Annotated in this window: 56 protein-coding genes (2 of these 56 cut by a window edge); 25 read left to right on the top strand and 31 right to left on the bottom strand. The window is 52.5% G+C overall.

What is annotated here, in order from left to right; all coding sequences use genetic code 11:
* Positions 1-174 carry the 3' portion of a molecular chaperone HtpG gene (gene htpG, locus ACIQW9_RS00835; protein WP_402331712.1) on the top strand. It extends 1,755 nt beyond the left edge of the window, so the window shows 174 of its 1,929 coding nt (coding positions 1,756-1,929); the start codon falls outside the window, past its left edge; the stop codon is at positions 172-174.
* Positions 175-378: 204 nt separating this feature from the next.
* Here the strand turns inward: htpG and ACIQW9_RS00830 are convergent, their stop codons facing one another.
* Both ACIQW9_RS00830 and ACIQW9_RS00825 read right to left on the bottom strand, forming a co-directional pair.
* Positions 379-1,038 carry a dihydrofolate reductase family protein gene (locus ACIQW9_RS00830; protein WP_402337801.1) on the bottom strand — a complete coding sequence of 220 codons (660 nt, stop codon included), beginning with the start codon at positions 1,036-1,038 and terminating at the stop codon, positions 379-381.
* Positions 1,039-1,410: 372 nt separating this feature from the next.
* Positions 1,411-2,625: an MFS transporter gene (locus tag ACIQW9_RS00825; RefSeq protein ID WP_402331709.1), complete on the bottom strand. Its 1,215-nt coding sequence runs from the start codon at positions 2,623-2,625 to the stop codon at positions 1,411-1,413.
* Positions 2,626-2,727: 102 nt separating this feature from the next.
* Here ACIQW9_RS00825 and ACIQW9_RS00820 point away from each other — a divergent pair, with 102 nt between their 5' ends.
* Entirely contained in the window at positions 2,728-3,528 is an 801-nt protein-coding gene (locus tag ACIQW9_RS00820; RefSeq protein WP_402331706.1) for an AraC family transcriptional regulator, read from the top strand.
* Positions 3,529-3,799: 271 nt separating this feature from the next.
* Positions 3,800-5,056 carry a M20/M25/M40 family metallo-hydrolase gene (locus tag ACIQW9_RS00815; RefSeq protein WP_402331703.1) on the top strand — a complete coding sequence of 419 codons (1,257 nt, stop codon included), beginning with the start codon at positions 3,800-3,802 and terminating at the stop codon, positions 5,054-5,056.
* 122 nt (positions 5,057-5,178) lie between these two features.
* Here the strand turns inward: ACIQW9_RS00815 and ACIQW9_RS00810 are convergent, their stop codons facing one another.
* From ACIQW9_RS00810 to ACIQW9_RS00790, 5 genes are all read right to left on the bottom strand, one after another.
* Entirely contained in the window at positions 5,179-6,228 is a 1,050-nt protein-coding gene (locus ACIQW9_RS00810; RefSeq protein ID WP_402331700.1) for a porin, read from the bottom strand.
* A 60-nt stretch (positions 6,229-6,288) separates the two neighbouring features.
* Entirely contained in the window at positions 6,289-7,512 is a 1,224-nt protein-coding gene (locus tag ACIQW9_RS00805; RefSeq protein WP_402331697.1) for a D-amino acid dehydrogenase, read from the bottom strand.
* An 83-nt stretch (positions 7,513-7,595) separates the two neighbouring features.
* Positions 7,596-7,979 (bottom strand): RidA family protein, encoded by a 384-nt coding sequence (locus ACIQW9_RS00800; RefSeq protein WP_402331694.1) that lies wholly within the window; start codon positions 7,977-7,979, stop codon positions 7,596-7,598.
* 101 nt (positions 7,980-8,080) lie between these two features.
* Positions 8,081-8,965, bottom strand: a complete 885-nt coding sequence (locus ACIQW9_RS00795; RefSeq protein WP_402331692.1) for a LysR family transcriptional regulator — start codon at positions 8,963-8,965, stop codon at positions 8,081-8,083.
* Between the two features lie 120 nt (positions 8,966-9,085).
* Positions 9,086-10,399 carry an MFS transporter gene (locus tag ACIQW9_RS00790; protein WP_402331689.1) on the bottom strand — a complete coding sequence of 438 codons (1,314 nt, stop codon included), beginning with the start codon at positions 10,397-10,399 and terminating at the stop codon, positions 9,086-9,088.
* 740 nt (positions 10,400-11,139) lie between these two features.
* On the opposite strand from ACIQW9_RS00790, the gene ACIQW9_RS00785 reads away from it, so the two are divergent.
* Positions 11,140-12,042, top strand: a complete 903-nt coding sequence (locus ACIQW9_RS00785; protein ID WP_402331686.1) for a GGDEF domain-containing protein — start codon at positions 11,140-11,142, stop codon at positions 12,040-12,042.
* Positions 12,043-12,166: 124 nt separating this feature from the next.
* Here the strand turns inward: ACIQW9_RS00785 and ACIQW9_RS00780 are convergent, their stop codons facing one another.
* The 4 genes from ACIQW9_RS00780 to ACIQW9_RS00765 all read right to left on the bottom strand — a co-directional run bounded on the left by ACIQW9_RS00780 (position 12,167) and on the right by ACIQW9_RS00765 (position 15,561).
* Positions 12,167-12,916: an outer membrane protein gene (locus ACIQW9_RS00780; protein ID WP_402331683.1), complete on the bottom strand. Its 750-nt coding sequence runs from the start codon at positions 12,914-12,916 to the stop codon at positions 12,167-12,169.
* Positions 12,917-13,307: 391 nt separating this feature from the next.
* A complete protein-coding gene (locus ACIQW9_RS00775; RefSeq protein ID WP_402331680.1) occupies positions 13,308-13,814 on the bottom strand; it encodes a GNAT family N-acetyltransferase in 507 nt (168 codons plus the stop codon).
* Positions 13,815-13,970: 156 nt separating this feature from the next.
* Positions 13,971-15,104 carry an MFS transporter gene (locus ACIQW9_RS00770; protein WP_402337798.1) on the bottom strand — a complete coding sequence of 378 codons (1,134 nt, stop codon included), beginning with the start codon at positions 15,102-15,104 and terminating at the stop codon, positions 13,971-13,973.
* Between the two features lie 103 nt (positions 15,105-15,207).
* A complete protein-coding gene (locus tag ACIQW9_RS00765) occupies positions 15,208-15,561 on the bottom strand; it encodes a cyclophilin-like fold protein (RefSeq protein ID WP_402331678.1) in 354 nt (117 codons plus the stop codon).
* Between the two features lie 230 nt (positions 15,562-15,791).
* Between ACIQW9_RS00765 and ACIQW9_RS00760 the strand changes: the two genes are divergently transcribed.
* Positions 15,792-16,682 (top strand): LysR family transcriptional regulator, encoded by an 891-nt coding sequence (locus ACIQW9_RS00760; RefSeq protein WP_402331675.1) that lies wholly within the window; start codon positions 15,792-15,794, stop codon positions 16,680-16,682.
* A 96-nt stretch (positions 16,683-16,778) separates the two neighbouring features.
* Here the strand turns inward: ACIQW9_RS00760 and ACIQW9_RS00755 are convergent, their stop codons facing one another.
* Entirely contained in the window at positions 16,779-17,120 is a 342-nt protein-coding gene (locus ACIQW9_RS00755) for a YciI family protein (RefSeq protein WP_402331672.1), read from the bottom strand.
* Between the two features lie 358 nt (positions 17,121-17,478).
* Here ACIQW9_RS00755 and ACIQW9_RS00750 point away from each other — a divergent pair, with 358 nt between their 5' ends.
* The gene (locus ACIQW9_RS00750) at positions 17,479-17,610 is read left to right on the top strand and encodes a hypothetical protein (protein WP_402331669.1); all 132 of its coding nucleotides are present in this window, start codon (positions 17,479-17,481) and stop codon (positions 17,608-17,610) included.
* Between the two features lie 518 nt (positions 17,611-18,128).
* Positions 18,129-18,362 (top strand): hypothetical protein, encoded by a 234-nt coding sequence (locus tag ACIQW9_RS00745; protein ID WP_402331667.1) that lies wholly within the window; start codon positions 18,129-18,131, stop codon positions 18,360-18,362.
* Between the two features lie 440 nt (positions 18,363-18,802).
* Here the strand turns inward: ACIQW9_RS00745 and ACIQW9_RS00740 are convergent, their stop codons facing one another.
* On the bottom strand, positions 18,803-19,456 hold the full coding sequence (locus tag ACIQW9_RS00740) for a rhodanese-like domain-containing protein (protein ID WP_402331665.1): 654 nt from the start codon (positions 19,454-19,456) through the stop codon (positions 18,803-18,805).
* Positions 19,457-19,675: 219 nt separating this feature from the next.
* On the opposite strand from ACIQW9_RS00740, the gene ACIQW9_RS00735 reads away from it, so the two are divergent.
* Both ACIQW9_RS00735 and ACIQW9_RS00730 read left to right on the top strand, forming a co-directional pair.
* Positions 19,676-19,909, top strand: coding sequence for a hypothetical protein (locus ACIQW9_RS00735; RefSeq protein ID WP_402331662.1), 234 nt, complete (start codon positions 19,676-19,678; stop codon positions 19,907-19,909).
* Positions 19,899-22,115, top strand: coding sequence for an OsmC domain/YcaO domain-containing protein (locus tag ACIQW9_RS00730; protein ID WP_402331660.1), 2,217 nt, complete (start codon positions 19,899-19,901; stop codon positions 22,113-22,115). Before ACIQW9_RS00735 ends, ACIQW9_RS00730 begins: the two co-directional genes overlap by 11 nt.
* Here the strand turns inward: ACIQW9_RS00730 and ACIQW9_RS00725 are convergent.
* From ACIQW9_RS00725 to ACIQW9_RS00705, 5 genes are all read right to left on the bottom strand, one after another.
* The gene (locus ACIQW9_RS00725) at positions 22,112-22,234 is read right to left on the bottom strand and encodes a hypothetical protein (RefSeq protein WP_402331658.1); all 123 of its coding nucleotides are present in this window, start codon (positions 22,232-22,234) and stop codon (positions 22,112-22,114) included. The genes ACIQW9_RS00730 and ACIQW9_RS00725 overlap by 4 nt on opposite strands.
* Before the next feature lie 157 nt (positions 22,235-22,391).
* Positions 22,392-23,030 (bottom strand): 3-isopropylmalate dehydratase small subunit, encoded by a 639-nt coding sequence (gene leuD / locus ACIQW9_RS00720; RefSeq protein WP_402331655.1) that lies wholly within the window; start codon positions 23,028-23,030, stop codon positions 22,392-22,394.
* The gene (gene leuC / locus ACIQW9_RS00715) at positions 23,027-24,439 is read right to left on the bottom strand and encodes a 3-isopropylmalate dehydratase large subunit (protein WP_402331652.1); all 1,413 of its coding nucleotides are present in this window, start codon (positions 24,437-24,439) and stop codon (positions 23,027-23,029) included. Before leuC ends, leuD begins: the two co-directional genes overlap by 4 nt.
* A 99-nt stretch (positions 24,440-24,538) precedes the next feature.
* The gene (locus tag ACIQW9_RS00710) at positions 24,539-25,465 is read right to left on the bottom strand and encodes an alpha/beta fold hydrolase (protein WP_402331649.1); all 927 of its coding nucleotides are present in this window, start codon (positions 25,463-25,465) and stop codon (positions 24,539-24,541) included.
* A gap of 127 nt (positions 25,466-25,592) precedes the next feature.
* Entirely contained in the window at positions 25,593-26,567 is a 975-nt protein-coding gene (locus ACIQW9_RS00705; RefSeq protein ID WP_402331646.1) for a tripartite tricarboxylate transporter substrate binding protein, read from the bottom strand.
* Between the two features lie 101 nt (positions 26,568-26,668).
* Between ACIQW9_RS00705 and ACIQW9_RS00700 the strand changes: the two genes are divergently transcribed.
* The 3 genes from ACIQW9_RS00700 to ACIQW9_RS00690 all read left to right on the top strand — a co-directional run bounded on the left by ACIQW9_RS00700 (position 26,669) and on the right by ACIQW9_RS00690 (position 29,998).
* Entirely contained in the window at positions 26,669-27,586 is a 918-nt protein-coding gene (locus tag ACIQW9_RS00700) for a LysR family transcriptional regulator (protein WP_402331643.1), read from the top strand.
* 379 nt (positions 27,587-27,965) lie between these two features.
* Entirely contained in the window at positions 27,966-29,393 is a 1,428-nt protein-coding gene (locus ACIQW9_RS00695) for an aspartate ammonia-lyase (RefSeq protein WP_402331640.1), read from the top strand.
* A gap of 209 nt (positions 29,394-29,602) precedes the next feature.
* The gene (locus ACIQW9_RS00690) at positions 29,603-29,998 is read left to right on the top strand and encodes a DUF1090 domain-containing protein (protein WP_402331637.1); all 396 of its coding nucleotides are present in this window, start codon (positions 29,603-29,605) and stop codon (positions 29,996-29,998) included.
* Positions 29,999-30,097: 99 nt separating this feature from the next.
* Here the strand turns inward: ACIQW9_RS00690 and ACIQW9_RS00685 are convergent, their stop codons facing one another.
* The 4 genes from ACIQW9_RS00685 to ACIQW9_RS00670 all read right to left on the bottom strand — a co-directional run bounded on the left by ACIQW9_RS00685 (position 30,098) and on the right by ACIQW9_RS00670 (position 32,072).
* Positions 30,098-30,364: a hypothetical protein gene (locus tag ACIQW9_RS00685; protein ID WP_402331634.1), complete on the bottom strand. Its 267-nt coding sequence runs from the start codon at positions 30,362-30,364 to the stop codon at positions 30,098-30,100.
* Positions 30,365-30,454: 90 nt separating this feature from the next.
* On the bottom strand, positions 30,455-30,676 hold the full coding sequence (locus ACIQW9_RS00680; RefSeq protein ID WP_402331631.1) for a hypothetical protein: 222 nt from the start codon (positions 30,674-30,676) through the stop codon (positions 30,455-30,457).
* 120 nt (positions 30,677-30,796) lie between these two features.
* A complete protein-coding gene (locus ACIQW9_RS00675; RefSeq protein WP_402331628.1) occupies positions 30,797-31,273 on the bottom strand; it encodes an ecotin in 477 nt (158 codons plus the stop codon).
* Between the two features lie 49 nt (positions 31,274-31,322).
* Positions 31,323-32,072: an SDR family oxidoreductase gene (locus ACIQW9_RS00670; protein WP_402331626.1), complete on the bottom strand. Its 750-nt coding sequence runs from the start codon at positions 32,070-32,072 to the stop codon at positions 31,323-31,325.
* A gap of 66 nt (positions 32,073-32,138) precedes the next feature.
* Between ACIQW9_RS00670 and ACIQW9_RS00665 the strand changes: the two genes are divergently transcribed.
* From ACIQW9_RS00665 to ACIQW9_RS00650, 4 genes are all read left to right on the top strand, one after another.
* A complete protein-coding gene (locus ACIQW9_RS00665) occupies positions 32,139-32,648 on the top strand; it encodes a DNA-deoxyinosine glycosylase (RefSeq protein ID WP_402331623.1) in 510 nt (169 codons plus the stop codon).
* 25 nt (positions 32,649-32,673) lie between these two features.
* Positions 32,674-33,504 (top strand): spermidine synthase, encoded by an 831-nt coding sequence (locus ACIQW9_RS00660; protein ID WP_402331621.1) that lies wholly within the window; start codon positions 32,674-32,676, stop codon positions 33,502-33,504.
* 54 nt (positions 33,505-33,558) lie between these two features.
* Positions 33,559-35,370, top strand: coding sequence for a GspE/PulE family protein (locus tag ACIQW9_RS00655; RefSeq protein ID WP_402331618.1), 1,812 nt, complete (start codon positions 33,559-33,561; stop codon positions 35,368-35,370).
* A gap of 63 nt (positions 35,371-35,433) precedes the next feature.
* A complete protein-coding gene (locus ACIQW9_RS00650; protein ID WP_402331616.1) occupies positions 35,434-36,225 on the top strand; it encodes an alpha/beta hydrolase in 792 nt (263 codons plus the stop codon).
* A 349-nt stretch (positions 36,226-36,574) separates the two neighbouring features.
* On the opposite strand, the gene ACIQW9_RS00645 is transcribed toward ACIQW9_RS00650, so the two are convergent.
* The gene (locus ACIQW9_RS00645; protein ID WP_402331613.1) at positions 36,575-38,044 is read right to left on the bottom strand and encodes a sensor histidine kinase N-terminal domain-containing protein; all 1,470 of its coding nucleotides are present in this window, start codon (positions 38,042-38,044) and stop codon (positions 36,575-36,577) included.
* Positions 38,041-38,724, bottom strand: coding sequence for a response regulator (locus ACIQW9_RS00640; RefSeq protein WP_402331611.1), 684 nt, complete (start codon positions 38,722-38,724; stop codon positions 38,041-38,043). The genes ACIQW9_RS00645 and ACIQW9_RS00640 overlap by 4 nt, the downstream gene beginning before the upstream one ends.
* 344 nt (positions 38,725-39,068) lie before the next feature.
* Here ACIQW9_RS00640 and ACIQW9_RS00635 point away from each other — a divergent pair, with 344 nt between their 5' ends.
* From ACIQW9_RS00635 to ACIQW9_RS00615, 5 genes are all read left to right on the top strand, one after another.
* Positions 39,069-40,040 carry a Bug family tripartite tricarboxylate transporter substrate binding protein gene (locus tag ACIQW9_RS00635; RefSeq protein WP_402331608.1) on the top strand — a complete coding sequence of 324 codons (972 nt, stop codon included), beginning with the start codon at positions 39,069-39,071 and terminating at the stop codon, positions 40,038-40,040.
* A 123-nt stretch (positions 40,041-40,163) separates the two neighbouring features.
* Positions 40,164-41,264 (top strand): ABC transporter substrate-binding protein, encoded by a 1,101-nt coding sequence (locus tag ACIQW9_RS00630; RefSeq protein WP_402331605.1) that lies wholly within the window; start codon positions 40,164-40,166, stop codon positions 41,262-41,264.
* A 122-nt stretch (positions 41,265-41,386) separates the two neighbouring features.
* Positions 41,387-43,192: an ABC transporter permease gene (locus tag ACIQW9_RS00625; protein WP_402331602.1), complete on the top strand. Its 1,806-nt coding sequence runs from the start codon at positions 41,387-41,389 to the stop codon at positions 43,190-43,192.
* A 13-nt stretch (positions 43,193-43,205) separates the two neighbouring features.
* Positions 43,206-44,300 carry an ABC transporter ATP-binding protein gene (locus ACIQW9_RS00620; protein ID WP_402331600.1) on the top strand — a complete coding sequence of 365 codons (1,095 nt, stop codon included), beginning with the start codon at positions 43,206-43,208 and terminating at the stop codon, positions 44,298-44,300.
* Between the two features lie 113 nt (positions 44,301-44,413).
* Positions 44,414-45,484, top strand: coding sequence for a porin (locus tag ACIQW9_RS00615; RefSeq protein ID WP_402331597.1), 1,071 nt, complete (start codon positions 44,414-44,416; stop codon positions 45,482-45,484).
* A 226-nt stretch (positions 45,485-45,710) separates the two neighbouring features.
* Here ACIQW9_RS00615 and ACIQW9_RS00610 read toward each other — a convergent pair whose 3' ends face one another.
* Entirely contained in the window at positions 45,711-46,481 is a 771-nt protein-coding gene (locus tag ACIQW9_RS00610) for a TerC family protein (protein WP_402331594.1), read from the bottom strand.
* Between the two features lie 570 nt (positions 46,482-47,051).
* Complete coding sequence (locus ACIQW9_RS00605; protein WP_402331591.1) at positions 47,052-47,966, bottom strand: SDR family oxidoreductase; 915 nt, start codon at positions 47,964-47,966, stop codon at positions 47,052-47,054.
* A gap of 12 nt (positions 47,967-47,978) precedes the next feature.
* Between ACIQW9_RS00605 and ACIQW9_RS00600 the strand changes: the two genes are divergently transcribed.
* The 4 genes from ACIQW9_RS00600 to ACIQW9_RS00585 all read left to right on the top strand — a co-directional run bounded on the left by ACIQW9_RS00600 (position 47,979) and on the right by ACIQW9_RS00585 (position 51,675).
* Positions 47,979-49,007, top strand: coding sequence for a CDP-6-deoxy-delta-3,4-glucoseen reductase (locus ACIQW9_RS00600; RefSeq protein ID WP_402331589.1), 1,029 nt, complete (start codon positions 47,979-47,981; stop codon positions 49,005-49,007).
* 253 nt (positions 49,008-49,260) lie between these two features.
* Entirely contained in the window at positions 49,261-50,463 is a 1,203-nt protein-coding gene (locus ACIQW9_RS00595; RefSeq protein WP_402331586.1) for an acetylornithine transaminase, read from the top strand.
* A 40-nt stretch (positions 50,464-50,503) separates the two neighbouring features.
* Positions 50,504-51,028 (top strand): C40 family peptidase, encoded by a 525-nt coding sequence (locus tag ACIQW9_RS00590; RefSeq protein WP_402337795.1) that lies wholly within the window; start codon positions 50,504-50,506, stop codon positions 51,026-51,028.
* Between the two features lie 20 nt (positions 51,029-51,048).
* Positions 51,049-51,675 carry a GDSL-type esterase/lipase family protein gene (locus ACIQW9_RS00585; RefSeq protein ID WP_402331583.1) on the top strand — a complete coding sequence of 209 codons (627 nt, stop codon included), beginning with the start codon at positions 51,049-51,051 and terminating at the stop codon, positions 51,673-51,675.
* A 79-nt stretch (positions 51,676-51,754) separates the two neighbouring features.
* Here the strand turns inward: ACIQW9_RS00585 and ACIQW9_RS00580 are convergent, their stop codons facing one another.
* From ACIQW9_RS00580 to aceE, 5 genes are all read right to left on the bottom strand, one after another.
* Positions 51,755-52,216, bottom strand: a complete 462-nt coding sequence (locus ACIQW9_RS00580; RefSeq protein ID WP_402331580.1) for a hypothetical protein — start codon at positions 52,214-52,216, stop codon at positions 51,755-51,757.
* Positions 52,217-52,428: 212 nt separating this feature from the next.
* Entirely contained in the window at positions 52,429-53,265 is an 837-nt protein-coding gene (locus ACIQW9_RS00575) for a hypothetical protein (RefSeq protein ID WP_402331577.1), read from the bottom strand.
* Between the two features lie 111 nt (positions 53,266-53,376).
* A complete protein-coding gene (gene lpdA / locus ACIQW9_RS00570; protein WP_402331574.1) occupies positions 53,377-55,188 on the bottom strand; it encodes a dihydrolipoyl dehydrogenase in 1,812 nt (603 codons plus the stop codon).
* Between the two features lie 82 nt (positions 55,189-55,270).
* Positions 55,271-56,644, bottom strand: a complete 1,374-nt coding sequence (gene aceF, locus ACIQW9_RS00565; protein WP_402331571.1) for a dihydrolipoyllysine-residue acetyltransferase — start codon at positions 56,642-56,644, stop codon at positions 55,271-55,273.
* 127 nt (positions 56,645-56,771) lie between these two features.
* Positions 56,772-57,671, bottom strand: partial view of a pyruvate dehydrogenase (acetyl-transferring), homodimeric type gene (aceE, locus tag ACIQW9_RS00560; protein ID WP_402331568.1) — the end only. Its footprint extends 1,797 nt past the window's final position; 900 of the gene's 2,697 nt are visible here — the last part of the coding sequence; its start codon lies off the right edge, out of view; its stop codon occupies positions 56,772-56,774.

Raw genomic sequence — 57,671 nt, 5'->3', positions numbered from 1 at the left:
ATCAATCCGGATCATCCGCTGGTGCAGCGTTTGAAATACGAAGAGGCAAAGTTCGACGACTGGTCGAATATCCTGTTCGATCAGGCCTTGCTGGCTGAAGGCGGCAACCTGAGCGATCCGGCTGGATTTGTTAAGCGTTTGAATGAGATGTTGCTGGGGTTGGCAAGCAAGTAATTCTGCTTTTCAGACACTAAGAAAAAGGCCGCGCTAGCAATAGCGTGGCCTTTTTTGTAAAGGTCATTGATGGAAATTTCTTGTTTTCTGGCCGTCCGCTTTCGACCCAAAGCGGCAATTTAATTCTGGCGCTTCCCGGAATCAAAACGGAGCGAAGCGCAATGTATGTCGTCCTGCGCCGCAGGCGTGTAGTTAATTGATTTGTCAGGCGTCATTGGCCTTCCGGCGCCGGAGTACAACATGGGTTGCCTTCTCCGATCCTACGAACTCGACGCATTCATATCCTAGAACTCGCAAGTCCGTCCCATCGAACAAGCGCTCGCCCCCGCCGAGCAGGATCGGCGAGATCGCGATATGCAGTTCATCAATGAGAGCCTCTTGAAGATACTGTCGAATCACGTTGGTTCCTCCTCCAATGCGTACATCCATACCGTTCGCAGCTTCGCGGGCCCGGTCTAGTGCTTCGTCAATACCACCCGTGACGAAGTGAAACGTCGTGCCGCCTTCCATCTGGATAGGTGGACGCGCATGATGCGTTAAGACGAAGACTGGAACGTGATAGGGTGGGTTGTCTCCCCACCAGCCTTTCCAGTTCATGTCGGGCCAAGAGCCCCGGATCGGTCCGAACATGTTCCTTCCCATAATCCACGCTCCGACGTTCTTAAATCCTCGCGCGGCAAAATCGTCGTCGACACCGGTCGTGCCATCGCCCGCACCATGGATCCGCTGGAACGTGCGTGTTGGAATGAACCACTGGTGTAAGCCCGTCCCACCCACGCCGAGCGGATTATTGATATCTTGATCCGGACCCGCTCCATATCCATCTATAGAGATCGTGAAGCTTTCAACTCGAACTCGTGTCATTCTGATTCCTTCATTTGAACGAATGTTCATTAGTCACCTAAAGACGCCGCCATCCCAATTTGTGCTTGCTCTTCTGGCTCACCTTTCGCTGCAAGGGTTCGCCAGGAAAATCAAAATGCGAACAAAAAACTTGCTGCTAGTTTCAGCATCTCAAATCCTTCGAATCATAAAATAAGTCTGAGCAATTGGCGGCTTTTGGCCAATAGCTGCCTGCCTGCTTTCGACCCAAAGCGGACAGCACGATGCTGGCAAGCAGCGCATTAGATAGGTCGGTTATGAAGATTATTTTTCAGTTATATGTAGCGAATTTAAGTGATGTCTGCTTTTAGCTTACACCGACCACACGCTTGCACTGGTGTCCATATACAGAAGTTAACTAACGGACGGCGCAGGCTTGATCTGAATCGCGCGGCCCGCTAAGGATCCCACCCATGCCATTACTATCGACAGCAGCGCGCAGCCTATAAGGGGAATGCTCCAGTTGGCGAAAGCATCGTATAGCGCTCCTACACTAGGTGGTCCAACCGCTGCCAGCAGATAGCCTATGCACTGCGCCATGCCCGACAACGCCGCGGTCTGGTGCGCGCTGCTTGAGCGCAGACTCACGAAGGTCAATCCAAGTATGAATGTAGCTCCTGCGCCGAAGCCGAATAACAGAGCCCAGAGCGTGGCCCAACCTGGAAGCCACAACAGGCCTGCCAAGCTCACTGCCGTCAGCAGCGACACGCCGATTGCCAGGCCGCGTTGGTCGCGCGTGCGCCTCACGGCAATGCCAAGCACTAGCCCGGGAATTGCCGTTGCCAGTTGCAGCAGTCCATGCAAGGTACCAGCTTCGGCCGCGGAGTAGCCAGCCGCGGCCAGAATCGCTGGCAGCCAGCCGACCACGACATAATAGATAAATGAATTCAGCCCCAGGAATAGAGCCACTTGCCAGGCCAGCGCAGAATGCCATATCCGGCCGCCATGAGGCGGGGTCAACGTGCCGCTCGCCGGCGCCGTATGGTTCCGCAACTGTGGCAGCCATACAAACAAAGCAGCTAGCGGCAGTACCATCAATGCGCCCAAGGCCCATGGCCAGCTGGAGCCGGAAACGTGTGCCAGCGGGACCATCGCGGCCGAGGCAAGCGCGGCTGCCAAGCCCATCGATAACGAGTAGGCTCCAGTCAGAGTAGCGATACGATCGGGAAAGTCACGCTTGAGTAAGCTGGGCAACAGCACATTACCTATGGCGATACCGACACCGATGATGCATGTGCCAAGATAAAGGCACCAGACAGCGTCCATAGACCTCAACAAGATGCCGCCCGCGACCAACAGCATGGCACCGAACAGTGTGCGCTCCGTGCCGTATTCTCGTGCGACCAAGGAAGCGAAGGGGGACATCGCAGCGAACACCAATAGAGGCAAGGTTGTCAGCATGCCTGCCGCTGCGGCACTCAGCGTGAAGCTCTCGCGTATCAGATTGAGCAATGGCGCCAGGCTGGTGATGGGCGCACGAAGGTTGGCGGCGATCAAAAGGATGCCAAGTATCAAGAGCGTCTTACCGACAGTCTTGGAGCGCAAATTGATTAGCGAGAGAATGCTCATGGTAATTGGACCTGCAATGGTTCTATGAACTTCTCATGGTAGAGATATTTATGTAAAAAATATTTAGTTATAATGACAAAAAATCACTAAAAAATGCCAATCATGGAAATGTCTCTGCAGGCGTCATATAGCAACTATGATCCCGACGTGATTGACCTTCCAGCTGTGGCCTTGAATGTGGACGTCGCTGCAAACGGAAGTGAAATGCCGGTTCACCAGCACCGCAAAGGTCAATTGGTGCTGGCCCTGCGTGGTGGCGTGACGTGTGAAGTGTCGGACGCGTTATGGATGGTGCCACCACAGTGCGGGGTCTGGATACCGGGAGGCATGCTGCACAGCAACCGCGCCACTCCCAATGCGCGCATCTGCTTTCTGTTTGTCGAACCCGGCGCGATAGATTTGCCGAACACTTGCTGCACGCTCTCCATCTCGCCGTTGGTAAGAGAGATGATTCTGTATCTGGCCAGTGTCGATCCGCAAGACGGATACGATCCCCATACACGACGATTGGTGCGCGTTCTGCTGGACGAATTAGCGCGGATGCCAGTGGAGCAACTTCATTGGGCCATATCCAGCGATCCCAAAGTACGCCGCATAGCCCAGGCCTTGGTACGCGATCCTGCGGACCGCAGCAACTTGCCGCAATGGGCAGATCGCGTAGCGATGAGCGAACGTTCGCTGGCACGCTTGATCGTGAAGGAAACAGGTTTGAGTTTTGGCCGCTGGCGGCAACAACTACATCTTATCGTCGCTTTGCGTGAACTCGCCGCAGGCATGTCGGTACAGCAGGTATCGGCGGAGCTAGGCTATGAATCGGTCACGGCCTTTATCACCATGTTCAAAAAATCATTAGGCAGGCCACCCGCCCAGTATTTCGCTGCGTTGAAAGGCGGCAACGACTGAGGCCGAGATTCGCGCGTCGAAAGAAAGTACCCGAAGAATCTGCTATTGGCCGATAACAGACGACTGCTTTCGACCCAAAACGGACATTCATATTCGCAGGTGTCGAGGCGGCGCAGAGACATCTGCCAGAATTAATTGGCACGCGCTCTTAAATATTCTTTTGAAGGCATAAGTTTTCTTATACCCAGCCCTACTTTACTCATTGGACGTCCCATATACCGGTGGTTAGACTGTAATCAGCCTCAAAACGACTAGATCTATGGAGAACTTTATGGCATCAGTTTTACCCAGCTCGACAATTAATCATACTGAACTCGACAAATGCAGTGCCATTGTTGCTCAACTAGCAAAACATTTGGTTAGCGTGCCAAGCCACTATCCACCTGGCGACACTCATCTGATGGCTGATGCAATTGTGCAAGCAATTGCCGATGTGCCGAATATCGAAGTAGAACGATATCCAACTCTGCCTCACGTAGTTAATTTGGTGCTGCGCGTTCGAGGTGATAGCGAAGGCAGACGGTTGGTTTTTAACGGTCACATGGATACTTTCCCGCTGGTTAACGAGCAAGCGTGGACCACGAATCCAAAGGGCGAAGAGAAGAATGGAAGACTGTACGGTCTAGGTATTTCGGATATGAAGGGTGGTATTGCTGCCATTCTGATGGCAATGCGCTTCCTCGCCAAGAACACGCATTTGTTCTCGGGTGAAGTTGTCGCAACCTTTGTTGGCGATGAAGAGAGCATGGGCACTGAAGGCACGAAATGGCTGCTGGAAAATGTCGAGCATGCCAGAGGCGATGCGATGATTAGTGCTGATGCTGGTTCCCCATACGTGCTTCGCTTCGGTGAAAAAGGAATTCTCTGGCTGAATTTGTCTGCCAAAGGCAAGTCGGCACATGCTGCGCACGTTCATCACGGCGACAGTGCCATCGACAAATTGCTCGACGTTATTGCCGACCTCAAAGCTTTGTGCGGCCAGGCAGTCAACGCGCCTGAATCGGTCACGAGTGCAATCGATGCCTCTCGTGAACTTTCCGAATCATACTCAGGGGCCGGTGAAACAGAGGTATTGAAAAATCTCACCATGACTGTCGGCACTATCCAGGGTGGCCGGCTCTCCAATCTGATATCCGATAGTGCAGAAGCTACGGCCGATATTCGTGTCCCGGTCGGCGTAAAGACCTCGGACATTGAGGCCAATGTACACAAAATCATCGAACAACATCCGGGCGTCTCAGTAGTGATTCGCCGTTCTTATGAACCGAGCTGGACAGATGTCAATCACCCGATCATTCAATCTCTGGTGAAGAATTGTGAAAGTGTTTTAGGAAAGCGGCCAGTGGTGAACATGAGAGTTGGCGCATCCGACGCTCGTCATTACAGATACGTGGGCATTCCGACAGTAGTGTGCGGGCTGACCTCTTACAACATGGGTGCTGCCGACGAACATGTCGATACCAAGGAGCTGGATGCATTGGTCCGGGTTTTTGCAATGACTGCAATCGAATTTCTGAAACCGAATTAAGAGTCAGTTTGAATGATTAGTCGTTGCGACATCATCGTAATGACCTTAAAACAAAGGCCACTGTGACAAAATCACAGTGGCCTTTTTTCATGAAAGCCAGGTTCACACCTGGCTTTCGATGTTTAGAATTTGTGGCGTAAGCCGGCAATAAGATTGGTGCGATTGCTCTGCCCATAAAAGCTTGCGGCACTGCCATTGTTGCCAAGGCTTACCCATTCTCCCTGCAACTTTGCATAATCCACGGCGACATAAATATCGGTATTTTTGCTGAAAAAATAGTCAAGCATCAGCGCAGTGGTCAGGCGACGTCCATCACCGACATCTCGCTTTAGTTTGTCATGCTGAACGGTACCGATGAGTTGCAAGGCATTGCTTAGTTTGTAGTTTGCACTGAGTTGTAAGACGTCATTCTGATAATCGGCCACATCGAGCTTGCTTCTTGTGTATCCAAATAGCACCTTGGCCTGTTCAAATTGATATGTTCCACCAAAGCCCCAAACTACCTGTTTGCTAGCCTGTGCGGAAGGTACGGAATTGAAAAATGCAGACGATACGCCATCCGTGACTTGGTAAACTATGCCAAAGTATTTTTTGCCACTGGTATAAGTTACGCTTGCTGCTTTGGCAGATTGCCCAACGACACCGGGAACAGTTTCGCCGAAGGTGTAACCAGCATTGACTGCAAAATCTCCAAAAGTCTTGGAATATTTCGCTGTGTTGTCGTAGCGTAGACCTGCATAGTTACTTCCCTGGTAACCGACAAGACTGTTATTCGCGCAAAAGAACGCGTCGAAACTGCACAAAGTATCGTAGGCGACGGTGTATTGACGCCCTAAAAGCAAGCGACCATATTTACCTTCCAAACCGAGGTAACTCTGTCTTCCGAACATGCGTCCGCCTTGTTGCAATTCGCCTGTGTCCGGTGCGAATCCTGTTTCCAGTACAGCCATGGCTTTTAGGCCGCCCCCTAGATCCTCAGTCGTCCGGAAGCCAAGCCGGCTGCCAGTTGCAAAACCATCCGACATCTGGACTTTGTCGTCTCCATTTGCGTTTGCATTCGTGCCATATCGAACTGTGGTGTCGACTATTCCGTAAATCGTTGTCGAAGACTGGGCATATGTCATCGAGGTGCATACTGAAAGCGCGGCAAGTGCAACAAGCTTAATTTTCATTATTATCTCCTTGAGGGTAGAAACGGATTTGATTTTTACTGAATTACGCGAGAGCGTCTTTTACGAGGGGTATTGATGAGCGACGAGTTGTGCGACGGTCGTTGCTGTAACCGCAGATAAGGTCCAACCGAGATGTCCATGTCCGGTGTTGTAGAACACCCGAGGATTTTTCCCTTTCATCACACGCGGCATCATGTCGGGCATCATCGGCCGCAGACCGGCCCATGGCGTCACTCGCGCGGTGCTTACTTTAAAGTTGCGGCGTGTCCATTCAACTAATGGATTTATTCGGTCCGCACGAATATCCTTGTTGTTGCCGTTGAATTCTGCCGTCCCCGCTACGCGAAAACGATCTCGGCCTAAACGGCTTGTCACAATCTTGGCGCTCTCATCCAGGAGACTTACCCATGGAGCTCCTTCAACACTCAGCTCATCGTCAAGATGAACGGTGATGGAATAACCTTTTACCGGATATACATTGATACGGTCGCCCAGCATTGACGCAATGTCTCGACTACCGACACCTGCGCATACAACAATGGAATCTGCTTTCAGAAAATCATCACCGTTATCGACATGTTTGATATTCAATTGAATCCCATCCGACAAATGGCGCACTGCTTGTAACGTCGCCCCTTGTATGAATGTCACACCTTGACGAGAACATGCGGCAGCCAAACCTCTTGTAAATTTGTGGATATCCCCGGTAGCATCGGAAGGTGTGTAGAAGCCGCCGTAGTACTTGCCTTGCAAAGTCGGTTCGATATTGCGAATTTCTTCAGGTGTCACCGAGTACCTTTCCAAGCCGCCCTCGACAAGCAATTTGTTGGTCTGCGCGTTCGCCTCAAACGAATGCCTATCGTGGAAAAAATGCAGAATGCCGCGTTTTTCCAGGTCGAATTGAATGCTTTCTTTCTCTGCCATTGCAAAGAGATACTTTCTTGCTTCAATTGCGAGTCGTGTTGTCTCTATTGTGTTTTCGCGATACTTGCCGATGGCATGGATAAACTCCCCCATCCAGGAATACTTGTGCCAAGACGGTTTGGGATTGACGAGCAATGGCGCATCGGCCTTTAACATCCATTTCAGCCCCTTGAAAACAGTTCCTACGCTGTTCCAAACTTCGGCATTGCAAGCGGAAAGCTGACCACCGTTAGCAAAGGATGTCTCCATAGCGGGATAGAACTGTCGATCCAGGACCGTGACTTGGTAGCCTAGCTGGACGAGATTGTATGCAGTGGTGACGCCGGTAATTCCGGCGCCGATAACGACGATGTGAGTCATGAAATGGCCTATAGCTTTGAATAAAATTTCACTTGCGCTTCAAGTGAAAATGCCTACACGTATCTCCTGTGCGAGTCCGCGCTTTATCCGGCATTGAGGATCTTGGCAATCACGTCAATCTCTACCGATGCCCCTAACGGCAATTTACTGATTTGCACGGTAGTTCTTGCGGGACGATGAGTACCGAAGAACTTTGCGTATAGCTCATTGAGCGTGGCAAATTCCCCAAGGTCCGTCATATAGACAGTCACCTTTAAAACGCCGTGCGTATCGCTGCCGCAGGCCTCCAGGACTTCACGAATATTTTTAAATGCTTGATTGGTCTGCTCTGCAACACCACCGGAAACGAGTCGACCCTGCGGGTCCAATGGCAGTTGCCCTGAGCAGTAGATGTGGTCACCATCGATGACAGCGTGTGAATATGGCCCTAATGCAGGGGCGATATCTGGCGAGTTGATGAGCCGCATGGCCGCTCCAATGAAATGGTTGAATGAACCACATCATTAATCGCGACTACATTTGCGTCCAATTAGAAAAAACAGAGTAGGTATAAGCAGGAACGCGGAGATCAGAGACGACGCTCGACCACTTTCTTGCATGCCGAGATGAAATGTTGTGAGAGTACAGAGCGCTCGCCACTTGTCGCGGTTGAGGCGACAATGGGAATTTCGATACTAGGTTTGATTGGCACGATTTCTAGCCCCTGCGCTTTTGCAGAAAGACCTGTTACTGCATCTACTATTCCGACGCCTCGGGATATCGCGGCCAGGGCAACCACACTGTGATAGGACTGCGCGGTTAATCGGATATCCAATTGGATGCTTTGAGCTTGGAGTGCCTCGGTTAGCAGCTTTCCAACTGGGTCGGTTGGGTCCGGCCCAATGAGTTCGAATGAAGCAAGCTGAGACAGCCCAATGTGAGAGGCAGGTGGCAATACGGATGATGCACCCACTGCGACCAGTTCACTCATTCCTAGTATTTGTTCTTGAATCGCGGGATGAGAAATGCTGTGATAAAAAATCCCAACGTCCGCTTCTAACAATGCAAGAGATATCGTCGCTGAAGCCGAGTAATCACTTGCCACGGAAATTCTTACCTGTGGAAATTTTTCTTTGAATAGCATGACGGCTTCTGGAACAATCGTTTGAGCCAAAGAAGGGGCCGCGAGAATACGTAATGTGTCATCTCGGCGCTGACGAAGATTATCAGCCAGCTTTTGCACAGCATCGAGTTGACGGTCCAGACGCTCGATTTCAGGAAAAAGAGTTGCGGCTTCTCGTGTCGGAATGAGACGACCTTTACTTCGTGTGAAAAGGTCGTAACCAAGCTGCCGTTCTGCGCTTTGTAACAACTGGCTCACACCAGGTTGCGTCATATTCAGCAGCTCCGCTGCAGCACTAAGCGTACCAGTTACCCGTATTGCATTGATGACTTCGATATGTCTTAGGCGCATGTCAAAACTCCGCGAATTTTTATCTGGTTTCTAGTATCGCAAATATTGATGAAGCGCTGCAATAAGCAATGCCACCAGCTACATGCAATTGCACACAAAGCTGATGGCATTTAAATTTAACTATGCCTTAATAGCTAACCTAGCTGACGCGTCCTTCCTTGCCTTGTTGATGAAGATAAGGACACAACTCAGCGCAATAACAACGGTTGTCATGACATAGAACGCGGGAATAAGTTTGCTTCCCGTCACTTTAGCCAACCATGTACAAACCAGCAGTGACAGGCCACCTAGCACCGTGAAATTCAGATTATGAACAATCGCCAAGCCAGTGGTGCGTACTGAATTTGGAAACAGTTCCGCCAAAAATGATGGCATCGCTCCCTGAAATACCATGACACATGCAGTCAATCCGGTCACACAAGTCACATATACACCGACGGTAGGATTGGCCACCATATATTGAAATGCTGGAATGGTTAAAATCCCAGTGAGTGATATCCCCAGAGTGATCATCGTCAGCCTGCCAAATTGGTCGGATAGCCTACCAAAGAGAGGAGGCAGGATGATCTGAGCGAGCGCATAGCCCACCGCCCCCCACATAGAATCTGCGACACTCATGCCCAGTTCCTTTTGTGCGTAGAGTGGTATGAAGACCCCTAGTAAATAATTTGTTGATGCCGCAAGCGAGTAGACACCTATTGCGCAAATTATTCGCGTTTTTGCAGTCGATAGCGATTGTTTTACCGGGCTTAATTCTTTTGACTTGCCTGCATTCTTCAGGAATTCTGGCGTTTCGTCCAAATCACGACGAATCCAATAACCAAAGGGAACAATGAGGAGGCCAAGAATGAACGGCAATCTCCATGCCCAATCTACAATCTCATTCGGCGTGAAATACAAATTCAACAACATCGTCACAACGCCAGCCATACCAGTCGCAAGGCCGATCCCTACAACCTGGAAACTAGCGAAGTAACCACGCATTTTTTTCGGTGCATGCTCAGTCACGAAGGATACCGAGGTACCGAATTCACCACCCGCAGAAAAGCCCTGAATAAACTTGCCGAGCACGAGAACGATGGAACCGCCAATCCCCCACGACGCATAGGAAGGGGCAAATGCAATCATTGCCGTACCCAGCCCCATCGCCCAGATAGTAAACATCATTCCTGCTTTGCGCCCATAACGGTCTGAGTAACTACCGATAACGAGTGCGCCTACCGGACGTATAAAATAACTCACTCCGAAGGTTGCTAGCGTAATGAGAAGTGACGTAAAGGGATCATCCGTTGGAAAGAAGATTTTTGATATGTAAACGGCCAAAAAGCCGTATATAAAAAGGTCATAGAACTCAAGCATGTTTCCGATGAGCGCGGATGCTATGACCTTTCTAAAGTAACGTCTTTTCTCAGGTGTAAATTCTGTATCTGACATTTTGTTATCTCCATACTTTTTTATTCACAGCGTCGTTGCGGTGTGATGCAGCTCAGGGTACGAATGCATTTAGCTAGTCTCGACTTGAGAGTTTGGAAATTGCAGATTCGTGCTTATTGAACATCCATTTCAAGATGAACAGTGTGAGTAAGTATGAAAGCTGACCTAGTACTAGACCAGTTACCAATGTGAGATAGGGTATAAGACTGGCTAATACATATGCTTCAATTTGACGCATAGCAACAGCGCCATGCATCTATATGATGCACTTTATGAAGACGGGCATCAAATTGAAGCGGCAATTATGTAGAACAGTAGATAAATTCGGCATCAACCTGTGTAATACACCATGCAATGTAGCGCTTGAAGTAACAGTGCCAAAGATTAATGGCTGCTGTACCGCTCTCACCTGTCTCCGCGGCATCTTGAACGCTAACCGTCATCGACGCTTTGCAAGTAACCAAGTCACTGTCGAATAGTTGACGTCCGCTATGGGCCCGATTGCGGTCTGACTGCTTTCGACCATAGCAGCCCTTTAAACAGGGCTGCTATGGGCCCAAGACGGCCACTGCTTCTTGGGCATTCACTCAACTGGCGATGGCATAATGGCATCGCCAGTCACCATTACGCCGATGGGCTGGACTGCCTACTTTTGCTCGATAGATTCTGGCGCAAAAAAATCTGTGCCTTTTTTAACCTGATTACCTGCCACCAATTAAACGGCTTGGAAGAAGTGCTTCATGATAAATCTTGAACAGATGGACTTAATTCTTGGGGCTTTGCCGGATCCAGCTTTCATCCTGTCCCGCAGTGGAAAATACGTTGCGGTGTTCGGTGGGCGTGATACGCGCTATTACCACGATGGTACCGGCCTTGTTGGTCTGTATATTTCAGACTTGATCCAGCCTGAGAAGGCAAACTGGTTTCTCGAACAGATTGCCAGGGCGCTGGAATCTCGAAAACTACTGGTTGAAGAGTACGAACTGAGCAACAGGGATGTAAAAGGTCTGGACGATGACGGCCCTAAGGATCCGATCTGGTTTGAAGGACGCATCCAGGCCCTGAGTTTTTTAGTGGACGATGAGGAGGTAGTACTCTGGGTCGCGAGTAACATTTCTGAGCGACACATCCTGGAGGAAAGGCTGAGGGAGCTAAGCGACACTGATCAGCTTACCGGCCTTTTCAACCGAAGAAAACTTGAGCATGACCTGACACGTCACTACGAGTCATCGCTACGGTATTCCGTGCCGACTTCCATCTTTATGTTTGATCTGGACAACTTCAAGAAAATCAACGACACCAAGGGACATCACGCAGGGGATGAGATCATCCAGTCTGTGGCCGACATTTGTCGTTCAGCGATCCGGAAAACGGATACCGCATACCGCTTCGGTGGTGATGAGTTTGTTGTTGCTCTGCCCAATACTGGGCGTGAGCAGGCCATGCAGTTCGCCAAGCGTTTACATGGTCGCTTCAGAAAAGAGCTAAGCCGGTTTTCAGTGGAGGGCACTGTCGTCACAGTAAGTATTGGTGTAACGATTATGGTGCCGGAAGATCGATCATTCGAGGACACACTCAAACGGGCAGATCGTGCCCTGTATGAAGTCAAAAGCATGGGCAAGGACAGGATTATTTCGGCCTGACGTCAGGGTTTTTCGGGCTTGATCGCCCTTGTTCTGGCAGGCGCATCTGAGTGGCTGCTTTTGGCCGATAGCCGACGACTGCTTTCGACCCAAAGCAGACAATTAAGAAATCTAAGACAGAATTTTAGTATTTCCAATTCACACCAAGACGAACAATTTGAAAATTTGAACGAAGTCCCGTATGCAACACATAACCAGAAACGGGACCTGATTCCGGCACATCAAGATTCACTCGGCCAAAGTCAAGGTATTGATACTCCAACTTGATGGAGCTATTTTTCGTCATTGCATGCTCCATGCCAGCACCAAGTACGTAGCCTATTCGAGTCTTTGATTTAGAAAAATTAGCACTGTAATCCACGTTGTCCGAGAAATTTTGTGTGTACTCGGTATCGCCAACGGCCATACCACCTGTCACGTAGACAAGCGATTTGTTAAAGGTATATCCAGTGCGAAGGCGAGCCGTGCCAAACCATTTTATTTTGCTTGAGGTCGCAAGGTCATAGAACGTTCCCCCGCCAATCGCCGCACGGCCTAAAGTCGAATCGGACATTCCACTTTGAATATCGCCCTCAACCCCCAGCACAAAATTATTGCGCTGCCAATTGTAGCCAACTTGAACTCCCCCAAAACCCACGTCGGAAGAAAGGTTTCCGTACTGGTTCCTGTTGAGAAATTTGTTATTTAGTGTCTCTGTCGTCGTGACATCACGTCCGGTACTCTGAGCCATTCCTCCATTCACGCCAATATAAACTCCAGCCCAATTGGCCATAGCTACAGGTGCAACGGGGCGTTGAGTTAGCGAATCTGAATCAGCAGCAACGACAGACGCTGAAAACACTACGCTGACAAGCGTAATAAGAATCTGTTTCATGGAGCCTCCAGTGGAAACTGATACGTTGATAATTAATTTTTGGAGCAATATTTCCTCAGCGGAATATTATTTAAGCATAACATCCACGTTGATTGATAGTTGGGAGTGAGCGTCCTACTGTCAGGTATGTAGTTGATGCGCTACAACTGTATGTAGTGACCGAATTACCTCACCCTCGAGCGTTGCTTGATGGAGTATTGGTCAATGGCATTACCCAGTGATGAAACACCGAACAACTACTCTATAAGCACTTGAGGAATTGGCTTAGCGTTGCTTTCTTTAATTCGTATTCAATCCACAGCAAATTCTGTGTCTGCTTTTGGCCGATAGCGGCCGTCTGCTTTCGACCCAAAGCGGACGGCCGCAGTAGCCAATCTATTCCTCGCGCGAGTTAAGCACTTGCGCTGAATGACTCGTCGTAAGAGACAACTCCGCGAGGCACCCCTCCTTTGAAGGAGATAACTTGGAAATATTCTTGTGGAACATCCGGCAGGACAAGACCCGGCTCTGAACGAAAGCTAAAGCGGCCGTAATAGCTTGGCTCGCCGAGAACAACGCAGCCGGAGGCCGTTCTTTCGCGCAACGCGCGTAAGGCTTCTCGCATAAGGAGCGAGCCTACACCTTGTCCTTGATATTCCGGCGATACTGAAATGGGGCCGAGACCATACCAGTCTGAAGCGCCATCCGAAATCGATACAGGTGACACAGCCACGTGACCGACAACATCCCCGCCGACTTCTGCCACTAACGATATCGTCAATTTGCCGGCATTGCGCAACGCTTTGACGATGAACTGTTCTGTATGAGCGGTATGAGGCGCGTTCAAAAACGCAGCAGTTGTAACTGCATCTATGGCGTCTACATCAGCAGAAATTTCATTCCTAATTTTCAGATTCATTAATCTCCACCTAATTGTAATTATTGGTTTAGTCGCCTGTATTTTATCTAATGTCCGCTTTTGGCCGATAGCGGCCGTCTGCTTTCGACCCAAAGCTGACATTAAATGGAGCGGGTACTTTTAAAAAGTCTCTACTCTTGAAATGTATAGTGACAGTTACTGAGCAGGAAAATGGACGGCTTGCCTACTAGTTTGAAAAGTCAGCCACGCAGCAAGTATCAGCACAAGCGCACTGAAGATAATCGTGGCTTGATAACCAATTGAATCGAACATCACCCCACCCATAGTGGAACCAATGGCGATTGACAGTTGAACGACCGCCACCATCAACCCACCACCGGCTTCAGCACTTTCTGGCATCGACTTGGCCATCCAGCTCCACCAACCTACCGGTGCTGCAGTCGCAATCAATCCCCAAAATCCCAGCAAGGCGGCAGTAGCAGGCTCAATATCACCGACCGCTATCAATGCCACAGCTATGACTGCCATCATGATGGGGATGAAAATGAGCGTACGATAGAAGCCCATTTTGAGGAACCTACCGATAATCATCGTTCCGACCAAGCCTCCCAATCCCATCAGAAGAAAAATCAGTGACAGACTTGAGACATTCACCTTCGTGACTGTTTCCAAAAATGGTCGCAGGTAGGTGAACAAGGTAAATTGCCCCATAAAAAACAAGCCCACTGCCAACATGCCTGTCACCACAAATCGGTTTTTGAGCAGTGAAAGAACATTGCCAGAGTCATGCTGTCGTCGTTGGGCTGCCATTGAAGGTAGTCCAAAGTATTGCCACACAAAAGCGATGACGGCGACCGGTATCAAGCAAAAGAAAGCACCACGCCAGCCAATGACGGCGCCGAGATAGCTGCCCAAGGGTGCTGCGATTACGGTAGCGAATGCATTGCCACCATTAAAGATAGCGAGCGCACGTGGCACTTTCGAAGCAGGCACGAGCCGCATAGCCGTTGCCGCAGATAGCGACCAGAATCCGCCCACAACGACGCCAATCAACGCGCGCCCCACCATGTAGATGGTGTAGTTCGGTGCCAGTGCTATGACCAATCCCGAGAGCGCCATCAATCCGGTTAATGCCAGCAACAGTGTTTTACGATTGAGACTGCCTGCGATTCTTGATATGAACAAGCTGGTCAAAACAGCGAATGCACCTGAGATGGCAATACCTTGTCCAGCCAATCCCTCGCTGACATGGAGGTCTGCCGCCATGGGAGTAAGCAAGCTCACCGGCATGAATTCAGAGGCAATCAGCGCAAATACACACAAGGTCATTGCAAACACTCCGCCCCAGTAGGTCGGCGCCGTCGTCGGAGTTGCCATGAGCTCGTCCAGCGTATTTACGTTTTTAATCTCTGAATTCATTATTGATGAGTAGTCAGTGGTCGATACGAACTATGCGCACTTTGTATGGAGCTTTTCTCTCCAGCGCAGAAAGCCCGGATTCAATTGTTCCAAGCTTGACAAGGCCGCGCGCATAAGCAGCCTCACCTAGAAAAATTGCTAAATTTCCCCACGGGGCGTAATAGTTGATATCTCCCCTTTTCGGCTTCATGCCAGCGGGGGCGTCTGTCGTATCCAGCTTGCGTGGCAGATAGAAAATACGTTCGATGTCGGCATAGTTTTCGAGCGTAATTTCCATTGGAAGCATGGACGCGAAGTCACGGGCTGCTACAGAATTCTCTAAAGTAGCAGTCGCTACTTCTCCATTTATTTCGATACGTATCATCATCGTTCGACTCCCGACGTTTGGTTGTGCTGACGCCGCATACGCTGGCGACTGCACGAGTATGAACAGAATGACTCCTAAGATTGCTAAGTTAAGCGCCAACAATCTGGATAAAGAGCGGGTAAGCGTTTTCATGCCTCCATTGTTGCCGCTTCTAACAACATTGACTAGCTAATGAATTGCAATTACCGTTATAAGTAATACTTATCAATTACTCGGATTACACTGCAGATATGGCAAAGCGAAACCTCAACGATTTGATGGCATTTATCACCGTGGCACGTGAAGGCAGCTTCACTCGCGCTGCTGCGCAATTGGGTGTATCGCAGTCTGCTCTCAGTCAATCAGTCAGTGGCCTGGAAGCATCATTGAATATTCGCCTTTTAACGCGAACTACGCGCAGCGTTTCCCCCACTGCTGCGGGCGACAAGCTCTTGAAATCAATCGGACACAACTTCGATGAAATTGAGGCACAGCTTAATGAACTCACTGAGATGCAAGGAAAGCCCGCTGGCACGGTACGCATCACTTGCGGCGACAATGTGATTGAAACCACGTTGTTACCAAGACTGACACCGCTGCTACTTGCCTATCCCGATATCAATGTCGAATTCAATGTGAATTATGGATTTTGCGACATCGTTGCAGAGCGCTTCGATGCTGGGGTTCGCTTAGGCGACACCATCGACAAAGATATGATTGCCGTTCCTATCGGCCGCCCAATGCGCATGGCTGCAGTCGCTACCCCTGATTACATCAATAAACACGGCACCCCTGCACATCCTCGCGACCTGACAGACCACATGTGTATCAATATGCGCTTCCCGACACATGGTGGATTGTACGTTTGGGAATTTGAGAAGGATGGCCAGAAATTGAACGTACGGGTGGACGGTCAGTTGACCTGCAACAGTTCACCGCACATCGTGCGAGCCGCATTGGCTGGATTGGGTATCGCTTTTTTGCCCGATGTTGAGTTCGCGCCGCATCTCGACGAAGGAAAGTTGCAACGTGTGCTAGATGACTGGTGCGTACCTTTCGATGGATATTACCTTTATTACCCTAGCCGAAAGCAACCGTCTCCAGCTTTTTCACTAGTGCTAGATGCTCTACGTCTTAGATGAGGGAGCGGTGTCGCTATCTGTATATTTGGGGCAATCATCTAACATTACCAATGTCCGCTTTTGGCCGAAAGCAGCCGTCTAATTAAACGGCGCCCCTTAGGACTGTGGGTCGAACCCGAAAACGCGCAGTTCTTGGGCGCACCGACAGGCCTTGGCAATACGCGCCGCCCACGCGATAGCCTCGTCGCGCGAAGGCAGTTCCAACACGGCAAAGCCGCCATCGAGCGTGGGCGCCCAAGGATATCCGCCCATTGCAACAGTTCCGTCAGCAGAGACGAGCACGGGCGGTACGTCTTCGTCGATTCCGCCGCCGAAGACGTAAACACCGGCGGCTTTCGCCTCATCCATCACAGCGTGCGAGTCGCGGCCTACCGCTCCCCATTCGCTATCGGGTACAACCATTGCCGCGCTTGGAAAAGAGATAAGGTATTTGGCCATGCTCCTACTCCTAGGAATTGAAAGTGGCTTGCCTGCTTGTTTTTCAGCGATTGCACAGAATATTCAGCTAGATAAAAATACCGTGAACCCTCGCAGTCCTCATGACAGAACGTCTAACCAGCTATTGTGAAGCGTTGTGTCAAGGATATAAGCGCACCGACCGATGCGTCAATCAGCGCCGCAATGAGTATCGTTAAAGGTTAAAACCCTCTCTGTGTCGCGTATGCGAACGTCTACTTTTGGCCGATAGCGGCCGTCTGCTTTCAACCCAAAGCGGACACCAGCGAAATGCAGATTTACGCATAGGGCCTTGAATTAGCGACGCTTGGCTTCGTTCTTTCGACCGTAAGATGCTGTCTTGAAACTCGTTCAGCAAATGACCTTCCCCGACCTCGTCACCATTCTGGCAGGCGACATACGCACCATTCAGAATATTGTGAATATTCGCATTAATGTTGCCACCGATTCGCAAAGCAAAGTTGCCACCTGAGGGTAAGCACCCGACAAACCCATCTTGAGCCGTGCGTGGTCTTTCCGATAGTGTCCACCACCGTTCGGCGGGCACTTACAGGACGGCGCCACCTGTTCGTCACGAGCGCACTGAAGCAGTACCGTTTGACATTTATTCTTCGCCAAAAACTTGGGAACAGGTGCGCCAGACTTCATTTCCAATCCCGTATCACATTCACAGGGGCGGCTACGGAGGCTTGAGTCAACAAGAATTTCATTCCGCGACTGATTGGAGACCTAAACAGCCGACGCAATTCTTGCTTGCCTGCAGCCCAACGCTTTCCAGGTTTGGAGGAGCTAGCGGCGAGTCTGAGATTGGGCCTGGCCTCAAATTCGCGAGGCAGAAGGTCTAATAAGGCAGTAAGGACATTATGTCCAATGTTGATCGCTGTTTGCTTAACCTACAATAAACCAACTTCAATTGAGATGTCATGCAGCGTTTTGAGGTAGTGTTCCTCACGATCGATAGTGTCAAGTAATAGCCTGGAAATACTCAAAATGATGGATTGGACCCCTATAGTCTTCGTTACGTTCAAGGTTCTCGTGCTCGGCACAGGCATGTTCTTCGCCATCAAGTGGCATTACGATCAAGGGAAGAAGGAGAAGGAGAAGCGCGCGGTGCTACGCGCGGGCGGCAAGGTGGCCGTAGTTTTCGTGCTATCGCTCCTGGGCTTGGCGCTCGTCACCTTCGTCCTTGCCAGCAAGCTCGGTTTGGACTTGACCTTCCCATGATGGCAAAGAATAGTCGGCCGATATCTAGTGATGCGACAGCAATTCCCCGATGCGGCTATTGGCAAACGGTACGGAAATTAGTTTCCGCTACGATGCGGAAGGTCGTTCGGATTATCTGAACCACACCGCATCGATTCGGCGAAGTGGGCGTTCTGATTAATTCGACGTGAAATGAAAAAGGCGACCTCATGGTCGCTTTTTTTTTTGCACCTCCGAGAGGCTGTTTCTGGCCGGAAACGGCCACTCGCCACTCGCCACTGGAACACTAAACATCAAATTTCATGTGTTAATAACTACGCTATTGATATGTTATGCGCGCGCACTGTGATGATGTAGTGACGAGATGGGTACTGCAGCCTATTGCGTTATCCATCATTCGATATGACACCCGGACATTCTAGCTATCGATTGTGAATGTCCGGGCTGAGCAGGTTTAGGATTTACTTCGCCGATTTGACGGTGGTCAAACCCAGCATTTCCCAATCCTGCATGCCACCCCGATACCACTTGATTTTGTCTGCGGGATAACCGATTTTAAGCAAGCCTCTGATATTGGTCGGAGACTGGCCGCACCATGCGCCATTGCAAAACATGACAAGTGTTTTCGCATGATCGAACATGTAAAAACCCTCAACGTTCTTGACACCTAAATGTGTTTCCAGCAGATCTTGTACCGTGAAGGGATTGGAGCTGCCGATATTGAGCTGAGTCCACGGAATGTTAATCGAACCTGGAATGGTGCCCTTGGCAACCCAATCGGGTGTGCGTGAATCAATCACCAGAATATTCTTGTCACCATCGCTTACCTTCTTCAGATAACGCAATACCTCCAGTTCGGCAATCGTTTCGACACCGGGCGCCAGCGCACTCGGCTGGATACAGTAAGGCGGGCAGTGACGTGAGGTAATGGCAAAGTCCGGCTTGATGGTATTGCCCTTGTTTTGATTACGCATGATCACGATTTTTTGATCGCCATGCATCACCTCCACTTGAGGCAAGTCAGCAGTAATGTTGACATCCAGGGCCTGCGCCGCCATAGGCATGACAAGCACCGCAAACAGGGAGGAAGTCGTCAAGAGTGTACGCAGTTTCATGTATGCCTCCCAAATAAAAACAAGATCAAGGCAATCGATGCAAATCTGAAATGCTGATGGCGTTTCAGTACATAGAACGAAGTTGACTACGGGCAAAACATCTCAAGCATACCCTTGAACCGCTCGGGGAAAAAGCAAAGGTCGCAAAAGACCATGGTTCCCGGGGCGACGTGCTAACAAACGAGACTTCCTCAGAAGCCTGCTGTTTAGGGAACTGCTTTGAATCAAGAGCCGGGCATCATCACTGATGACAATTGCTGTGGATATCGCCGTGGCGCATGGAAGCTCGCCGGTTCCAACCACGTCCTGCGCCATGACGTTCGTCTGGCAACTTATCTGTCTGCGGCAGCGTTTGTGAAAAGCACCGATGTATTACACGGCATCGGCGTGGTGACGGATAATAGCGGCCACATCATTTTGAGCACCATTTTTGGAATTCCCCATGGAAATTAAGGTTAACTTTCTCGATAAGCTGCGTCTTGAAGCCAAGTTCGATGACTTCACGGTAATCGCCGACCAGCCTATCCGCTATAAGGGCGATGGCTCGGCGCCCGGCCCCTTTGATTACTTTCTGGCCTCATCGGCCTTGTGTGCGGCTTACTTTGTGAAGTTGTATTGCGACACGCGCAATATTCCTACCGAAAATATCCGTCTGTCGCAGAATAATATTGTTGATCCGGAAAACCGTTACCAGCAGATTTTCAAGATTCAGGTTGAGTTGCCGTCGGATATCCTGGACGTAGACCGCAGAGGGATTTTGCGCTCCATCGAGCGTTGTACGGTGAAAAAAGTGGTGCAGGCCGGGCCCGAGTTTGTCATTGAAGAAGTAGAGAGTCTGGATGCCGATGCGCAGGCTTTGCTGACCTTGGGTCAAAGTTCGAGCTCGGCTTCTGACGTCAGCACCTATATTGTCGGCAAGGATCTGCCCCTGGAGCAAACCATCGCCAATATGTCGGGCGTGTTGGCGAACCTCGGCATCAAGATTGAAATCGCTTCGTGGCGCAATATCATCCCCAATGTGTGGTCCTTGCATATCCGCGATGCGCATTCGCCGATGTGTTTTACCAATGGCAAGGGATCGACCAAAGAAAGCGCATTGGCGTCAGCCTTGGGCGAGTATATCGAACGATTGAGTAACAATCATTTTTATGCCGGGTCGTTCTGGGGCGAAGACATCGCCGACGCCGCGTTTGTCCATTACCCGAACGAGCGCTGGTTCAAGCCTGGCCGTAAAGATGCGCTGCCGACTGAAATTCTGGATGCGTATTGCCTGCAAATTTACAATGCCGATGGCGAGTTGCGTGGCTCGCATCTGATCGACACCAACTCCGGCAATGCGCAGCGCGGTATCTGTTCGCTGCCCTATGTGCGGCAGTCGGATGGCGAGGTGGTGTATTTCCCGTCCAACCTGGTCGAAAACCTGTACGTCAGCAATGGCATGAGTGCCGGTAATACGCTGGTCGAAGCGCAGGTGCAATGCCTGTCCGAAATTTTCGAACGGGCGGTAAAACGCGAAATTCTGGAAGGTGAAATCGCATTGCCTGATGTGCCGCAGGAAGTGCTGGCGAAATACCCTGGCATTCTGGCCGGCATTCAGGGTCTGGAAGAACAGGGCTTTCCGGTGCTGGTGAAGGATGCGTCGCTGGGAGGCGTGTACCCGGTGATGTGCGTCACTTTGATGAATCCGCGTACAGGCGGCGTGTTTGCTTCTTTCGGTGCGCACCCAAGCCTGGAGGTGGCGCTGGAACGCAGTCTGACGGAATTGCTGCAGGGGCGCAGTTTTGAAGGCCTGAACGATTTACCTCGGCCTACCTTTGCAAGTGAAGCCGTGACTGAGCCCAATAACTTTGTCGAACACTTCATCGATTCCAGTGGCATCGTGTCGTGGCGCTTTTTCAGTGCCAAAGCCGATGTCGATTTTGTCGAATGGGACTTTTCTGGTCAGGGTGAAAACTCCAATGCCGAGGAGGCCGCAACCTTGTTCGGCATACTCGAAGACATGGGGAAAGAGGCGTACACGGCGGTATATGACCAGCTAGGCGCCGTTGCCTGCCGGATTTTGGTGCCCGGTTATTCCGAGATTTATCCGATAGAAGATTTGATCTGGGATAACACCAATAAAGCGCTGTTATTCCGCGCCGATATTTTGAACTTGCATCGCCTGGATGATGCCAGCCTGGAAGCACTGCTTGAGCGTTTGAATAACAGTGAGCTCGATGAATATTCTGACATCGCCACATTGATCGGTATCAAATTTGACGAGAATACGGATTGGGGGCAACTGACAGTTCTCGAGTTGAAACTGCTGATTCATCTCGCCTTGCAGCAATTTGAGGAAGCGCATGAGCTGGTGGGTGCCTTCCTGCAGTACAACGACAACACGGTCGAGCGCGGATTGTTTTATCAGGCCATGAATGTGGTGCTGGAGGTTCTGCTCGATGATGATCTGGAACTGGACGATTACATGGTCAATTTCCGCCGGATGTTTGGCAATGCGCGAATGGATGCGGTGCTGGGCTCAGTGGATGGCAGCGTGCGCTTCTTCGGCTTGACGCCAACGAGCATGAAACTGGAGGGGCTCGACCGGCACCACCGCCTGATCGACAGCTACAAAAAATTGCATAAGGCGCGGGGCAAGGTGACAGCTACAGCCAGTTAGGATGTCGAGTCATGGCTGGATGCGCTGATGCCGTTCATCCCGGCACGATCAATACCAGAGCGCCCATCTGTGCCAGCCTGCATCAGTGTTGATGCAGGATTACGCTTTAATGTTTCCATCTCGATAGCTGCTGCAAGTCGCTGATAAGCTATGCCTATGAGCGGATGCTATCCCTGTGCATCAACGTTTCTTGTGCATCGGAGAAACGCATCCACCGTTTGAATCTGCAACCCAAAGCGGACATCGCTGATGATAGAAAACGGATAAGGATAGTTTTCAACTCAGCTTTTCCCGGACCTTGTGCGCAACGTCTTTAAGCCACGGACGTTGCTCATGCCATTTTTCGGCAAAGCTGATGATCTCAGTCTTGTAAAGCAGAGACGCACCGAGCATGTCGAGCCCGTTCAAGATCATTTTGTGATGACGCTCGCTCAGATGAAATGAGGCGGATACGCGACCGTTGCTGACTTCCAGTTTTTCGATATCTATCGTCAGGTGCACCGGGTCCGTAGCTGCACCATTCATCAGTTGCTCAATTGCTTCGTCCGGAAGCATGACCAGCAGAAGTCCGTTGTTCATCGCGTTGGAGTAAAAGATTTCACCAAAGCTCGACGCAATGACAGCTTGAATACCGAACTGCTGCATCCCCCACACCGCGTGTTCGCGACTGGAGCCACAACCAAAGTTGGCACCTCCGACCAGAATCGCAGCGTTCTTGTATGCAGGCAAATTCAAAATGAAATCCGGACGCGGCTTGCCATCCGGATAAAAACGCAGATCGTACAGCAAGCCTGCGGCCAGGCCTTGCTTGTCTATCCCGCGCAAAAACTGCTTGGGCATAATCTGATCAGTATCGAGGTTGGCCTGCGCCAAAGGTGCCGCGATGCCTGCTATCAAAGTGGTTTTGGTTTTCATCGGGTTTCCAGTTTGCGCACATCGGTAATCGTGCCGGTGACGGCGGCGGCGGCGGCCATCGCAGGACTCATCAGGTGCGTAATTGAGCCGCGACCCTGGCGGCCTTCGAAGTTGCGATTGGTGGTTGATGCGCAACGTGTGCCGGGTGCAAGTACGTCGTCATTCATGGCCAGGCACATAGAACAACCTGGCTTGCGCCATTCAAATCCGGCGGCAATCAGCTTTGCGGCAATGCCTTCTTCTTCCGCCTGAATGCGTACTGCTCCCGAACCAGGCACGACCATCGCACGCACACCGGCCGCAACCTTGCGATCGCCTATCGTTGCAATCACGGCGCGCAAATCTTCAATCCGGCCGTTCGTGCATGAGCCGATAAACACATGCTTGACCGACAAGCCTTCCAGGGACATGCCGACCTGCAAACCGGTATAACGCAAGGCGCGTTCGGTGCTTTCTTTTTCAACGTCATTCTCTTGATCGCACTCAGGGATATGCCCGCTAATCGGAATCGCCTGATCAGGGCTTGTACCCCACGTCACGAATGGCGCGACATCTTCGGCGGCAAAGACATGTTCGACTTCAAATACAGCATCGTCATCGCTGCGCAACGCCTGCCAATCGGCCAGTGCCGCTACACGCCAGGCAGGGTTGCTCGCAATGTCAGGACATCGTTGCATGACATAGTCCACCGCGGTCTGGTCAGGCGCAATCAAGCCGCCACGTGCGCCTGCTTCGACGGACATATTGCATAAGGTAAAGCGTGCTTCGACACTCAGCGCATCAATCGCGGAGCCGCTGAACTCGACCACGAAACCGCGCGCACCTTGCGCACCGATACGACTGATGATCATCAGCACCAGATCCTTGGCAGTCGTTCCGTTCGGCAGCTTGCCATCGACACGAATGCGCATGTTCTTTGCGAGCCGATAAACCAGGGTCTGGGTTCCCAGCACGTGTTCGACTTCCGTCGTGCCGATACCAAAGCCCAGCGCACCCAATGCACCATAGGTGGTGGTATGACTATCACCGCAGATGACAACCATGCCGGGGCGAATCATGCCGTGCTCAGGCGCGATCACGTGTTCGATGCCCTGCAAGGCGTCGTTAGTATCGAACAATGGAATGTGGTGCAGGTCGCAATTGCGTTTCAGGTTGCTGGCCTGCAGCGCCGAATCCGTATCCCTGATGATCCGCAATGGATCAGGTGTCGTCGGAATAATATGGCTCACCGTGGCGACGTCCTGCCCCGGCATCAGGGCGCGCAAGCCGCGTTCGTCGAGCCCGGCAAACGCTTGCGGGCTGGTGTACTCGTTGAGTAAATGCAGATCGGCAAACAGCAGGACGTTGTCGCTGTCGAGCTGCGCTACCGTGTGACTGTCCACCAGTTTTTGGTAAAGCGTGCGTGTCATATTGAATCGACCTTTTAGATTATTCCGCAGTGATTATTCGGCGGTAATGCGCAGCGGTGATACGCGGCAGTGATCCGGCATTGCTTGACGCGGATGTGCTCATGATGCCGCCTGCAGGAAAGGCAACACCTGTGCCAGCAATGCATCCGGTGCCTCTTCGGGGATGTAATGACCGCAAGGTAGCGCCTGCCCGCGTACGTCGCTCGCCACACGATGCCATTCAGCCAGCGTGTCAAAGCAGCGCTGCGCAACACCTTCGGCACCCCACAACGCCAACAGCGGCTGGCTCATCTTGTGTCCTGCGTCACGGTCTGCTTGTTCGTGCACTAAATCGATGCCGGCGGCTGCGCGGTAGTCTTCACACAGGCCATGCGCGGCACCAGGCAATGCCATCGCACGCATGTATTCAGCCAGCGCGCGCGGATCGAACGGTGCCAGACCGGCATGACGGCGCCCCATCACATCGCGAATGTAGGCGGCCGGATCGGCTTCAATCAAGCGCTCGGGCAAAGGTGCTGCCTGAATCAGGAAGAACCAGTGCCAGTAGGCGCGCGCAAAAGCTTGACTGGTCTGCTCGTACATCGCCAATGTGGGCGCGATGTCCAGCGTCACCAGTCGCGATACAGCAGCCGGGTGGTCAACTGCCAATCGATGCGCCACGCGCGCACCGCGGTCATGCGCCAACACTGCAAATCTTTCGTGTCCTAACGCTTGCATTACGCGGAGCATGTCCAGGGCCATCGTGCGTTTGCTGTAGTTGCCGTGATCGATGTCGCCCTGCGGTTTGGATGAATCGCCGTAACCGCGCAAATCAGCCAATACCAGCGTGAAGTTGGCAGCCAAAGTGGGCGCTACGCGATGCCAGATTGCGTGCGTTTGCGGATGACCGTGCAGTAATAGCAAAGGCGGACCCTCACCAAATACCCGCGCATGTATTTGCACGCCGGCGTCAGTGTCGATTAGCAGGCTGTCGCTCTTGGGAAACAACTCTTTGCCCGGATTGTGAGGATGCGAAGTGATAGTCATGAGTGCTTCTCTTTGTTCCAAGAGCGAGGTATATGCAAGGCGCCCATTTGAGTTTGTGCATCATTGATTACAGCAACTGTAAAGATGAGATATCTCAAATCGGTGCCTTTAGTTTATTCGCTGCAGATTATTCCGCAGTGATACCGCGTTCCTTGACGAGCTTGGACCAAAGTGCCAGCTCTTTTGTCAGCTTCGCCCGCGCTTCAATTGGCGTAGACGTCTCTGGATCGAAACCTTCCTTGATCATTTTTTCTTTCAAGACCGGCCCATTGAGCGCTTTCACCAAACTCGCATTCAATTTGTCGATAAGCGGCTTTGGTGTAGCGGCCGGTGCAAAGACGATGAACCACGTTTCAAAGCTGTAACCCGGCACACCTGATTCAGCCAGCGTAGGCACATCCGGCATCAAGGGCGAGCGTTTGGAACCGGTAACGCCGAGCGCATTCAGCTTGCCCACTTTGACATGTGGTGCCGCCGCAGACAGAACCGGAAAACACATATCTACCTGGCCGGAAATAGTATCGATCATTGCCGGCCCGCCACCTTTGTATGGGACGTGGGTGACATCAACACCTGCGACAGATTTGAATAATTCTGCCGACATGTGGAAGGTACTGCCGCTACCAGCAGAACCATAATTGAACTTGCCTGGATTTGCTTTCGCCAGCGCCAGAAGATCTTTTGTGTTTTTCGCAGGAAAATTCGAGTTGACTACCAGTACATGCTGGGAAGTTGCCACGGTACTGATTTGCGCCAGATCTTTCAGCGTGTCGTAAGGCATCTTGGGAAAGATCGAAGGATTAATTGCAAGTGATACGGTCTGCAAACCAATCGTGTAGCCGTCCGGCTCAGACTTGGCCACCGCATCGACACCGATATTGCCTCCTGCACCTGCTTTGTTTTCGATATATATGCTGCCGCCGAGCGCTTTGGCCCATTCGTCTGAAATGCGTCGCGCCACGATATCTGCGCTACCACCGGGCGCATAAGGGACGACCATTCGTATTGGGCGAGATGGATAGTTTTCTGCAACTGCAAATGTGGCTACGCCAAAACTCAAGGGAATTAAAAATACTGTGGCTATGAAAGAGGAACGCTTCATATCAGTCTCCGATTTATTTTTTGTAAGAGCGCCCATCTTATTCGTAATTAACAGCTCTATAATTTACTTAAAATTAATTCATTCAGTCGTTTTAGGAACCAATGGACGGTATCTCGGATTTGGCATTTTTCGCATTGCTGGTTAAGCGGGGCAGCCTGGCCGCTGCTGCGCAAGAGCTTGGCGTGACGCCCCCTTCAGTAAGCAAACGGCTGGCCGGCATAGAAGCCCGCTTGCGCGTCCGCCTGCTCAATCGCACCACTCGACGCATCAGCCTGACACCTGAAGGAGAAATATATCTCGCAGATGGGGCACGCCTGGTGGCTGAACTCGAAGCGCTGGAACAGCGTATCTCGGGAGGTAACGTTACCGCCAAAGGCTTATTGAAAATCAGCGCCACATTTGGCTTCGGTCGCAGACACATCACGCCTCAACTGTCAGCCTTTGCGCGACTGTATCCAGAGGTCGATGTGCAGTTGCATTTAACGGATCGCCCCGTCAATCTGGTGGAACAGGGTTTTGATGCCGACATCCGTTTCGGCCAGCTTCCCGATGCACGGCTCACTGCGCGCAAAATTGCCGACAACCGTCGCCTGGTTTGTGCATCACCCGCTTATCTGAAAAATCACGGTATTCCGCTGACACCACGCGACCTGCAAAAACATAATTGCATACTGTTGCGTGAAAGCGATGAGATATACGGCAGTTGGCACTTCAGCTCGGGCGCCAAACAAGAAACAGTTAAGGTACGCGGTTCCTTAAGCGCCAATGACGGTGAATGCGCGACTGCCTGGGCACTAGACGGGCAAGGAATTGTGGTGCGTTCGGAATGGGACGTTGCGCCCTATCTCAGATCGGGTCGACTTAGAGCAGTACTTGAAGACTGGCAGCTTCCGCAGGCTGACATTTATATTGTGTTCCCGACTAAAAATCACCTGTCCGCAAAGACGCGTGCGTTGGTCGATTTCATGCTGCAAGCGTTTGAAAGCCATCGGACAGACCGAGGCAAAACTATCTGGTAGTGACGAAAACCATTCCTATCAACAACCGTTACGAGAGATGGCAGCACTTCTCCTGCCTACTTTTCAATGCTGATATCATATCGAAGGCGTTTGATTTCCAAAACGTGCATGTTTGCGGGAGTTATACGTTTTTAGTACTTCCATAATTTTTTCTGCTTTGTCCCCTTGATGCGTTGCACCTTGGCCGTATCCACGGACCTCAGGTGAACTTGCTCATGGCTCCCTCCTATCAATTGGAGCCTCTTAGCTTAGCGCCTCCTCGAAACCCGAGGTGATCAGACTGACAACACCCCTGCCCAGCAGGGCGATCGCAGATTCCCGATACACATTCGTGATGCATAGCCACGCCAACTTTTCAACCATTTTTCTAGGACATATCATGCGTCAAGAACGCGACTTCCTCGGCATCAAAGCCATCCCTCCCCCAGCCTATTGGGGCGTACATACGGCCCGCGCGGTGGAGAATTTCCCCATCACCGGCCAAACCGTTGCGCAAATGCCGGAGCTCATTCGTGCTTTTGCATTCGTTAAAAAAGCTGCCGCTCATGCCAACCTGCAAATGGGCGTACTCAACACCAGCCAGGCGGACGCGATCTCAAAAGCATGTGACGATCTGATCGCCGGACAACTGCACGACCAATTCGTCGTCGATGTCATACAAGGCGGTGCAGGCACATCAACCAATATGAATGCCAACGAGGTAATCGCCAATCGTGCGCTTGAGCACCTCGGTTTGGACAAAGGCCGCTACGACGTCATTCACCCGAACGATCACGTCAACGCATCCCAGAGCACCAACGACGCCTACCCAACAGCACTGAAGATTGCGATCTGGTTCGACCTTCATCAACTGCTGCAGGCCCTCGCAAATCTGCGTGGCGCCTTTGAAGCCAAGGCCACCGAATTCGTTTCCATTTTGAAGATCGGACGTACCCAGTTACAAGACGCCGTACCGATGACGCTGGGTCAGGAGTTTGCCGCATTTGCGAGCATGATTGCCGACGACGAGAAGCGCCTGCGGGAAACCGCCATCCTGATGACTGAAGTGAACCTGGGCGGCACCGCCATCGGCACCGGCATCAACGCGCCGGTGGGTTATGTCGATGTCGTCATTCCAAAGCTCGCCGAACTGTCAGGCGTCCCTGTCACCAAGGCACGCGACATGATTGCTGCGACCTCGGATACCAGCGGCTTCGTCGATGTCTCGGGCATACTCAAGCGCATCGCCACCAAACTTTCCAAGATCAGCAACGACTTGCGTCTGCTCTCCTCCGGCCCCCAGGCCGGTATCGGCGACATCCAGCTGCCGGCGCGACAGGCAGGGTCGTCGATCATGCCGGGCAAGGTCAATCCCGTGATCCCCGAGGTGATGAACCAGGTGGCCTTTGAAGTCATTGGTAACGACGTTGCCATCACCATGGCATCAGAAGGCGGACAACTGCAACTCAACGCCTTTGAACCCTTGATCGGCTGGGCACTGCACAAGAGTGTGATACACCTTGCCAAGGCATGCCACACGCTTCAAGTGAACTGTGTAGAGGGCATCAAGAGCAATCAGGATTTACTGGCGAAGCGTATTGCAGAATCCGTTACCCTGGTCACGGCACTGAATCCGCTGATTGGTTATGAAAAGGCTGCGGCGATTGCGAAAGCCGCCATCGCGAGCGGTAAGCCGATTGCCGTGGTGGCAGAAGAGCTGGGTATTATGAGTCAGGCTGACATGCAAAAACTCTTGCGGCCTGAAAACCTGACCCAGGCAGGTGCCTTGGAAAACCTGATCCAGACAGAAGCCTTGATTTCAGGCTAAGTCTGGCTGAAGACGGAAATTTCAGCGATCCGGCTGGATGCGGGAAATGTTTGAACGAGATGTTGTTAGGCATGGCATCCAGGTAACTCACTTGTAATACTCAAATACGGCGACCACAGGTCGCCGTATTTATTTGTGGATGCTGTTGCCACCACGACATCTGTTCCTATACAGTGAAGCGACATTCCCTCAACGTAAGGAGTCGCCCGATGAAAAGCTTCTCAAGTAGTTATCTGTTCGGTCTTCTATTGCTGTGTAGTTTGCCGGCAAGCCACGCCGCCGAAGCGAACACACTCACCGGCTGTGCCGCCAAACGCCAGGAGGTACAAACCCAGCTCGACTATGCACGCGCGCATGGCAACAAAGCACAAGAAGCCAAGCTGAAGATCGCACTCAAACAGATAAGCAATCACTGCACAGATGAAGGCTTGCGACGCGAACGTGAAACTGATGTGAAAAAGAAAGAAAACAAGGTAGCCGAACGCAAGGCGGAATTGGAAAAAGCCCAGGCCAACGGCAAACCAAAGAAAATCACTCAACAGCAAAAGAAACTGCAAAAAGCGGAAGCCGAACTGCAGAAAGCCAAGGATAAACTTTCTCAATAACGATTGAACCGCTCCACATTCTGCGAGCACGGCAGCTTGGGTTGATAAACCGTTAACCCAAGCTGCCGTTCTTGTTGTCTGATACCTCTACTACGTGGGTCAAGCCTTGAGGCCTTTAATCAATACCTCTGCCGTCACCTCATTCAGATCCAGACCACGTTCTTTTGCCAGCGCCTGTAACTGCTGCACCAGATCGCTATTGAGCTTGACCGCAAACGGTATCAATCCCAGCGCCTGATCGCGCTTGCGCTGTTCGCGCCGGTCTACTACTACAACATTGTCGCTGCCAAAACCTGCGCCACCGGGTGCAGCCATCTTGCCCATCAGCTTCTTGGCGTCGCTCTTTGCCATTCCTGTTTTTTTCATTGTTCATGGCCTCGTGGGTTTAAAGCGGACATTGTACGCAGTACGCTTGCGTGCGCATAAACATATGCTTCAGGGACGAGGCAAATACCATTAACCCTTCCTGCCGCCAAACACCAACAGCAAGCCGCCCAAAGCGATTGCGCCTACGCCAGCCCACACCGGAATGTTCACGGTTTCTTTTTCCTGCACGGTGAACTGGAGCGGCCCCAGTTTGGCTTCATGTGTTTCCTTGGTATAGCTAAAGCTGCCGTATACCAGACCAAGTGTTCCTGCCACGATCAGCACGATACCGGCGAGTTTGACTGCATTCATTTTGTTTTCCTTTTAGAAATGCCTCTGATGATCAAACATCCGAATCGAGCTTTATTACCGGTTTGATACCGGCAGTTGATCTGGCCTATTCAGGCAGTTGTTCTTCCTGCAAATGCAGGTTCATCCTGGTTCGATGTTTTTGACTTTTGCTCCGGCACGCCATATCCGATAACGCACCTCAACTCCTTCAGGCACATAGACCACAACCGGCAACTTGCTGTTATAGCGAATCAGATATGGTTCACCACCTAGCGGGATGAAACGATTTACTTTGGGCGCATCGGGATCGACCGCCATCAGCGTGCCGGCCATGGGCCCGATACTGCTCAAGACGTATCGCGTATATCCCCAGCCTTCTATGTTTTTTTCTTCCATCGCACCGCCGAAGAAATAGCGATTCCCTTTATCTACCGATACCGTCTTGCCGACCATCAGCTCCACCTTGAAGGCGGATTCATCCTTCTGCTTCGGGAGTTGCAGCACATGACGTGTCATCCCCTGTTCCGCTGGCGGAAATGCTTTCATATTGTCGGCGGCATGTGCAATCGGCATTGCGAGCACGCATGCGAAGAGTGTGATGAACCATGATTTTTTCATTTTCCCCTCAGTTCCGTTTGAATAAAAATTGTTGTTCTGCTTGCAGATGCTAGCGTCCGCCAGTCACATCCAGCAAAGTCCCTGTCGTGTAAGACGCCTTGTCCGATAACAACCATAACACCGCTTGCGCAACTTCATTCGCTTCGCCACCGCGTTGCATCGGCACATTGCCCTTGACCCTGTCAACGCGTCCAGGTTCACCGCCGCTGGCATGTATTTCCGTATAAATCACGCCGGGCCGGACTGCATTGACGCGTATGCCTTCCGTCGCGACTTCCTTCGCCAGTCCGATAGTCAGTGTATCGATCGCGCCTTTGGAAGCGGCGTAATCGACATATTCTCCGGGGCCGCCGGTACGCGCCGCGACCGAGGATACATTGACAATGGCACCGCCTGCTCCGCCGTGCAGGGTCGACATGCGCTTGACCGCTTCACGGGCGCACAGAAAACTCCCGACAATATTGGTGTTAAAGATGCGTTGCATGCGCGCGGCATCCATCTGATCGACGCGCATCTGCTGCTCCAGTATCCCCGCGTTATTGACCAGTGCGGTGAGCGTGCCCAGTTCCCTGTCCACGGTTTCAAACATGTTCAGAATGTCGGCTTCCACTGCCATATCTGCCGCGATTGCCATCGCTGTGCCGCCAGTCTGTTTGATGAGATCGACTACTGCATCTGCTGCAGCCTTGTTATGCAGATAACTGATGCATACGGCATAGCCGTCGATGGCGCCCAGCTTGGCAATTTCAGCACCTATGCCTCGGCTGCCTCCGGTGACGATCATCACTTTCTTGCTCATGTACTCTCTCCTTATGATGCAAAAATTGAATATTGTCCGTTTGCTGTCGTACATTAAAATACCAGCATGTCCGCTTCCAGCCAACCGCCGCACCAGGATTCATTGCTGTCCGGCTTCGCACCCGTCATCGATCACAAGACTGAAATTCTGATTCTGGGCAGTTTCCCCGGAATAGCATCGTTGACCGCGCAACAATACTACGCGCACCCGCGCAATCAATTCTGGCGTCTGCTATCAGCCTTGATCCATGAAGATCTGGTCGCTCTGCCATACGCAGACCGGCTGGATACATTACTGTCCCATCGCATCGGCGTATGGGACGTGATCGATGCCTGCGCACGCCAGGGCAGCCTGGATAGCGCAATCCGCGCAGCCAGGCACAATGATTATGCGCAACTCAGGCAATTGGCGCCGGCACTCACGCGCATTGCATTCAACGGCAAGACTGCCGGCAGGCAGGAAGCGCACTTCGCAGCAGCGGGTTTTGAAACATTCGTGCTGCCCTCCTCTTCCCCCGCCTATGCCGCCATGACATTTGAGCAGAAACTGGCGGTCTGGCGCGGTATCATGCTGTAAGTTAAAAAATCCTCACACTGAATTCATGCTGATCAAACGTAAATCCATAGAAGCCGACGCCAATCTGAAAAGCGGCCCGGGGAAAAAATCTATTACACCCGCAAAACCCAAGCCGACACGGAAAGTAAAATTCGCTCCGGTCACCCTGTCCGAACAGTTCGGCATCCGTTATCTGCATTTCGGCACCGAATGGGTACAGGGCGCGATGCGCATCAGCAAACCCGACTGGATCGAGCTCGAATATGCGCAGCAAATGATGGCGTGGATGCTGTTCAACGACAAGCCGCAGCACATCGTGCAACTCGGCCTGGGTACCGGATCACTGACCAAGTTCAGCTACAAATGGTTCCGCGAAGCGCAGGTCACCGCAGTTGATCTGAATCCTTCCGTCATCACGATCTGCGAAACGATGTTCAAGCTGCCGGCTAACGACGAGCGGCTGAACGTGATCGAAATGGATGCGCTGGAATATGTCAACGATCCGGCCAATCTGGGTCGTATCGATGCCTTGCAAGTCGATGTATACGACGCCACCGCACGCGGCCCGGTGCTCGATACGCCGGAATTTTATCAATCGTGTGCGGCCTGCCTGACGCCGGACGGCATCATGACGGTGAATCTGTTTGGCGATCATCCGAGTTATGCCAGAAATCTGAGCGCAATGCACTTCGCGTTCGATACCGTGATTTCCCTGCCGGAAGTCCATGACGGCAATGTCATCGCCATCGCATTCAATACCACGCCAACGCTGGATATCGCGGCGCTGTACGAACGTGCGGCGCAGATCACTGCGACCACAAAATTGCCGGCAAAATCCTGGGTCAACGGCATCAAGGCATGGCAGGCGCAGCAATAAGGCAGCAGCCGTGTGTTAACATCGTTTTACTGTTCCATCTAATGGGTCATGGTCATGCCAACTGCTAGCGCTACACCGATTGCGACGAACAAGCCTGCCATCAAAAAACTGGACCTGCAGCAGATTTTCACCTGGCTGCTGGCCGACGGCATCGTCGCCAAGGATGATGTCAAAGCCCTCTACAACCAGTCGCAGGCCATTTACAAGAATGCGTCAATCGCGATGCATCCGCTGGTGGCTGTGGCGCAATGCAAGCTGCTGTCCGCTACGGCGCCGCACAGGCCGGTCACACTGGACTGGCTGACTGAATGGGTAGCCGGCAAGGTCAAGCTGCCGTTCTACCGCATCGACCCGCTGAAGATCGATTTCACCTGTGTGGCCGATGTGATGTCGGCTTCGTATGCCACGCGCTTCCATATCCTGCCGGTCGAAATGACGCCGAGCGAACTGGTGGTTGCGACCTCCGAGCCTTTCGCCATCGAATGGGAAGCCGAGATCGCCAAGATCACGCGGCGCAACGTCAAGCTGGTGATCGCCAATCCGCTCGAAATCGCTCAGTACACAACGCAGTTTTTTGCACTGGCAAAATCGATCAAGGGCGCAAAGAAACTCAATGGCCAGGATCTGGCGCTGCGCAACAACTTCGAACAACTGGTCGAGCTCGGCAACAGCAGCAAACAGGTCGATGCCAACGACCAGCACATCATCAATATCGTTGATTGGTTGTGGCAATACGCATTCGATCAGCGCGCATCCGACATTCATCTGGAACCGAAGCGCGACCTGTGCGCGATCCGCTTCCGCATCGATGGCGTGCTGCATCAGGTGTATCAGGTGCCGCCCATCGTCATGATCGCGATGACTGCGCGCATCAAACTGCTGGGCCGCATGGACGTGATCGAAAAACGCCGCCCACAGGATGGCCGCATCAAGACGCGCACTAATAACGGCCAGGAAGTCGAATTGCGTTTATCGACAATGCCGACCGCCTTTGGCGAAAAACTGGTAATGCGGATTTTCGATCCCGATGTGGTCGTCAAATCGCTGCCCGAGCTCGGCTTTCCGCCGGACGATGCAGCGCGCTGGGACAAGCTGACCGCGCGTCCGCACGGCATTATTCTGGTGACTGGCCCGACCGGCTCCGGCAAGACCACAACCTTGTACACCACGCTGAAAGCGCTGGCGACCAGCGAAGTCAATGTCTGCACGGTGGAAGATCCGATTGAAATGGTGGAAGGATCGTTCAATCAAATGCAGGTACAGCACGGCATCGATTTGTCGTTTGCCGATGGCGTACGTTCGCTGATGCGGCAAGATCCGGACATCATCATGATCGGCGAGATCCGCGATCTGGAAACTGCCGAAATGGCCATCCAGGCTGCGCTCACCGGCCACCTGGTGCTATCGACACTGCACACCAACGATGCGCCGTCCGCCGTCATGCGTTTGCTGGAACTGGGCGTACCCTATTACCTGCTGGAATCGACACTGATCGGCATCATGGCGCAGCGCCTGACGCGTACCTTGTGCAATCACTGCAAATCGCCGGACGGTGAAATGCTCGATGACGTCTGGCAAAGTCTTGCCGAAGGCTGGGATATTCCGAAACCATCCGTCATCTATCGTCCGGTTGGCTGCCCCGAATGCCGCCAGACCGGTTATCGCGGCCGTACCGGCCTGTACGAATTGCTGACCATCACGCAAACGTTTTCCAAGATGATCAAGGCCGAAACCGACATCCATCAGTTGAAGCAGCAAAGCGTTTCCGATGGCATGAAACCGCTGCGCCTGGCCGGTGCTTTGAAGATCATCGAAGGCGTAACGACGGCGGAAGAAGTCCTGAAGGTCACCGCTGCATTGACGTAACAAGACGCTACAGCAAACACAAGCCGTTCATCCCGTCATGAACGACCATCCCGGAGAACTGTGATGAATGGCATGATGAAATCCATATTCGGCCTGCTTCTCCTTTCTTGCGTGAGCATCGTCTACGCGCAAACCCCGGAAAAAGTCGTCGATCTCCCGACCAGACCCGGCGTGATGCAACGCATGCTCGTACTGGCCCCGCCTGCACCTAAAGCTGCCGTCATTTTGCTTGCAGGAGGTCATGGTGGTTTGCAAATATCATCGGATGGAGCCATCCATTGGGGCCGGGATAATTTTCTGGTTCGCGCCAGGCAACTCTTCACCAATCAAGGTTTTCTGGTGGTGCTCGTCGATGCGCCTTCCGACCGCCTGTCCCCGCCATTCTTGAGGGGTTTCCGCCAGACACCGGAACACCTGACCGATATCAAGACTGTCATTGCCTGGGTACGAAGACAGACAAAGACACCGGTCTGGTTGGTTGGCACCAGTCGCGGTACGCAATCAGCCGCCTTTGTCGCGACGCAACTGCAGCCGCCAGACGGACCGGATGGCCTGGCGCTCACTTCCACTATTCTGGTCGATAGCGAAGGCCCGTCCGTACTCTCCATGCCTATGGACACATTGCAGATTCCCGTACTTGTCGCTCATCATGAACAGGATGGTTGCAGACTCTGCTCCTTCAGTCTGACTTCCAATCTGATGGATAAACTGCGCGATGCACCGAAGAAACAGCTGATTTCCTTTACTGGCGGCGACGATGTGGGCGATGCCTGCAACGCACGCGCGCATCACGGATTCAATGGGCTCGACAACGATGTAGTCGGAAAGATGTCCAACTGGATGCTCGCAAATTGATTGCCTTGCATGCAAGACAGGCAAAGTGATCTGCCGTCGACCTAAATAGCTCGGTACATATGCAATAGCTTGCTATAGTGAGGAAGACGCACTTGTAGCGCTATTTATTAACGTTCATTGATCTGTTACGGAGAACATCATGAGTAAAAGTCAGGACAGCAAAAAGGCCGTGAAGAAAGAGCCTCTCAAAACGATGAAGGAAAAGAAGGAAGCGAAAAAGCTGAAGAAGGAAGAATCAAAGCGTCAGTAATGCTTCTAGAATCATAGAAATTATCAACATCAGCACGCTTGGTCGTGCTGATTTCAATTCAAGGCTTGCATTCCTGCCCTTGCAAAACACGCTGTGAATTTATAGCAATGGAAAATCAATCGTGATTTTCAGCCCGGGGCAAGCGGCATTTCCTTCATCGGCATCCGACAGTGCAATATTCCCACCATGCGACAAGGTAATATCGCGCACGATAGACAAACCCAAACCCGCACCACCCAGATTTTGCTGCTGTGCCAACGGCGAACGATAAAAAGCAGAAAAAACCCGCTCCCGATCTTCTTTGGGAACCCCTATGCCGTTGTCCTCCACTTCGAGTATCGCGCGCTGCAAAACGGTATCCCGTCGCACACGCAAAATGACTCTGCCATGCATAGGCGTGTAATGAATGGCGTTATCCACCAGATTACTAATCAATTCATGCAACAACAGCGCATGCCCCTTGATCATGACTTCTTCGGGCGCATCGAATGACAAATCAATTTGTTTTTTGACTGCTGCAGGCGCATGCTCCATGCCGACCTGGCGCGTTACATTCGTGAGCGAAACTGGCTCGATATCGCTCTCTTTCACGCCATGCTCGGCGCGTGCCAGCGTCAGTAAGCGATTTGCCAGATGTGCAGTGGATTCAGTAGTGCCGGCAATACTTTCAACAATCTCGCGCATATCCTGCAAGGCGCGCGGATCGTTCGGATTGCGCTCAAGTTGGCGCAGCGCCAATTCCGCCTGCGTCTTCAACACCGTCAACGGTGTACGCAATTGATGCGAAGCATCTGCGATAAAACGACGCTGTCCTGTGATCAGCGCCTGCAAATGTCCCATATAGCCATTCATTGCAGCAACCAGCGGACGGACTTCCTTGTGCACACGATCGGCATTCAAATCTGCCAGATCAGTCGGCGAACGCGCCTCCACTTCCGCTTTCAGTTGCATCAACGGGCGCAATACCAGACGCACCGCAAACCATACCAGCAAAGCTGCGACCATCACCAGCAAGCCTTGACGCCATAAAGTGCTGAAGAGAATTTTTCGCGTCAGATCGCTGCGCGCATCCATGGTTTCGCCCACCTGAATCAAGGCGATGCCACGCATGGAATCATCGTAGACCGGCTGATACAAGGCCGCGATGCGTACCGCTTGACCTTGATACGTGGCGTGATAAAAGTGCACCAAAGCCGGATAGATTTCGGAACGTGGAACATCCGGTGGCAAAACGGGCAAATCCTCGTAACCGGAGACAAACTCGCCATGCGTGCCGGTTACCTTGTAATAGATTCGTCCCAGCGTATCGGTCTCGAAACTATCCAGGGCCACATACGGCACATCGGCCACCACCCTGCCATCCACCACTGAAACCCGTTCCGCCAAGGCACGCGTCGAAGCCAGCAAGGCGCGGTCATACGCCAGATCCGCTACATCCAGCGCATTGCGATAAACCGAAAAAGCATCCAGCGCCACCACCAGCAACAAGGGGATCAAAAGCCAGCGCAATAACTGGCCACGCAAGCTGCCCAGGGATTTGATAGGTTTGATGGCTGCGCTTGAAGTCATTTTTTGCCGGCGATTTCTAGCAAATAACCCAAACCGCGCAAGGTCGTGATGGCAACTGCGCCCTCGCCATCGTGTTGTAATTTCTTGCGCAATCGATGGATGTAAATTTCTATCGCATCGGGATTGGCGTCGTCCACCAGGGCAAATACATCATCGAATATTTTTTCCTTGGAAACCGCGCGCCCGGCACGACTGATCAAGACTTCCAGCACCGCATGTTCGCGTGGTGTCAGCGCCAATGCGGCATCGCCATAGCTGAACATACGCGACACCGTATCGAAGCTGAGTGCCCCGCAGCTATAAACAGGCGCTTCGCCACCTTGGGCACGGCGCAACAAGGCCTTGACGCGCGCCTCCAGCTCAACCAGCTCAAAAGGCTTGGCCAGATAATCATCAGCGCCAAGGTTCAAACCCTGCACCCTGTCCTGCAAACCGCCCCGCGCCGTCAGGATCAGCACAGGTGTCTTGCTGCCCCGCGCGCGCAGGCGCTTCAATACCTCCAGGCCATCCATCTTGGGCAAGGTCAAATCGAGTATCACCAAGGCATACTGCTGGGTATGCAGCAAGCTGTCGGCATCAGCGCCGTTCATTGCACATTCGACTGACCAATGCGCATCTTGCAGCGCCTTGGTCAGCCAGCGCGATAACTCGACATGATCTTCAATCAGTAAAATTCGCATGGCCTTGTACGCAAAGGTAAGGAAATATCAGCCGCCAATACTCACATAGAAAATGGCACTTGGCAAAATTCCAGAACTCATTTCATCAATAACCGCGAGTGCGGACCGGGTATCTGTGAAATGAATTCTATGAAAGGTAATTGAAAGATTCGAACCGTTATGATGAAAAAAACGAGCAATACATTTGTATCAATCGCTGCATTAACTGGTGAGCTCGCTCTTGCCGGATGCATAATCAGTCCGCTTGCACTTTCTGTAAAGAAATTTGTACAGGCTGAACAAATAAATAAAACCGAGTCGTTCGAAAAAAATCGAGCGGCCAAATAGAGGATGGGCAGGAGACAATGACTACCCGAATCACATTGATTTGTGCACTCAGTGCATGCATCACATTCAGTGCCTACGCGGCACCGGTGCAATGTATTGCGCCAGCCAAGCCGGGCGGCGGCATGTCCGTGACCTGCAAGCTGATTCAGCAGGCCTTGCAAACACATCCATCCCCTGCCGACAAGGATCTTGACGTCAAGATCAGCTATTTGCCCGGCGGCATCGGCGCGGTTGCCTGGAACTCCATCGTCACGCAACGCCGTGCTGAAGCCGATACCCTGGTCGCATTCTCCGGCGGCTCCCTGATGAATCTGGCCCAAGGTAAATACGGCAATGCCGATGTCAACAATGTGCGCTGGGTTGCGGCGATAGGTGTCGACTACGGCATGATCGCAGTTCGCAACGACTCTCCATACAAAACATTGAGCGACTTGATCAAGGTGCTCAAGCAGCAACCATCCAAGCTCACCATAGGTACGGCGGGCACTGTTGGTAGTCAGGACTGGCTCAAGATTACCTTGCTGGCCAAGCAAAGCAAGATCGATCCCAAGAGTTTGCGCTTCGTTGCACTGGAAGGCGGCGGCGAGGCATTCACCGCCTTGCGTGCCGGCCACGTACAAGTAATCTCCGGCGATGCTTCCGAAGCCACGCTGCACACAGTGGACGGAGAAATTCGCGTCCTTGCCGTGCTGGCAGAAAAACGCTTGCCAGGTGCATTGGCCAATGTGCCAACTGCAATCGAACAAGGCATCGATGTCAGCTGGCCGATCATACGCGGCTTCTACATGGGACCTCAGGTCAGCGATGCAGCGTACCGACGCTGGGTTCATACCTTCGATCAAATGATGTCGACGCATGAATTCGAAAAATTACGTGCTGACTACGGCTTGTATCCACTGGCGATAACCGGCGACCAATTGACCAGGTACATCCATAAAACCGTTGAAGACTACCGTAAGCAATCTGACCAACTTGGCTTGATCAGATAAGTCTGGCCCGCCGAATTATTCGGCAAAAAAATTCCGTGAAGCGCACAAGGCGGCAAGCCCATTTGGACTTGTCCTGGGTTCCCTGCGCCTTATTGAATAACTCACCTCTAGGAGACGAAGCAAATGTTGATTAAAAAACCTATAGCCATCGCACTGACAGCGCTCTCGTTGAGCTTCACATTACATGTGTCGGCACAAGTTCCGGCCGGTTATTCTGCCGACTACGCCAAGATCGTTGACGGCGCCAAGAAGGAAGGCAAGCTGGTGATTTACAGCGCCACCGACTCCAAGGCTGTAGAACCGCTGCTCAAGGATTTCGGCACACTCTATCCGGGTATCAAGATTGAATTCAACGACATGAATTCGACTGAAGTGTATAACCGCTTCATTTCAGAAGCAGCTGCCGGCGGCGCTACTGCCGACGTGTTGTGGTCGTCTGCGATGGACTTGCAATTCAAGCTGGTCAGCGAAGGCTACGGCGCGACTTACAAATCGCAGGAAGCCACCGCCATTCCGGCCTGGGCCAACTACAAGGACAGCGCTTACGGCACGACCTTTGAACCGCTGGCCATCGTTTACAACAAACGTCTTGTCAACGCAGATGAAGTACCTGCAACTCACGACGATCTGCTGAAACTACTGCACACCAAGGCAGAAAAATTCCGCAACAAGGTCACCAGCTACGACATTGAAAAATCAGGTGTCGGCTTCCTCTTCATTACCGAAGATGCACAGATCAATCCGCAATTCTGGAATCTGGCCAAGTCCTTCGGCGATGTCGGCCTCCGCGTGCAATCCTCGACCGGCACCATGCTGGAGCGCATTTCATCCGGCGAGAACCTGATCGGCTACAACGTGATCGGTTCCTACGCACAGGCGCGTGCGGCCAAGGACCCATCGCTCGGTGTTGTCTTCACCAAGGATTACAACCTGGTGTTGTCGCGTGTGGTGTTCATCAACAAGTCGGCGAGAAACATGAATGCGTCCAAGTTGTGGATCGACTACCTGCTGTCCAAACGCGGCCAAACCATCATCGCCAATGAATCGCAACTGTATTCATTGCGCTCCGACGTCACCGGCACTTCAACACTGGCAAGTCTGACGACACAACTCGGCGGCGCACTCAAACCGATTGCGATTACACCGGCCCTGCTGCAATACCTGGATCAAACCAAACGCCTGGCATTCCTGAAGCAATGGAAAGAAGCTGCAGGCAAGAAGTAATTCATCTGTTTCGAGCCTGGTGGAAAGCGTCTCGCCTTCCACCAGGCTGTCGAGATGACTGCAGAGCTCAAGGCTATATCCACCCTGCGATTTAACACAGCTGATGCAAGGTATTTCTATTTATGACTTCGATTACTTCTCCCCATCCGCTACCCAGCCGTTCCTGGCTGGTGCGCCTTAACTGGCCGCGCGGACTGGTCGTTACGCTGGCAGCGATTGCCATCTTTCTGCCGCTAACGCTGATTTTTTATCAAAGCTTTTTATCCGCGCCATTTTTTGCACCGATCAAAACACTGAGCCTGGAACCGTATCGCTTCATCTTCGACGATCCCGATTTCCGCCAAGCTTTCATTAATGGTCTGTTGCTCGCCAGCGGTCTGGCATTGATCGCCGTACCGCTGGGCAGCATGCTGGCCTTCCTGATGGTGCGCACCGATCTGCCGGGTCGCAACTGGATTGCGCCACTCTTGCTGGTGCCGATTTTTGTATCGCCGATGGTGATTGCTTTCGGCTATGTGGTGTCGATGGGACCAGTCGGCTTCTACACTGTGTGGATGCAAGACATGCTGCGCCTGGTCGGCATAGAAGCAACACCGTGGAATGTGTACGCTTTCCCCAGCATCGTCATCATCGCCGGGCTGACCCACGTACCGCATGTGTATCTGTACGCCTCTGCCGCACTCAAGAGCCTGGGCGCCGATGTAGAAGAAGCTGCACGCGTCGCCGGCGCGTCGCCGCTGCAGGTTGCCTTGCATGTCTCGCTGCCGATGATCATGCCGGCGCTGGCATACGCCGGCGTACTGGTGTTCTTCCTCGGTTTTGAAGTATTCGGTCTGGTGCTGGTACTGGGCGATCCGGAAGGCCATCTGGTCTTGCCGACTTATCTGTACAAGCTGACCAACAAACTCGGCACGCCTTCCTATCATTTGATGGCCGCAGTGGCGGTGTGTCTGGTCGCAGTCACGCTGCCGCTGGTGATGATCCAGCGCTGGTTGCTGCGTTCAGCCAACAAATATGTTTCGATCAAAGGCAAAGGCTCGCGTCAGAAAGCACTGCCCCTTGGCAAATGGAAATGGCTGGCCTTCAGCCTGATCGCAGCATGGCTGATTTTCACGATTGTGATTCCTTTGTCCGGCATCACCTTGCGCGCATTCGTTTCGCACTGGGGTTATGGCGTATCGCTGATCGATACCTTTACCTTCCAGCATTTCCGCGACATCTGGGAACAGCCGTCACTGGTACGCGGCATCGTCAACACCATCATGATCGGCGTCATCGGCGGCGCGCTGGCAGTAGCTTGCTACTGCTGTATCGCACTCGCCATGCATCGCAAGTCGGACGGCATCACACGCTTCCTCGATTACAGCGTATTGATTCCACGCGCCATACCAGGCTTGCTGGCTGGCCTGTCCTTCCTGTGGGTGTTCCTGTTCGTCCCCTCCTTCCTCGATAGCTTGCTAAAGGGGTATGACAACTTCATCGCGATCTGGATGGTGGAGAACGTCATTCCGCAATTGCGTGAATTACGCTCCACTATTTTCTCGGTGTGGCTGGCGTACTCGGTGGTGTGGCTGGCTTACGGCTTGCGCCTGATCACCACCGCCTTGCTGCAAGTGGGGCCGGAACTGGAAGAAGCCGCACGTGCGGTCGGCGCACGTCGTTCGCAAGTCACGCGCGACGTCACCTTGCCGCTGGTGCGCTACGGCGTGCTCGGCGCCTGGCTGATGGTGTTCCTGATTTTCGAACGTGAATATTCGACCGGCGTCTATCTGCTGTCGCCCGGCACCGAAGTCATAGGCGCGCTGATCGTCTCGCTGTGGGCTTCCGGCTCCGTCGATCTGGTCGCCACCCTCTCCTTTATCAACATCACGCTGGTGGCCATCGGCCTCGGTATCGCACTGCGCTTCGGCGTCAAGCTGCACGACTAATCAGGAAATCATCATGAGCGAATTAAGTGTCAATGACTTGCATCTCGACTACGGCACCGGTGCCAGCGCCAACCAGATACTCAAAGGCGTGTCGATGGACTTGCAACGTGGTGAAGTGGTCGCCTTGCTGGGGCCATCCGGTAGCGGCAAGACGACTTTGCTGCGTGCAGTAGCAGGTCTGGAATCGCCGAAATCAGGCAATATAAAAATCGGTGAGCGCACCATGTTCGATGGCAGCCGCAAGCTGGAAATTCCCGCCGAAGAACGCAATCTTGGACTGGTATTCCAATCCTATGCGCTGTGGCCGCACAAGACTGTTTCCGATAACGTCGGTTACGGCTTGAAGTTACGAAAAATGAGTAGTAGTGAGATTGCCGAACGCGTCAAGAGCGTGCTGAACCAGCTCGGCCTCGGCCAGTTGGGCGACCGCTTTCCTCATCAGCTATCCGGTGGTCAGCAGCAACGCGTCGCCATCGCGCGCGCGCTGGTCTACAACCCACCCGTCATTCTGCTGGACGAACCACTGTCAAATCTGGATGCCAAGTTGCGTGAAGAAGCGCGTGCCTTCCTGCGTGAACTGATCGTGCGACTCGGTTTGTCGGCACTGATGGTGACGCACGATCAAGCCGAAGCAATGGCGATCTCGGATCGCATTCTGTTGCTCAACAACGGCAAGATCGAACAGCAAGGCACGCCGCAAAGCATGTATGAAACGCCAAACACCCTGTTCACGGCGGAATTCATGGGTAGCAATAACCGCTTGCCAGCCAAGATACTGCAACGCGAAGGCGAGCATGCCGTGTTGCAAATCGGAGGCGGCAAGGTCAAGGCAACACTGCGTGGGCAAAGCAGCGACGCGAACGATGCTACCGCCATTATCCGCGTCGAACAAATCAACATTTCCGATACCTCCATCGACAACGCGATCAAGTTGCCGCTCTCAACCTGCATGTATCTGGGCGATCGCTGGGAATGCGTCTTCCGTAATGCAGCCGAGAACGGCACCGACGACACCGTTCTGCGTGCTTATGCAAAACAACGATTGGTGCCGGGCGAGTACTGGCTGCAATTGCCGCAAAACTCGCTATGGGCATACCAGGCTGCTTAATCATTCCTGAATCACAGAAAGGAGGCGCATCCGTCACACGCAACAGCCTTTGTGCAGCGCAGCCGTACCGCACAACCGACATGAAAATATCAAATAAATTGGGGACATCACACATGAAAAAGAAATACCTGACGACAGCAATGCTCGCCGCATTCGGCATTCTGGCATCCGGCGCTTACGCGCAATCCAACGTCACCATCTACGGCCGGGTCGATACCGGCATCGAATATCTCACTAACGCCAATGCCAACAAGAATAGTTTGGTTCGCTTGAATTCCGGCACCATGAATACCTCGCGTATAGGTTTCCAGGGTTCAGAAGATCTGGGTGGCGGCCTGAAAGCTATATTCCAATTGGAAAGCGGTTTCAAGGCAGATACCGGCGCGCAAGATGACACCGAATTTTTTAAACGACAAGCCAATGTCGGCCTGGAAGGCAGTTGGGGCCGCCTTGTTGCCGGACGCTCCTATACCACTACCTATGACTTCATCCTGCCGTTCGATCCCATGGGCTATTCGGCCAGCTATTCATGGATTACCGGGGCCGCTGCAACCGGCGGTCGCAAAGACGGCATGGTGACCAATCTGGGCGATATGCTCAAGTATCAAGGCAAATTCGGCGCCTTCAAACTGGGTGCCACCTATAGCTTTGGTGAAGTGGCAGGCAGCACCAGCAATAACGCCAAAATTGACCTTGGCGCGGGATATGAAAACGGTCCATTACGCCTCGCCGCAACAGTGCAGCGCGCCAATGGTACGGCAAACGGCGCTGGCGTATACGACAAAACCACCATCGTTCATTTGGCCGGTGACTATCAAATCAGCAGCAACTTGGGAATCGACCTTGGTTATCGCAATTACAAAATGACGCTGGCGACCAATGCTGCCGACAAGCGTAGCGATTTCTACTGGGGTGGCGTCACCTATAAAGCAACGCCTGCTCTGACCTTGATAGCCCTGCTCTCCTATCAAGACATCAAGAACGTCGCTGCAAATACTGATGCAGATCCATATATGCTCTCACTCCGCGCAAAGTATGCATTGTCAAAACGTACCGACCTGTATCTGAGCGCGGCGTACGCCAAGGCAAAGAACGGGCAAAAGGTTGGTTTATCGCGTGATGATGCAAACGGTTTCGCCAGCAATCAAACCGGTATCGTCGGCGGCATCCAGCATCGCTTCTAAAAACCGTGTGTTTAAAACCGGACGGGATATCCATTCCGCCCGGTTATTTCAATCCGGCCTGTTGTGCCTGTCCATATGCGTTATTCAAGAACTTCTGTGACGCAATCACACTTCCTGGCAACAATAAAAAAAGGAACCCGATTAGGGTTCCTTTTTCATTTCAAGCATCTCGTTAGAGGCCGTACATGATGCGCTACCTAAGCACCGCATCGTTCACATCTACCTGTTATGCCGTTACGTTGTGACCACCAACCTCAGGCAAATCGCATGCTTCCATGTGATGATTCTTGCGCATCCGGATGTTGAACAATTCAACGATCAGCGAGAAGCCCATTGCGCCGTAGATGTAGCCCTTAGGAATATGGATCTCGAAGCTTTCAGCAACCAGTACCGCACCGACGATTACCAGGAAGCAGAGTGCCAGCATCTTGATGCTCGGGAAGGCGGTGACGAAGTCGCCAATCGCTTTTGCCGCAAACATCATCACACCGACGGCGATCACGATCGCAACGATCATGATTTCCACTTCCTTGACCATGCCCACTGCGGTAATCACCGAATCCAGCGAGAACACGATATCAATCACGGCAATTTGCGCCAAAGTCATCATGAAGCTGGATTTCTTGCCGGCAGCCTGCTCATGCTCTTCTTCAGGTCCGCTCATCAATTCCTTGATTTCCGACGATGCCTTGTACAGCAGGAACAGGCCACCGAAGAACAGGATCAAGTCACGCCCCGAGAAACCCATATCGCCAAGGCTGAAGATCGGTTCGACCAGACCCATCATCCATGACAGGCTCAGCAACAGCAGGATACGCGTACCCATGGCAAGGCCCAGACCGATGATGCGGCCCTTTTGCTGCTGATGTTTCGGCAGGCGATCCACCAGAACAGTAATGAAAATAATGTTGTCGATGCCCAGCACAATCTCCAGCATTGCCAATGTTGCCAATGCTATCCATGCTTCCGGCGTAGTAAATACTTGTAGGAATTCCATGTTTATCTCAAATAGTTGATTGATGGCCGACGGTGTACGTCGCGCCAAAATGCATTTGATTTGATCGCCGTCTCTTTACGGTCAAATCAAATGCGCTGCTTGTTTCTTTTTGCTCATTACCAATTGCCTATCGTTCAGGCTCTGAATGAAGCGGCTATTGCCATTTGTTTCGTTTTTAAAATACTTTTCTATAAACAACCAGCACCACAGTCCTACATTTCAGTCCCCTTAAAATTCTATGGATCAACTGTTTTTGGCAATGCTGAGACTTTAACGAAATTCTAACGTAGTGAAAAATCGAATTTAGCGTTATGTTTATACGTAAAAACCGAACAGTTTTATTTAAACTCATATAAAAACAGATATAAAACCATCTCATTCTGGCAATTAAAAATTGGTAAAAACAAATTTACACATAGGATAAATGAAATATTTACAGAAAAAGTGGGGTGACAGAAGTCAGGGAAGGAGCGGGGATTTTAGAATATCGCTGCGCAATACTATGCACAGGATTTTTTTCATGAAAATGGCGAAAAATCTTATTTTTTCTTAACGAATTCTTTATATCTCTTATTTTAATGGCAAGTTGCCGGCCTGTTTCAATGCATGCGCAACCGTAGGATGCCTGAGTCGCATACCCAATTCCGCTTTCATGCGCTGATTGCTCATGCGGCGCGATTCCGACATGAAGGAGAGCATCATCGGCGACACGGCATGCTGCAATTTCTCACGCGTCAGGCGTGGCGGTCGTTCCAGCGCAAAGGCATCGGCCACGGCATCGAAGTAGCTACCCATCTTCATTTCACTATCGTCAACTGCATGATAGACCCGGCCAGGCTGGGCGCGAAACAGCGCCAGCGCAATCAACTGCGCCAGATCATCGGCATGGATATGATTGGTATGAACATCTTCATCCGCCGCCAGCGCCGGCAAGCCCTTTTGCAAGCGTTCCAGCGGCAGGCGATCGTCGGCGTAAATACCCGGCACACGTAAAATCCCCAGACGCGATTGCGAGCGCCTTGCCCAGTTGCGTAAAACCTGTTCTGCATCAACCCGCCGCGTGGCCCGCAGATTATGCGGTTGTACAGTGCGCGTCTCATCTATCCATGCGCCGCCGCAATCGCCATACACGCCGGACGTGCTGACATAAACCAGTACCGCATGGTCGGGTAAAATGGAGGTCAGATTGCGGGTACGGCGATCGATACCGCCATCCGATTGCGGTGGGGCCAGATGAATGATGTTGTGCGCCAGCCTTGCCAGGCGCGCCAGCGTAGCCGGCTGATCCAGATTTGCAATAATCGGGATTGCGCCTGCAGCACGCAACGCGTCCTGTCGCGATACCTGCGTCGTCACCGCAAAAATGCGGAAACGCGTACACAACAACGGCAACAGGCGCATGCCTACATCGCCACACCCCAGGATGAGCAAACGCGGCTTGCCGAATTTGCCGGAAAGATTTTTGTTTGTGGTTTTAATTTTCATTAACAGGATTGTATGACGTTCCAAGTAACCGTTCAGCCGAGTGGTCGGCAATTCAGCTGCGAGGCAGATGAAACCATTTTGAGCGCGGCGATTCGCGCTGGCGTCGGCCTGCCTTACGGCTGCAAAAACGGCGCCTGCGGCAGTTGCAGGGGCATGGTCTTGTCCGGCGATGTCACCCATGGCGCCCATCAGGAAAGAGCGCTACCGGCCACCGACGAAGCCAAAGGATTTTCCTTGTTCTGTTGCGCGCGGCCGCACGGCGATGTCGTGATCGAAGCGCGCGAAGTACTCGGTCTGGGTGAATTCCCGATCAAGAAACTGCCGTCACGCATTGCCAGACTGGAACGCGTCGGCGATGACGTGATGAGCATCGCCCTGCAATTGCCGGCCAGCGAAAAACTGCAATACCGCGCCGGCCAATATATTGAGTTCATGCTCAAGGATGGCAAGCGTCGCAGCTACAGTCTGGCCAATGCGCCGCACGTAGGCGAACACGTCACCCTGCACATCCGTCATATGCCGGGCGGGCTATTCACCGATCAGGTATTCAGCACGATGAAAGAGCGCGACATTCTGCGCTTTGAAGGGCCGCTGGGAAGCTTCTTCCTGCGTGAAGATTCGGACAAACCGATGGTGTTGCTGGCATCGGGCACCGGCTTCGCACCGATCAAGGCCATTGTCGAACAAGCCGTGCATATCAAGAGCGAGCGTCCGATGATCCTGTACTGGGGCGGCCGCCGTCCGAAAGACCTGTACATGCATGCGCTGTGCGAAGAGTGGGCGCGCACCATACCGAACTTCCGCTATGTTCCCGTGATATCGAACGCCACGCAGGACGATCGCTGGAATGGACAAACAGGTTTTGTACATCAGGTGGTGATGAACGATCTGCCTGATCTGTCGAATTATCAGGTCTATGCTTGCGGCGCTCCGGCGATGGTCGATGCAGCACGGACGGATTTCAGAGCCAGCTGCAATTTGCCCGAAGAAGAGTTTTACGCCGATGCCTTTACTTCAGAAGCCGATCTGGCGATGGGGTAAAGCATCCGGGACGGCGCGCCACAGCGGGAAAAACGTTTTGACGCACTGCGCAAAACGACTTAATATTCTTCTCATGAAGATGACCGCCCCACTCTTGCGACGCCGTACCCCACTGCCCCAGCAGGGATTGCCGTGCGTGTAAGCGTGTAGTTTTAAATTCGCGCTCACCTAGCCACAGGCAAATCCTGTGGCTTTTTTTTTAGTAATTTGCACCAGACATCTTTTACATTATTTGCACTCAGGAGTAGTCGAAATGGAATTCAGCCAATACCCAGTCAATGCCCTGCTCTATATCACCAACCGTCCGGAGCTGGTTTTTACCGAAGGCGACGGCATGTGGCTGACCGACCATAATGGCAAACGCTATCTCGATTACCTGCAAGGCTGGGCCGTCAACTGTCTCGGCCATTCGCCGCAATGCATACAGGATGCGCTGGCAGCACAGTCGAAAAAATTGATCAATCCATCGCCGGCGTTTTACAACGAACCGTCGATCGCACTGGCTGCCTTGTTAACCGAGAACTCCTGCTTCGATCGTGTCTTCTTCGCCAACAGCGGTGCGGAAGCCAATGAAAGCGCCATCAAGCTGGCACGCAAATGGGGCAAGCTCAACAAAAATACCACCGGCGAAAATCGCTACGAAATCATTACCTTCGATCACAGCTTCCACGGCCGCACTCTGGCCACCATGTCGGCCAGCGGCAAGGCCGGCTGGGACACGATCTACGCACCGCAAGTGCCGGGCTTCTTCAAGGCGACACTGAACGATATCGCCAGCGTGGAAAAACTGATCACCGGCAAAACCGTCGCCGTGATGCTGGAGCCGGTACAAGGCGAAGGCGGCGTGCTGCCGGCCACGCGTGAATTCATGCAGGCACTGCGTGCACTGACGAAAAAACACAACATCCTGCTGATCGCCGATGAAGTACAAACCGGCATGGGCCGCTGCGGCGAGTTGTTTGCCTATCAGCTGTCCGACATCGAACCGGACATCATGACGCTGGGCAAAGGCATAGGCGGCGGCGTACCGCTGGCCGCAATGCTGTGTCGCGAAGAAATTGCCTGCTTCGAACCAGGCGATCAGGGCGGCACCTACAACGGCAATCCCTTGATGACCGCAGTCGGCATCGCCGTTGCCCAGGCATTGCTGGCACCGGGATTCTTGCAATCGGTGAAAGACAAGGGCGACTATCTGAGCAAAGCCTTGTTGAAACTCACGAAACAGCACGGACTCGCAGGTGAACGCGGCGACGGCTTGTTGCGCGCATTGAAACTCGGCTCCGATATCGGCCCGCAGATCGTGGAAAAAGCACGCGACATGGGTCCGGTCGGTTTACTGCTGAACTCGCCCCGCCCTGACCTGCTGCGCTTTATGCCGGCATTGAATGTGACGATAGAAGAGATCGATCAAATGATCGCGATGCTGTCCGATGTGCTGACGCAGGTGAAAAAATAATTTGAAGCACGGACTTAAAGAGTTGAGCGCAACGATCTTGATGCGAGTGAAATTCAACGTAACTAGTTTGCGAGGAATTTTTCTCGCGGTGCTTGCTGCGTCTGTACTGGCAGCCTGCGGTACGTCCACGCCAGTGAAGCGGCAAGGTGCTGCTCAAGCAATTCTGTATGAACCGCAGCCTGTCAGTGAACAAGGCAATGAGGTAGCGCTTTACGCCATGGGCATGATAGATACCGGTTATCAGTTCGGCGGCAAGAATCCGGAAGCCGGCCTCGATTGCAGCGGCATGGTGTCTTACATCTATGGCAAGGCAGTGGATCTCAAGGTGACCGGCAGCGCCGCAGACATCGCACGTCGCGGCAAGGAAATTGATCCACGTACCTTGCGACCCGGCGATCTGGTGTTCTTCAACACCTTGAACCGATCGTTTTCGCACGTCGGGGTGTACATCGGCGATGGCCGCTTCATTCACGCGCCATCGAGCAAAGGGAAAGTGCGCATCGAACGCATGGACAATGTGTACTTCGCGCCGAGGTTTGAAATGGCACGCACCTATTTCGATTGATCTTTTAATCGAGCGAATCTGTGAGCACTAGCCAATCTAAAACCGTAATCGATCATCGCATCTGCTTTGTCGGTGACTCCTTCGTACAAGGCACCGGCGATCCGCTCTGCTTAGGCTGGGCTGGTCGCGTCGCACAAGATGCCGTAGCACGCGGCGTCAATCTCACTCACTACAACCTCGGCATTCGCCGCGACACCAGTCGCGATATCGCAGCGCGCTGGCAACAGGAATGTGCGGTGAGACTGCCCGCCGATTGCGAAGCACTCGTCGTGTTCTCGTTTGGCGTCAATGACACATCGATTTTTAAGGGTGTGCAGCGTGTGTCGGAAGAAGAAAGTCTCACCAATTTCCAGAACATCTTGAGCACCTCATCGTCAAGTTACAAAGTCCTGGTGATAGGCCCACCGCCTATGCCGGACAGCGCACACAATCGCCGCGTCGCGCAGTTGGATAAGCAATTTACCGAACTGGCAGCGACGCTGAATGTTCCCTACTTGTCTGTGTTTGAAGTTTTACGCAAAGATGAACACTGGCTGAAGGAAGCGATTGCCAATGATTTTGCGCATCCAGGTAGGCGTGGATATGAGCGCTTGGCTGGATTGATGCAGGATTGGTCTGAATGGTGTTTCAGCACGACAAATGGCTAACGTTGAAGGTAAGGCGCTGCGGCGCGTAGACGGACGAAGAAACTAGCCACGCCGTTCCGCAGCCCCTCTTGACGAGAGGTTAAGCATGGTGTTTCTCGTGCGCTCTAGCATCAATTTCCAATGGCGAATTTTGGTACCCAACTGTAGCTATTTGATGAAGATAGACAGGAAGAAAGGCCGCTATAGAACTCGCACGCTCATACTGATACACATGCCGAAACTCATGAGAGAGAAGTCGGATACTTCCGTGTCCACGACAAACATAGACACCATAACCAAGGGTTAAACCAACCATCCCTGGGCCGAGCAACCCTGTGCCGATAGCTGCCAGCTTCAAATCTAGGTCTTCGGGTAGTGGCAGAGAGGAAACTTCAGCCACACGAATAAGCTCTGGATGTAATACCCCAACGCTTCTAGCTACAGCGAGAAAAGCGTCGTTAAGAGGTTGGCCTGACTGTTCAATAAAAGAACTATGAGCTTCCGCCCATTCAATTGCTTTTGGTATGAGTGCCGGCAAAGCGGCGAGAAGGTTAAAGGTCATCGGTTTACCTAACGTAATGTATATCGCAAACACTGCTGGATAAAATGGACGCTGCGGTATACATCGGCAGCACGGTAGGTTGGGCTAATATTGATTTCGCAGATACTACGAAGGGCTCTACGCTTTTTCGCCTACTTGCTAATGCAGCGAGTCGCGATTAGCTCTCGCCACATAGATTGTTACCGTCAAATGGTAACGTAGGCCAATGACCCTCAACTCGCGCTTTGGTCCGAAGAAATAGCTACTGGTGCCTCGGCTCTATTCAGCCAATTTGCCATAAAGCCTGTTACTAATACGCCACATCCTAGTGTGGCAAGTATTGGTAAGTAACCGGTCACCCCAAAAGATTCCAGACCAGCAAATATAGACACCGCAGCCGCCCCGTCTGCAAGTATAAAAATCAAGAAGGCTGATCTAGGACGTAAATGAACACCTGCTGAAGGCCATCCACCGAGGACGAGATTCAGGGCGACAAAACTTATCAGAGCAGTTAAAAGCATTGCCAAGCTAAATAGAATGGATATTTTTGCCTTGGGCTGTGCATCAATAATCGGCACCGTGTGAATGCCGACAATGCGAGCTCGCGAAGAAAAAATCGGTTCCTCACCTGTCGTCAATACAGCAATCGTAACGGAATCCCCTGGGTTAAATAGCATTGGTTTGATACTGATTAAGCCGGCATCAACCGAAACGGCCGGGGTTAAATCTCGAGGATTCGTGCCGTTAATGCTTGTTCGTATTACGGTCGCTGCGTTACTTGGGATAATTTCGATCGGTGACTCAAAATCGGATGAAGGTACCGGTTTCGCACCGTCGTTTATCAATTCAAATACCGTTAAATATGGACTCGGAAGTTCCGCATCTGCTGCCGAAATCTTTAAATCCAGTGCCTTTGCAGTCGCTGGCAGTTGGAGAGAAGTTTGCGAGATTTTTTTAAAATGAAGAGAACGCGCCGTAAGATCTGCTTGCCATAACCAAACAGGTACTATCACGCTGGCTAGTGTGACGCCCAAAGGGATCCAAAATTTCCAATCGAAGCGTATCTTCATTTGAGTTTTTCTACGTTGAGATCAGCACATAACGATTTAGGTACAGACTATTCTGTTAACCTAACAAAAAGCGACGCATTGCGTCGCTTTTTGTTAGGGATACATGAAGACTTACTTCTTCTTCATCGGTGGCAAATCAGTACACACACCTTTGTACACTTCCGCCGCCATACCGATCGATTCACCCAAGGTCGGATGCGGATGTATCGTCTTGCCGATATCAACCGCATCTGCACCCATCTCGATCGCCAACGCAATCTCGCCGATCATGTCGCCCGCATGCGTGCCGACGATACCGCCGCCGACGATGCGCTTTGTTTCTGCATCGAACAGCAATTTGGTGAAGCCTTCGTCACGACCGTTAGCCACAGCACGACCCGATGCTGCCCATGGGAAATGACCTTTTTCCAGCTTGATGCCTTTGGCTTTGGCTTCATCTTCGGTGATACCTACCCATGCGACTTCAGGGTCGGTGTAAGCAACGGATGGAATCACGCGTGCGTCGAAGTAGGACTTCTCGCCTGCCGCAGCTTCTGCTGCAACGTGTGCTTCATGCACGGCCTTGTGTGCCAGCATGGGTTGACCGACCAGATCGCCGATGGCGAAGATATGGTGCACGTTGGTACGCATTTGCGCATCGACTTCGATGAAGCCGCGATCAGTGACTGTAACACCAGCCTTGTCGGCTGCAATCTTCTTGCCGTTCGGGCTGCGGCCGACTGCGACCAATACCATGTCGTAGACTTGCGGTTCCGGCGCAGTGACACCAGCTTCTGCTGCTTCGAAAGACACCTTGATGCCTTCTTTCAATGCTTCGACCGCAACAGTCTTGGTCTTCAACATGATTTTGTCGAAGCGCTTCTCGTTGAATTTTTGCCAGACCTTGACCATGTCGCGATCTGCGCCCTGCATCAGGCCGTCCAGCATTTCAACCACGTCGATGCGTGCACCGAGCGTTGAATAGACGGTTGCCATTTCCAGACCGATGATGCCGCCGCCGATGACCAGCATGCGCTTGGGCACGCTGCGCAATTCAAGCGCGCCGGTGGAGTCGACGATGCGCGGATCTTCAGGAACGAAAGGCAGATTCACAACTGATGAACCGGCTGCGATGATGGCTTGCTTGAACTGGATTGTTTTCTTGCTGCCGTCAGCTGCGGTGACTTCAATGTGATTGGTGCCGACAAACTGGCCGACGCCCTGCACTACATTGACCTTGCGTGCCTTGGCCATGCCGGACAAGCCGGTCGTCATCTTGCCGATGACTTTTTCCTTGTAGCCGCGCAGCTGGTCGATATCGATTTGCGGTTTGCCGAAGGTGACGCCATGCGCTGTCATTGCAGCCGCTTCATCAATCACTGCAGCAACGTGCAGCAGTGCTTTCGATGGAATGCAACCGACGTTCAGGCAGACGCCGCCGAGTGTTGAGTAGCGTTCGACCAGAACAGTAGCCATGCCGAGATCGGCGGAGCGGAACGCAGCGGAGTAACCGCCAGGACCTGCGCCGAGAACCATCATGTCGCATTCGATATCCGCTTTGCCTGCGAAGCTGGCAGCGGCCGGTACATTGACTGGTGCCGCAGCAACAGGGGCGGCGGCTATTGCAGGCGCGGCTGGAGCCGCAGCTGGCGCGGCGGCAGGTGTAGGCGCAGTCGGCGCTGCTGCTGCAGGAGCAGCAGCACTTTCCGATGCTTCCAGAATCAGCAGTAGCGAACCTTCTGCAACCTTGCCGCCGAGTTTGACCTTCAACTCTTTGACGACGCCGGCGTGGCTGGATGGAATCTCCATGCTGGCCTTGTCGGACTCAACCGTAATCAGCGATTGATCGACCTTGATCGTATCGCCCACATTGACCAGCAGTTCGATGATTTCCACTTCCTTGAAATCGCCGATATCGGGGACTTTGACTTCTATCGTGCTCATCGCTTTAGCTCCGTATTTTTATCAGGTGCGCCGCGCATGAGCGTCGGCACGAACCTTGGTCTGATTTTTTTGCGTGCGCCGATTACAGCAGCGATTTGCGCAAATCGGTCAACACTTCGCTCAGGTAGGTGACGAAACGTGCACCTTGCGCACCATCGATCACGCGGTGATCGTAGGACAGCGACAAAGGCATGATCAGACGCGGCACAAATTGCTTGCCATCCCACACCGGCTTCATCGATGTTTTCGACAAACCGATAATCGCGACTTCAGGTGCATTGATCAGCGGTGTGAAATACGTACCGCCTATGCCGCCCAGCGAAGAGATCGTGAACGTTGCACCCTGCATGTCGGCAGGTTTCAACTTGCCTTCGCGTGCCTGTGCAGACAGCTCGCCCATCTCTTGCGCGATTTGCGTGACCGACTTTTGATCCACGCCTTTGACAACCGGCACGACCAGACCTTGCGGCGTATCGGCTGCAAAGCCGATGTTGTAATACTCTTTGAGGATCAGGTTTTCGCCAGCGGCATCAAGCGATGAATTGAAGGCCGGATATTTTTTCAACGCAGCGACGCAAGCCTTGATGACGAACGCGAGCATCGTCAGCTTGACGCCGGATTTGGCCAGCGCGGTATTCGTCGATTTACGCAGTTCTTCCAGCTCGGTCACATCAGCTTCGTCGTATTGCGTGACGTGCGGGATCATGACCCAGTTGCGATGCAGATTCGGGCCGCTGATTTTCTTGATGCGTGACAGCGGCAACAAGCTTGTCGTGCCGAATTTGCTGAAATCCAGCGATGGCCACGGCAACAGATCCAGACCTGCACCACCGCGCGATGCGCTAGGCGCGGCAGCAACTGGGGCTGAAACAGGACCGGCAGCGATGATGCCCTTCACATAGTTCTGTACGTCTTCTTGCGTGATGCGACCTTTAGGGCCGGAACCCGCAACGCTGCCCAGATCGACACCGAGTTCGCGTGCGAACTTGCGTATTGATGGCGATGCATGTGCCTTTGCATTTGCTGCAGTCGCTGGTGCCGACGCTGCAACCGGCGCTGCTGGTGCAGCCACCGGCGCGGGCTGCGCTACAGGCGCGGGGGCCGCTTCTTGTGCAACTGGTGCTGGCTCTGCAGCTTTTACTGGTTCTGCTTTGGCAGCTTCTACAGGTGCCGGTGCTGCAGCAGGAGCTGGAGCGGCTGCCGGAGCGGCCTCCGACGCCGACTCTTCCACCGTCAACAACAAGGAGCCTTCGGCAACCTTGTCGCCGAGCTTGACCTTGATTTCTTTTACGACACCGGCGTGGCTGGATGGAATTTCCATGCTGGCCTTGTCGGACTCAACCGTAATCAGCGATTGATCGACTTTGATCGTATCGCCTACCTTGACTAACAACTCAATGATTTCAACTTCCTTGAAATCGCCGATATCCGGGACTTTGACTTCAATCGTGCTCATCGTTCACTCTCCGCTTGTTTGCGTGTCCACCATCATGACAGCGGGGAAGCAAGTGGTTGGCAGTGTTTTCTGCGCACCATCTGCATCCCCGTCACCTCATTGATGAGGAAGGATTTTTATATGTAGATTACAGCGTTACCGGATTGGCTTTTTCTGGATTGATGCCGTATTTCGCAATTGCTTCTGCAACCACGGAAGGTGCAATCGCTCCATCATCCGCCAATGCCTTGAGTGCTGCAACAGTCACGAAGTAACGATTGACCTCAAAGAATTCGCGCAGTTTTGCACGGCTGTCCGAGCGGCCGAAACCGTCTGTTCCCAACACTTTGTATGTACGTTCTTTCGGAATGAAAGCACGTACTTGCTCGGCGAAGGTGCGCATGTAATCGGTCGCGACGACGATAGGGCCGGCCGTGCCTTGCAACGATTGTGTAACGTGCGCAACGCGTGGCGCATCTGCCGGATGCAGCATGTTCCAGCGTTCTACATCCTGACCATCACGTGCCAGCAGGGTGAACGAAGGTGCCGACCAGACATCGGACGCAATGCCCCAGTCGTCTTTCAACAGATCGGCAGCGGCGATGACTTCGCGCAAGATGGTGCCGGAGCCCATCAGTTGCACGCGGTTTTTCGATTTTTTCGCGCCTTCCTGCAGCAGGTACAAACCTTTGATGATGTCTTTTTCCTGGCCTTCTTTCAAACCAGGTTGTGCGTAGTTCTCGTTCATCAAGGTGATGTAATAGAACACATCTTCCTGATTTTCGATCATGCGCTTCAAGCCATCCTGCATGATGACGGCGACTTCATGTGCGAAGGTCGGGTCGTAAGGGACGCAGTTCGGGATCGTCGATGCCAGAATGTGGCTGTGACCATCTTCATGCTGCAAGCCTTCGCCGTTCAATGTAGTACGACCAGCTGTGCCGCCGAGCAGGAAGCCGCGTGCACGCATGTCGCCCGCTGCCCATGCCAGATCACCGATACGTTGCAGGCCGAACATCGAGTAGAACGTGTAGAACGGCACCATGAT

The organism is Herminiimonas sp. NPDC097707, from assembly GCF_044761395.1.
GTDB lineage: Bacteria > Pseudomonadota > Gammaproteobacteria > Burkholderiales > Burkholderiaceae_D > Oxalicibacterium.
Note: the sequence above shows the minus strand (reverse complement) of the source record. Positions and strands in the feature narration are given on the sequence as shown.

Coding starts and splice junctions, on each gene's coding strand:
- ACIQW9_RS00830 (WP_402337801.1), bottom strand. CDS start 1,038: ATGACACGAGTTCGAGTTGAAAGCTTCACGATCTCTATAGATGGATAT.
- ACIQW9_RS00825 (WP_402331709.1), bottom strand. CDS start 2,625: ATGAGCATTCTCTCGCTAATCAATTTGCGCTCCAAGACTGTCGGTAAG.
- ACIQW9_RS00820 (WP_402331706.1), top strand. CDS start 2,728: ATGGAAATGTCTCTGCAGGCGTCATATAGCAACTATGATCCCGACGTG.
- ACIQW9_RS00815 (WP_402331703.1), top strand. CDS start 3,800: ATGGCATCAGTTTTACCCAGCTCGACAATTAATCATACTGAACTCGAC.
- ACIQW9_RS00810 (WP_402331700.1), bottom strand. CDS start 6,228: ATGAAAATTAAGCTTGTTGCACTTGCCGCGCTTTCAGTATGCACCTCG.
- ACIQW9_RS00805 (WP_402331697.1), bottom strand. CDS start 7,512: ATGACTCACATCGTCGTTATCGGCGCCGGAATTACCGGCGTCACCACT.
- ACIQW9_RS00800 (WP_402331694.1), bottom strand. CDS start 7,979: ATGCGGCTCATCAACTCGCCAGATATCGCCCCTGCATTAGGGCCATAT.
- ACIQW9_RS00795 (WP_402331692.1), bottom strand. CDS start 8,965: ATGCGCCTAAGACATATCGAAGTCATCAATGCAATACGGGTAACTGGT.
- ACIQW9_RS00790 (WP_402331689.1), bottom strand. CDS start 10,399: ATGTCAGATACAGAATTTACACCTGAGAAAAGACGTTACTTTAGAAAG.
- ACIQW9_RS00785 (WP_402331686.1), top strand. CDS start 11,140: ATGATAAATCTTGAACAGATGGACTTAATTCTTGGGGCTTTGCCGGAT.
- ACIQW9_RS00780 (WP_402331683.1), bottom strand. CDS start 12,916: ATGAAACAGATTCTTATTACGCTTGTCAGCGTAGTGTTTTCAGCGTCT.
- ACIQW9_RS00775 (WP_402331680.1), bottom strand. CDS start 13,814: ATGAATCTGAAAATTAGGAATGAAATTTCTGCTGATGTAGACGCCATA.
- ACIQW9_RS00770 (WP_402337798.1), bottom strand. CDS start 15,104: ATGACCTTGTGTGTATTTGCGCTGATTGCCTCTGAATTCATGCCGGTG.
- ACIQW9_RS00765 (WP_402331678.1), bottom strand. CDS start 15,561: ATGATGATACGTATCGAAATAAATGGAGAAGTAGCGACTGCTACTTTA.
- ACIQW9_RS00760 (WP_402331675.1), top strand. CDS start 15,792: ATGGCAAAGCGAAACCTCAACGATTTGATGGCATTTATCACCGTGGCA.
- ACIQW9_RS00755 (WP_402331672.1), bottom strand. CDS start 17,120: ATGGCCAAATACCTTATCTCTTTTCCAAGCGCGGCAATGGTTGTACCC.
- ACIQW9_RS00745 (WP_402331667.1), top strand. CDS start 18,129: ATGATGGATTGGACCCCTATAGTCTTCGTTACGTTCAAGGTTCTCGTG.
- ACIQW9_RS00740 (WP_402331665.1), bottom strand. CDS start 19,456: ATGAAACTGCGTACACTCTTGACGACTTCCTCCCTGTTTGCGGTGCTT.
- ACIQW9_RS00730 (WP_402331660.1), top strand. CDS start 19,899: ATGGAAATTAAGGTTAACTTTCTCGATAAGCTGCGTCTTGAAGCCAAG.
- ACIQW9_RS00725 (WP_402331658.1), bottom strand. CDS start 22,234: ATGGAAACATTAAAGCGTAATCCTGCATCAACACTGATGCAGGCTGGC.
- leuD (WP_402331655.1), bottom strand. CDS start 23,030: ATGAAAACCAAAACCACTTTGATAGCAGGCATCGCGGCACCTTTGGCG.
- leuC (WP_402331652.1), bottom strand. CDS start 24,439: ATGACACGCACGCTTTACCAAAAACTGGTGGACAGTCACACGGTAGCG.
- ACIQW9_RS00710 (WP_402331649.1), bottom strand. CDS start 25,465: ATGACTATCACTTCGCATCCTCACAATCCGGGCAAAGAGTTGTTTCCC.
- ACIQW9_RS00705 (WP_402331646.1), bottom strand. CDS start 26,567: ATGAAGCGTTCCTCTTTCATAGCCACAGTATTTTTAATTCCCTTGAGT.
- ACIQW9_RS00700 (WP_402331643.1), top strand. CDS start 26,669: ATGGACGGTATCTCGGATTTGGCATTTTTCGCATTGCTGGTTAAGCGG.
- ACIQW9_RS00695 (WP_402331640.1), top strand. CDS start 27,966: ATGCGTCAAGAACGCGACTTCCTCGGCATCAAAGCCATCCCTCCCCCA.
- ACIQW9_RS00690 (WP_402331637.1), top strand. CDS start 29,603: ATGAAAAGCTTCTCAAGTAGTTATCTGTTCGGTCTTCTATTGCTGTGT.
- ACIQW9_RS00685 (WP_402331634.1), bottom strand. CDS start 30,364: ATGAAAAAAACAGGAATGGCAAAGAGCGACGCCAAGAAGCTGATGGGC.
- ACIQW9_RS00680 (WP_402331631.1), bottom strand. CDS start 30,676: ATGAATGCAGTCAAACTCGCCGGTATCGTGCTGATCGTGGCAGGAACA.
- ACIQW9_RS00675 (WP_402331628.1), bottom strand. CDS start 31,273: ATGAAAAAATCATGGTTCATCACACTCTTCGCATGCGTGCTCGCAATG.
- ACIQW9_RS00670 (WP_402331626.1), bottom strand. CDS start 32,072: ATGAGCAAGAAAGTGATGATCGTCACCGGAGGCAGCCGAGGCATAGGT.
- ACIQW9_RS00665 (WP_402331623.1), top strand. CDS start 32,139: ATGTCCGCTTCCAGCCAACCGCCGCACCAGGATTCATTGCTGTCCGGC.
- ACIQW9_RS00660 (WP_402331621.1), top strand. CDS start 32,674: ATGCTGATCAAACGTAAATCCATAGAAGCCGACGCCAATCTGAAAAGC.
- ACIQW9_RS00655 (WP_402331618.1), top strand. CDS start 33,559: ATGCCAACTGCTAGCGCTACACCGATTGCGACGAACAAGCCTGCCATC.
- ACIQW9_RS00650 (WP_402331616.1), top strand. CDS start 35,434: ATGAATGGCATGATGAAATCCATATTCGGCCTGCTTCTCCTTTCTTGC.
- ACIQW9_RS00645 (WP_402331613.1), bottom strand. CDS start 38,044: ATGACTTCAAGCGCAGCCATCAAACCTATCAAATCCCTGGGCAGCTTG.
- ACIQW9_RS00640 (WP_402331611.1), bottom strand. CDS start 38,724: ATGCGAATTTTACTGATTGAAGATCATGTCGAGTTATCGCGCTGGCTG.
- ACIQW9_RS00635 (WP_402331608.1), top strand. CDS start 39,069: ATGACTACCCGAATCACATTGATTTGTGCACTCAGTGCATGCATCACA.
- ACIQW9_RS00630 (WP_402331605.1), top strand. CDS start 40,164: ATGTTGATTAAAAAACCTATAGCCATCGCACTGACAGCGCTCTCGTTG.
- ACIQW9_RS00625 (WP_402331602.1), top strand. CDS start 41,387: ATGACTTCGATTACTTCTCCCCATCCGCTACCCAGCCGTTCCTGGCTG.
- ACIQW9_RS00620 (WP_402331600.1), top strand. CDS start 43,206: ATGAGCGAATTAAGTGTCAATGACTTGCATCTCGACTACGGCACCGGT.
- ACIQW9_RS00615 (WP_402331597.1), top strand. CDS start 44,414: ATGAAAAAGAAATACCTGACGACAGCAATGCTCGCCGCATTCGGCATT.
- ACIQW9_RS00610 (WP_402331594.1), bottom strand. CDS start 46,481: ATGGAATTCCTACAAGTATTTACTACGCCGGAAGCATGGATAGCATTG.
- ACIQW9_RS00605 (WP_402331591.1), bottom strand. CDS start 47,966: ATGAAAATTAAAACCACAAACAAAAATCTTTCCGGCAAATTCGGCAAG.
- ACIQW9_RS00600 (WP_402331589.1), top strand. CDS start 47,979: ATGACGTTCCAAGTAACCGTTCAGCCGAGTGGTCGGCAATTCAGCTGC.
- ACIQW9_RS00595 (WP_402331586.1), top strand. CDS start 49,261: ATGGAATTCAGCCAATACCCAGTCAATGCCCTGCTCTATATCACCAAC.
- ACIQW9_RS00590 (WP_402337795.1), top strand. CDS start 50,504: ATGCGAGTGAAATTCAACGTAACTAGTTTGCGAGGAATTTTTCTCGCG.
- ACIQW9_RS00580 (WP_402331580.1), bottom strand. CDS start 52,216: ATGACCTTTAACCTTCTCGCCGCTTTGCCGGCACTCATACCAAAAGCA.
- ACIQW9_RS00575 (WP_402331577.1), bottom strand. CDS start 53,265: ATGAAGATACGCTTCGATTGGAAATTTTGGATCCCTTTGGGCGTCACA.
- lpdA (WP_402331574.1), bottom strand. CDS start 55,188: ATGAGCACGATAGAAGTCAAAGTCCCCGATATCGGCGATTTCAAGGAA.
- aceF (WP_402331571.1), bottom strand. CDS start 56,644: ATGAGCACGATTGAAGTCAAAGTCCCGGATATCGGCGATTTCAAGGAA.